Raw genomic sequence first — 57,671 nt, 5'->3', positions numbered from 1 at the left:
CGATCGCTGGGGGCATGTCAAGAATGCCTTGAATGCGTCCAATACTTACCAAGCCGCGTTGATAAGTCACCATCACAAAGCCCAAAATTGCGGTTGGGAAAATTAGTCGTTCCACATAAATGATCAGGGTCAGCAAATCACCAATTTTGAAAGTTGTATTTGCTGGATTGGCTAACTTTTCGCCACCAAACCAAATCAATACTAAAAAGCTGATACTGGCAATTCCACCTAGTAATGGAAATAAAATATTTCGACTGCGAGCCATTCTCAGATTGGCATCCAGTAGGCGATCGTTTAATTTCCTAAAAGCTCCCCGTTCGTTTTCCTCCTGAGCATAGGTTTTGATCAGCGCCATGCCATTAAGATCTTCTTGCAACAGTGAACTGACATTTGATAGTTCTTCTTGAACTTCTAACTGTTCGTCGCGCAACTGACCGCTAAATCTCTGTACGATCACCAGCATGATCGGATAAACAGAAACTGATAACAAAGTCAGCATCGGATCGATCACGATCATCGCTGGCAATGTCAGGCTATATACAAATACTGAGTTAATAATGCTGAGCAGGGCAAACCCCATCAATCGGCGGATATTTTCCACATCGCTGGTGACAATGCTGATCGTCTCACCTGCGGAATTGCTGGCAAAGTAGCTCGGCGGCAGCTTGAGTAAATGCTCAAAAATTTGTTGCTTGAGGCTGTACTCGATTTTGCGACCAATCCCAAAAATCCACACACGGGAGATCATCCGAATCCCCCACATCAGTGATGACAAGCCAATGATCAGCCATACATAATTCATCAGATTCGGAGAGTCAATAGCCTGAATCTTACTAAGATCATCAACGGCAACTCTGATCAGCCAAGGAATATATGTGCCGAGCATGTTTGCCAAAAGTAAGGCAACCGTGCCGATAGCTAGGTCACTCCAGTAAGGACGGAGATAATTTTTGAGGTTTTGAAATTGCGATCGCGCCATAATATACCCATATTACTTTATTTTGACAAAAGCTTGCCTAGTAAGCCTTTGCGAAAACAAAGTAAAGTAAGGAGTTAATTTGTCTGACTTTTTTTGACGACTCATTTAGTTGGTAAGATCTGTTTCTTGAGTTCATTGAGATAGAGATCGGTTCCAATCGGACCTGGTAAACCCAGACAGAGATAGGTGGGAATAAAATAAACCTTGCCAGATTTGCTGACATTTAGGGATTGCGCGATCGCATTTTTTGACCAAGCTTGCTTGAGATTAGTAATTTGAGCATCTTCAAAATTGTCAGCTTGCTTGAACTGGTGTGGTTTTGTGAAGTTATTACCTAACAAAATTGCTAAATCCGCCTGATTGAGTTGAGGAAGTGTTTCTAGGGAAATGGGAACAAGATGTGCTTGCGGATTTTTAGGAAAGTTGGGTGGTGACACCAGTTGAAAGCCTAACTCTTCGAGTAAAGACCGACAAATACCAGTTCTATTTGTAACTAAGTAAATATCTCTCAATTCACCAGAATTCAATAGTAGTAGCTTCGGATGAGCAGCAATTAGTGAGGCAAATTCTTGGCGCATTGTGGCAATTTGCTCTTTTGTATTTTTTAAAATTTGCTCAGCTTGCTCTTTACGATTAACAGCTTGGGCGATCGCCTTAAGATTTGCCGATGGATCAGCCCACTTTAAAATTAAGGTGGGGGCAATCTGAGAAAAAGTTTGATATTGACTAGTATTAAATTCGGTTCCCAAAATCAAATCTGGCTGCAGCTTCATAATTGCTTCAATGGAAGGACTGTAGGCCGAGCCGACACTGGCTATGGGCTGAGTAATTCGCTCACCCAAATAAGGAATCTGCTGACTAGGATTTGTAAAGTCGCCTTGTTGAAAAGCAACAAAGTCTGCAAATGCCACTGGTTGCACATCAAAAGCCAGCAATGACTCTAGGAGATAGCTCCCAAGCACCACAATCTTTTGAGGCTGTCCACATATTTTAGTGGTTCCCCGTAGATGCTCAATGTCGCGACAGTCAGTATGAATAGAATTAGTCGCATGTAGCGCATCACCACGCGTATAACTAGGATTACTTTGGCAAGAGGCGATCGCAACAGTAATCACGATCATCAATACTACCCATCGAATTGCCTTAGTCTGTTTCATAATGAGTTCTTGGCTCCAATGGGAATACACATGGGAGTACCTGCGATCGGGTCTGGATAAATACGACATTTTAAATTGAATACAGTTTGGACAATTTCCTCAGTAATCACCTCTTGCGGTTTGCCTGCCGCAAAAATCTGTCCTGATTTAATCGCTACTAAATGGTCAGCATAGCGACAGGCCTGATTCAAATCATGGAGTACCATCACAATGGTGCGTCCTTGCTGCTGATTGAGATGATGTAGTAGATCTAATACTTCAATTTGATGGGCTAAATCGAGAAAGGTAGTTGGTTCATCAAGTAAGAGAACTTTGGTGTTTTGAGCAAGAGCCATCGCAATCCAAGCTCTCTGTCGCTGTCCACCCGATATATTATCAAGGGGGCGATCGCAGAGTTCCATGAGGTCTGTCATTTCTAAGGCTTGCTGCACAAACTGTTCATCCTGAGTTGACCATTGCTGCATCCAGTTTTGATAAGGATAGCGTCCTTGGGCAACCAGATCGCGGATCGTCAAACCTTCAGGCGCAGAAGGACTCTGAGGCAATAATCCTAACTGTTGAGCAACGGATTTTGTTGATCGCTTCATAATCGATTTGCCATCAAGATAGACCACCCCGCTTTGAGGTTTGAGTAATCGACCTAAACCTTTTAGTAAAGTGGATTTGCCGCAGCCATTCGCACCGACTAATACGGTGATTTTTTCCGCAGGAATTGTTAAGGTCAAGTCCCGAATAATCGGAGTACCTTCATAGGCTAAGGATAGTTTTTGAGCAGTGAGTTCTAACATTAACGTTGGCGATTGTGAATGAGTAGGTATAGAAAAAATGGCGCACCGATCGCGGCAACCACCACGCCGCAGGGTAGCTCAATTGGCGCAAAAAGAACACGACCAATCCAATCAGCAATTGTCACTAATAAGCCACCAATTAGAGCTGTGATGGGGAGTAGATTTTGATGATTTGTGCCGATCAGTTTGCGTCCGATATGGGGAGCCATTAAGCCGACAAAACTAATTGAGCCTGCGGTAGCAACTGCGGCTCCTGCCAGAGCCACGGCTAGGATTACTAATAGACTACGTTGCCATTCCACTCGACTTCCCAATCCTTTAGCGACATCATCACCGAGATGCAACACATTTAACTGACGTGATAGCCCCAGAGCCAGAGGAACTCCAACTAGACACCAAGGTAGAAAGGCAAAAAACTGTTCCCATGTGCGTCCATATACACTGCCTGCCAACCAAACTAAGGCTTGACTGACATTCGCAATGGAACCAAAGGTAATTAATAAACTGGTGAAGGCACTGGCGATCGCCGACAAGCCAATTCCTAATAAAATCAAGAGAATCGGTGAACTGCCTCGATTCCAAGCCAAGCTATAGATGAGGGTTGCCATACCTAAAGCACCGAAAAAGGCTGCGATCGGCAGAGCATATATGGGAACTTCGGGAAATAAGACGATGGTAGTAACTGCGGCTAAACTCGCACCTGCGTTGATGCCAATGATACTAGGATCGGCGAGGGGATTGCGGGTTAAGCCTTGAAAGATGGCTCCCGATGTCGCAAGGGTCAGCCCTACCATAAACGCAACTAAGGTACGCGGCAATCTCAGGGTATAAATGACGAAGGGATGATCAGGATTGCCTGTATCGCTCCCTAAAAGAGTTTTAATAATGTCGGCGATCGCAATTGGATATTCCCCCTGTCCCACATTCAAGACGATCGCCGCAAAACAAAGTCCCATTAAAATTAAGGCGATCGCAGGTAAACGGCGATCTATTTGCAAGGAAAGAATGGGATTGCGAATTGTGAGTAGGGATTTCATTTTCTGACCTTGGATTTGGCAAGATAGACAAATACTGGCGCACCCATCAGTGCAGTCATTACTCCCACTGGTAATTCTTGAGGTTTGAGTAAGACTCTGGCAGCAATATCGGATAACAACAATAGAAGGGAACCAAAAATAGCTGAGTATGGCAGAATCCAGCGATAATCAGTTTTGATAAAAAAGCGGACTCCGTGTGGGACAACTAATCCAATAAAACTAATTGGTCCTGCGATCGCTACGGAACTTCCTGCCAATAGGACGACACTGGCAGCGGTCAAGAGCTTAATTGCGAGAGTTTGCTGTCCTAAACTAGTAGCAATCTCTTCACCTAAACTCATGGTTGTAATCTGTTTACCCAGCAGCAATGCAAGGATGAGTCCTACGACCATGAAGGGTAATAAATACAAAAATAATTCAAAATCTCTACCCGATAAGGAACCTGCTAACCAAAAGCGAATTTCTTCTAAGGTTTGTTGGCTGACAATCAAGATCCCAGTGGTAATGGAAGAGATCAAGGCGGTGACTGCGGCTCCTGCGATGGTGAGATTTAATGGTGTTGCGCCGCCAGAGCCAAGTAAGGCTAATCCATACACCACAAAGGCGGCGATCGCTGCACCCACAAAGGCAGCGATCGCATAGCCTGTCAGTGAAGAGTTGCCAAACACAAACAATGTCCCAACGACAGCCAATGCGCCGCCCGAACTAATCCCTAAGATGCCTGTTTCCGCTAAGGGGTTGCGGGTCAATCCCTGCATTAAGGCTCCCGAAACCGATAGCGCTGCACCAACGGCGATCGCCATCAGCGATCGCGGCAATCTCACAGTTTGAATGATCAGATGATCAAAAGAGCGATCAAAATCTGTAAATGATTTGAGAATATCTTCTAAAGCAATTTCTCGCGCTCCCAGAGTAACGCTATAGATCAGGCAAATTATTAAGGCGATCGCCGCTAGTACTAAACCTGTGATCGGTGATGCTCTCAGATATCTCGATGGACGCAAAAATGGGAGTTGGGACATGGAGTTTTGATCACCTAATTATTGCCATTAATTTGCAATTGTTATATTATTTTGGTATTAATCTTAGTATCAAATGCTAACTAATAGCAATAAGAATATTTTGTATTTACTTATATAGCCTTCTAGCTATGGTTTTTATAGTTAATGAGGAAAACTTACTATTGCTTATAGCTAAATTAAATGCCCAGATCTAATTGCAATTATTTCTTAAGTATATTCAAAAAACACTAAAAAAAATAGGACAAGCGCCAACTTGCCCCGAACTTATCAATATCAAATCGATACCTAACATCATAATGAAATCCGATCTCGTTTTACTCGCTAGTTGCATCTTTGCGATCGCTATTATTAGGTTTCCCTGAATTTTTAAAGTTCAGGATTAGTTCAGCTTCTGCCGAAAGTCTTAACCAAATGGCGCGGGCTTTGCCCGCGCTACAAAATTCATGAACAAGCGGAACTGGACGATGGTCAAAGATTTTGGTGTATTTACTTTGAATTAGAAAAATTAGTAACAACTATGAACCAATCGCTCATACATATGGGGAATCGGGTGAAGCTCGATTTTACCTAAAAGTTTTATCTTTTAGCTATTAACGATTTCAGTTTTATGGCAACGCAAGAGATAGCTAGGAAAAATCAAAAACAAAAAGATGAGTGGCGGCGCTTCGCGCCGCCACTCATCTTTTTGTTTTTATGTCCTAATCAAAACTTATATTTCTATAGCTTTGAGAACTATTTTGACGGCAAATTTTTATAGCCCCAATGCTTGACGGATTAATTGTTGTTCATTCTGCTTAGCTTGAAAACGACCATTCTCTACATCACGAATCCAACTTTGACTTTTGCCAATTTTCTCGGCTAAGGTGCGCTGACTAATTTGTAAATTTTTACGTAATGTTGCAATCTGTTCACCTGACAGTAAAGACTGGTTCGCAACTTGGGCTTTTTTGCTAGATTTTTTTTGCTTAGAAGACTGACTTTGCGATCGCTCAAATTTGCGTTTTTTTCGTGACAGTTCCGCAGGTTGTTCCCAATCAGCAACTAACTCAAAGGATAAAATCCTTGCATTGCTTAACATCTGCCACTTACCACGAGGACCAATATCCGTAACTCGCAAATTGCAACTGCCATCATTAATCCAAAAGTCAAGCGCCGATTCTGCATCATCAGGAATATCCTCCAGCTTTGACCATAGTGGCTGAATCTCTAAGGGATAGGTCACAGGATCGAAGACAGGTTTGAGTCCATAGCGATTTACCACTTCCAGATCGCTTTCAAACATTCTTAGCAATCTTTTTCGTTCTTCTCTTTGATTAATGGCATGATTAACCCGATCTTCACCATAGGCGACTCGCATCAAGGTCATGACCATAATCCGCTGCTGATCTCCCATGCGAGTTTTAAATAACAACCATAGCAACATTCGTGCCGCTCCCTCATGCTGCTGCCAGATACTCATAATCGCGCCAAGTAAAGATTTGGGTAATTGACTATATTGATAAAAAGCTCTGCCTGCGTGACATTCTTTCTTATTTAAAAAATATTGCGCCCAATCTCCTGCTTTTATTCTAAAAGTTATGCCAATGAGATGTTTACATCCTTCTTCATCTTCATGGAAGTGATGCACGATTTCTAATAAATTCCAGAGAGGACTTTCTGGAAGCGAGAATGCTTCTACTTTCCCTTGCTTCGGCCAATCAATTTGAGCCGTAACCCAGCAGGGTTGCATGGCAAGTGTTTTAATCAAATTTAACTTTGTCGATTTAGACAAATCCTTGCGTTTATCTAAGCCTAGATATTCTTCAATTTGACTATCAGTAATGCTAAATTCTTGCTCCCAAGGCTTGTCTAGGGTAGTAGCATAGGAGGCATAGAGCAAGTGCATACAAGCAGCCCGAATATCTAGCGTATCGGAGGCTAAGATTGTTTGGGATTCTAAATGCGATCGTGGATAACTGAAATTAATAATATTATTGAGCCGTAAAGCAATCTTACCCTTGCCTTGATTAACCGATCTCTCGTATACCAAAGTTCCATTCTCATCTAATGTCCAAGGTAGCGATCTCCTTTGAGCTAATAGATTGCAAGTCTCCCAAATTGCGATCGCTGAAGCAAAAGGAGTGGTAGTGCCATTGGCAAATAAACTAGGACTAATTATTAAGGGATTGTCAATGGATTTTGCTCGACCTTTTTTGGGCTGTAGTGGGAGTGAAGCTCCAACACTACAGGCATTAACACATAGGGGTTCAGGTGCATATCCTTCACAGTTATTACAGATGGCAGGATCAATCCAGTAATTACCTTGCTGAATCGAGATTGCTCCTACGGGGCAAACAGATATGCAAGAAAAACAGGCAACACAATCGCTGGATATCTTATAAGCCATAGCTACAACACCAATATATTTTGAGATTTTCTGACAATAAGTTCTGACTCGCCTAACAATTTGCAGGGCAATTTACATAAGACAAAAATCTTTGGATCATAAAGGATTTGTATTAAACTCTTATACTTAGATAAGTGTTAGTAATTCTGTTCACATTGAGCATCTAATTAGGCTTTAGATTTCCGTAATATTTCAACCTTATACATTGATATATAGCTATTACTAACAAATTAAAAGCTCAGTAAAAGCTTTTATTGTAAGGCTTTTAAGTGTTTTAAACCTGTCACTATAGTTTATGTAAACTTCTCAGTATTTAGTTAAAAGGTGTAAAAATCCACTAGGATTGTTTTGATATTTTGACATTAACACCAAGTCTGATTTGAATGATTTCCGAACAAAGAGTTTAATTTTCTTCTTGTTCACTAAGCAGTATTAACAAAAATCATTACTCTGTGGCACAAATACAAAGAGATCGCCTTACAAAATCAGAACTATAATGTTTAGTAACCTTATAGTTAGATATAGTCTAAAACCTGTGTAAGTCTATATCTAGCAATCCTAATTCATTCGTAAGATTACATGGTTTGTAAGAGAGCGCTAAGGAGTGGCACACTCTTACAAACCATGTAGGATTGCTATATAAAAACAGTGTAGGCTTCGGCTTCGCTCAGCCAGTTGAACTTTTGGTTGAGCGAAGCCTCACGTATTGTTTAGCAAACGATAGATAGAACCAACTCAAAGATGAGTGGCGGCGCGAAGCGCCGCCACTCATCTTTTTGGTTTTATGTCTTAAGCAAAACTTACATTGCTATACAACTCAACACGCAGATTCTATCAACCTTGAATAATCTCCAAATACCCAATAGGTAAACCGTAGATTTTGTTTGGACATTAGCTCAAAAGTGTTGTATGGTGTTTTAAGTACGGTAATCCCACCAAGATAACGTAGATTAAATTTGGAGATACAAGCACATGAGTTCAAGGTATCAGCAGCCTTTGGGTAAGTTCAAAGGGGCAATTAAAGCGATCGCCAGTCTAGTAAGCAATATACTCAACAATCGGTTGGGACGGAAATGTGTTTCCTTGTTCCTCGTTGGCGCACTCATCAGTGTCACTATGGCAGCTTGCAACGCCAACACAGGAAATCCTACAGCTAATACTGGTAGCCCCTCCGCAGGCGCACCTAAAAAAGATGTTGAACTAACTCTTGTATCATTTGCTGTCACCAAGCAAGCTCACGAAAATATTATCCCTAAATTCGTGGAGAAATGGCAAAAGGAGCAAAATCAAAAGGTAGTATTTAGGCAAAGCTATGGCGGCTCAGGCTCCCAAACCCGTGCTGTTATTGATGGACTCGAAGCAGATATCGTCCACCTCGCTGTTGCTGCTGATACAAGCAAAATCGAAAAAGCAGGCTTAATTGATGCAGGTTGGGAAAAAGAATATCCTAGCGATGGCATCGTCTCGAAGTCCGTACCAGCGATCATCGTTCGTGAAGGCAATCCCAAAAACATCAAAACTTGGTCAGATCTAGAAAAAGTTGGCGTAAGCTTAATTACTGCCGACCCTAAAACTTCAGGTGTGGCGCGCTGGAATTTCTTAGCGATTTGGAACTCGGCATTCAAAGCAAATAATAAAGACGAAGCCAAAACTGTAGAAACTTTGACCAAAGTATTCACTAATGTGCCAATTTTGACCAAGGATGCCAGAGAAGCCAGTGATGCTTTCTTCAAGCAAGGACAGGGCGATGTCTTGGTTAACTACGAAAACGAAGTTATTCTTGCTTCGCAAAAGGGTGAAAAAGTTAATTATGTTATTCCTGAAGTTAACTTCTCCATTGAGAACCCGATCGCTATTGTTGATAAAAATGTCGCTAAACATGGCACAAAAGAAGTTGCCGAAGCTTTTGTAAAGTTTTTGTATTCGACAGAAGCCCAAACTGAATTTGCTAAAGTTGGTTTCCGCCCTGTGGATGAAGCAGTAGCCAAAGAAAAGCAATTTGTTGATCTTTATCCTGTAGTTAAGGATCTAGCAAGCGTAAAAGATTACGGCGGTTGGGGAGAAATCGATAAGAAGTTCTTTGCTGATGGTGGCATCTTTGATCAAATTCAATCAAAAATCAAGCGCTAGAAATTGAATAATACGAAAACGAAAACTGGCGTAGCCAGTTTTCGTTTGAAAATGTTTTAAAACTAAATACCTAAGCTTTTAGAAAATTAAAGACAACATGGTTACGACAACACCTCTGCCTGACAGAAAGCGGCAATCAAATCCTGTCCTCAAGTTCCTTGGCAAAATTCCTTGGACATGGGTAATTACTTTTGTATATCTCGCATTCCTGCTAATTTTGCCGATTGTTGCCATGATCGCCAAAGCTGCTGAAGAACCTTTTGACAAGTTTTGGGCAACTGCGACATCTCCCCTTGCTCTCTCTAGCTACGAAATCACCTTTGTGACTGCTTTCTGCGCCGCCGCGATTAATGGCGTATTTGGCACATTGATCGCATGGGTAATCGTGCGTTACAACTTTTGGGGCAAACGCTTTGTTGAAGCCGTTGTTGATCTGCCCTTTGCCCTCCCCACTGCGGTCGCAGGTTTGACCCTCGCCACGATTTACAGTGATAAAGGTTTTCTTGGCTCATTAGTGGCTCCCTTTGGCATCAAAATTGCCTTTAGTCGCATCGGTGTATTTGTGGCGATGACTTTTATCTCCCTACCATTTATTGTGAGAACGGTACAACCTGTTCTCACAGATTTAGAAAAGGAAATCGAAGAAGCAGCATGGTCATTGGGAGCTTCGCAATTACAGACTTTTATTAAAGTAATTTTGCCCCCCCTCACACCTTCGATCTTGACAGGGGTCGCCCTTGGGTTTTCCCGCGCTGTTGGTGAGTATGGTTCGACAGTAATTATTGCTTCAAATACTCCATTTAAGGATTTAATTACCCCAATTCTCATCTTCCAACGCTTAGAGCAGTATGACTATGTGGGCGCAACTGTCATTGGCGTAGTGATGTTGGGTATTTCCTTTATCAGCCTACTTGCCATTAATTTATTACAAGCATGGAGCAAGCGATATGGCTAATTTAAATACTTCTGTCAGTGAGTATTCTCAAGATTCACCCACACCAAACAAAGCCAAAGCTAAAAAAAGCTTTACGCCTGCGATTTTAATTACGATCGCGATTATCTATTTGGGCTTAGTGTTATTAATTCCTGCCGCCAATGTCTTTGTGGAAGCATTCTCTAAGGGATTTGATCCGTTAATCAATGCGTTCAAGCGCGAAGATCTATTATCAGCAATTAAGTTAACTGTGAGTTTGACAGTAATCTCTTTACCGCTAAATACGATCTTTGGTTTGAGTGCGGCATGGGCGATCGCTCGTAATAAATTCCCTGGAAAAGCATTATTACTTAGCATTATCGACTTGCCCTTCTCGATTTCGCCTGTGGTGGCAGGTTTGATGATCGTGCTACTCTATGGTCGCCTCGGTTGGTTTGGTTCATTTTTCGAAGCGAACAACATCAAAGTTGTATTCGCCTTCCCAGGGATGTTGCTCGCGACCATCTTTGTAAGTATGCCCTTCATCGCTCGTGAAGTCATTCCTGTATTAGATGAAATGGGAACTGAACAAGAAGAAGCAGCTCGCACCCTTGGCGCAAATGACTGGCAGATTTTCTGGAAGGTTGTTGTTCCCAATATCCGTTGGGGCTTGCTCTATGGATTAGTTTTGACCAATGCGAGAGCTATGGGTGAGTTTGGCGCTGTTTCGGTCGTGTCGGGAAATATCGCCTCAAAGACACAGAGCTTACCTCTATTTGTAGAAGAAGCCTACAAAAACTATGAAAATGAAGTCGCTTACTCGGCAGCAGTTTTACTCGCTCTATTAGCTGTTGTTACCTTAGTTCTTAAGGAGATCTTGGAACGTAAAACCCACAATCCTAATGAACGTGAATAGTGATGATGTGCGGCGCGGCACACCGCACATCATCGAACCAAATAATTAAAAGGAGCTTAATTTTATGGCTATTGATATTCGTCCCGTGACTAAAGATATTAAGATTCGCATTCCTGAAGATTTACATAGTGAACCTGTTATTTCGCAATTAATTTCGCATTATGGCGTAACTGTAAATATTGTCTCCGCAACTTTGGGAGTAAATGCTGGTAGTGGTTGGTTTCATCTCAGCCTCAAGGGTACCCAAGCGCAGATCCAAACAGCGATCGCTTATCTTAATGATCTTGATATCGAAATTTGGGAAGACAATAGTGAATCAAATACGGCTCTATAATACCAAAGCTAAAAATGGCAACGCCATTTTTAGCTTTTAAAAACCTTACTGGGTTTGATTTTTAATTCGCGAAAGTGTTGGCACACTTTTGTGAATTGGTATAACTTCCCAAAAAAAGAGCGCCACTGTTTTTTTGGGAAAGTAGAAGTTGCAAATTCAGGCTCTTGGAATATAGGTGTGCTGAGATAGCGCTCACCAAAACTAGGTTGAATCACTACAATTAAACGATCGCGACTTTCTTCACGTTGGTAGTCCTCATTTGACTTCGGACTACTCTTTACAAGTGGCGAATAAATTATGACACTAACTAAAATTCAATGACATTTTTCTCATTCGTACTAGTACCAGAGAGATCAAGATAATTAACCTCTATCTGTTTACGGATTTCGGCTTTACGTTGCCTTGCTTCCTTAACTTTAGCTTGACACTCATAACCAAAAGCGGGATTAGCAATCACATCAATACTTTGATATTTGCTTAACCAGTCCTTTTCATGCTTCTCACACATGATGTATTGAATCTTAGCGATCGCAGTTCTCACGACAATCTGGGGGCGTAATAAACCAATGCGCGAATTTTCATCGAGCCAAAGCAGATGCTGCAATTGCTGGGCTACCTCTTCTTGCTCAGCACAGAGAATCTGTAGTTGCTGAACTAAATGATCAGGATAGGGTTCTTCCGCTGCGAGAGAAGTTTTGTTCTCTTGAAGCAGATTGAGAATTGTTTGCCAAAGATAGCGATGATTGGATTGCGTAAATTCAATATTCTCTTCTTCGGCAATCTCTTGATATAGATAAGCGCGATGTTGGGGGAAATGCAGATAGATTTGTAAAAGTTGAGTTTCGGCAATGTGTAGCGAATTTGTAGTCGTGGTCAGAGATGGAGCAGGTTTATTGCTATTCCAGCGCGTATTCCGTAATTGGCGACGGAGATCTTGCTCTAGTCGCAATGCTAAATAGGAATTACCTTGAGATAGTTTTTGAGCGGAAGTATGGATATAATGGGTACGAAAGAAAGAATCAACGGGTAAATTATTGAGTAATTGCGCGATCGCTTGACTACTCTTTTGAAAACGATCAGCTTGGTTAAGATCTTGCCCTGTAAGGATTTGATCAATCTGCCAATCGAGAAATAATGGTGCATTTGTCAGTAAATCTCGATAAGCTTCAGCACTATGTTGTTTGAGATATTCATCGGCATCCTTGCCATCGGGCATCGTCAACACCCGCAATTGCACTGTGCCATTAAAAACTAATTCCTTAAAACCTGCGATCGCTTTTTCTGCCGCCGTAATTCCTGCCTTATCCGCATCAAAATTTAAAATTACATTCTTGGATTCGGTATAGCGCAGTAACTGCTTCATTTGATCGGCATTAAGCGCTACCCCCATTGTCGCGATCGCCTGTTCAATTCCCGCTTGATGCAAGGCGATCGCATCAAAATAACCCTCTACGACAATAGCCTGATCAGATTTAGATATTGCCTCGCGCGCCTTATCCATCGCAAACAGAACCGTACCCTTACTAAAGAGTTCCGTTTCAGGAGAGTTTAAATATTTTGGTTCTTCATCACCAAGCGATCGCCCACCAAAGGCAATCACTCGTCCACGAGTATCGTGAATGGGAATCATGAGGCGATCACGAAAGCGATCGTAAAACCCATTCCCCGTTTTGCGCGGAACTACTAAACCTGCTTCTTCCACTAAACTGACAGGAATCTGCTTTTGCTGCACCAGATATCCCATCAAGGTTTCCCAACCCGCAGGCGCATAACCCAGTTGAAATTTCTGGATTGTCTCTTTGCTCATTTGTCTCTTTTCGACAAGATAGGCAAGAGCCTGCCTTCCCTGTGGTGCATAGAGCGCATGTTGATAAAAACTTGTCGTCAAAGCCATCACTTCATAGAGGCGATCGCGATGGGAGATTTGACGCTGAATTTCCTTTGCTTTTTCGGGTTCGACAGTTTGAATGGGAACGTTATAACGTTTCGCTAAATCCAAAACTACGTCAGAGAACGATCGCTTATCGATCTCCATCAAAAACTTGACAGCCCCACCTGCTGCCCCACAGTTAAAGCAGTGATACATCTGCCGTGATGGATTCACGGTCAGCGCTGTAGCATTTGTACCATTGTGAAAAGGACAAGCCCCCCGAAAGTTTGCCCCACTTTTGCGTAGCACAACACGTTCGGAGACGATATCTACGATGTCTGCCCTTTGACTTACTTGGTCAATGGTGTCTTTGTGGATTTGGAACTGTGCAGACATAATCGCGATCGCCTATTTGTAAACCGCAGTATGCTCAATATATTTTATATCAATCACCTTCAAAAAAGCAGAGGTAATATTCCCTACACAAAATAATTTGCGCGTTAGTAATTCAATTCATCAGATTCAACTGCGTCAATTGGTTTCCAGCGAATTCTAATTTTTTGCTTAGTTGCAATTACAACTGCTCTCGATTCTAAATCCTGTCCATGATTGATCAAAACTTCTTGTAGTAGTTTCTTTCTCTCTAATCTAGGCAGATTCTCTAAACGTAGAACCCCACGATGAGGCTTTTGTTGTAGCCAAATCATTTGCTCAAAGTCAACATCAGTAGTAATGATAATTCGCTCTTCTCTCACTGCCCAAGCAATAATATCATCATCAGACATTTTCGGATTTACTTCGCCGACAGATATAACTTCATGACCTATAAAAGCCATGTTGATAAAGCACCACTGGCATTGACATCAAGTAGAAATCTCATTCTTTAGGATGCTACCACTCGATCAAATACTTCTTCATTGGCAACAAGACGCTGTGCATAAAGTAAAGCCGCGTATATGTCAGCTATTTCTAGCTCTGGGTAATCCTCTAGAATTTCTTGGATACTTGCTCCTTTTGCCAGAAGTTCTAAATATCATGGCAACTGAAATCCGCAAACCCCGAATGATGGGCTTACCACATAGAACTTCTCTGCTAAATGTAATCCTTGAAAGTAGGTTTTCTATATTCAGATTTATTTCGGTAATATAATTATGCAATGTAACACATTTATTTGTTCACAATTTTTTGCTTAATGCTCTCGGCGAGATCGTATTTTCTATAGAAGTTGTTCATTCCTTCAGTGCATTAGTAAGGAGGAATTCTAGTTCCATAGCTATAATCGAATGGATGTTCATCTTCAAAAAACAAAGGAAGTCCTTCAGATACACTCTGATAAGCAGAACGGATGTCATTATAGATATCTGACTTATTTGCTTCAATAATGCCAATCCATGCTGGAGTATAGTAACGAGCAAGTGACGATGCAACGTACACTACCATTACATCCATCAACAGTCCTGTAAGTTTCCATATACTTCCTTCGTCTTTACCAATTAGCCATTGTTTGACTTCAGGGTAATCAGTTAAGTACTTATCTTTGTTAAAGTTACATAGAAAGTCTAGTGAGATTTTTTCTTGAAACAAAGGATTTGGATTATTCATTATGATGTACGGATCATCCATAGTTTCTCGATGAAGTCGAAATTGGCTAAACAATGTTGTCCAACCTGATATTGTGAGTGCATCAATATAGAATGGAAAGTCACCTGATGATCCGATTTGAACTTTGCATTTGTTTCTTGACCAATTTTTGTCAAAATCCCAACCTTCTGAATCATTAGAGACGGATAGACCATGTCCTCGGCTACCTATTAACCGACGACGAACCATATTTAAGCAGATAAAGTCAAGAAAATACATCGCCCCATAGTAATAGAGAATTGGCTTAATTTCTTCTGTAACGACATTGGCTAGTTCAAAGAAATAACGAGATTTTTTAAGCTGGGCTGAGGTTTCGACAGCAGCGTTATTAATTTGTTCTTCTGTCTCAATGGCTTCAAGACCATTTTGGGATCTTCCTCTACTTTCTCCAAGTAATATAGTTGTCTGTTTAGGAATAAAATCTGCATATGGAGATATCTCAACCCCACTAACATCCTTTTTAATTGCATGAGTGAGCGCACGCCTAACAAATGCTGCACTTTCACATCGGGAATAATTTGAGATAGGAGAAAGTGCTCGACGTATAGCATTTGATCCCACATTTTGCGCTAAAATTTTGCTTGTTATTGTCGATGGATTTCGAGGCATGGAGAATTCTCCTCAATTTTATTAAGTCTAATTGTAAAATTTCTCTGTCGCTAGCAATTTCTTTCAATAACTTAGCATGAGTTTAGGAGAAACGCTTAGTTTCATACTTGATCAATCATCTCAGACAAATCAGCTTCTTGCTTTTACATGGCTAGTTATAAACTGCTATCTATGAATCTATATCTCCTGTATCACTTTAGTTGATTGTTAGGCTTATCTCCCTAATTTCTTCAAGTTTTTGGGAATTTCTAAAAATAGCTCTATTTTTAATAAGGTGATGCTCAAACCCTTGATTTACCATTACTCTTCTCAATGGATTTGAATTAGTAGAGATACTATCTATTCCTACAGCTTTATGGTATCTAAATTTGTCCATTTGTCCATAGTGATGAGACATTTAGAATAATCGTGAAGTTAGGAGTAAAAACGATAGACCTAGCAAAACTAGAATGGAACTGCCAATATTGATCCAGAATTGGTGATATTGCAGTTTTCAGATAAGTACGGTACGAGCTTCAGTCTCAAGGAAATAGCCAAGAAGGTCTTTTTGCTGAAGAGAAGTAATGAAAGTAGAAACAGCAGCATCTAAATCTTTTCTAGTTCTAGGCTTAATTTTACGTAAAAAAGCCTTGAGTTTTGACCAAAGCATTTCAATGGGATTTAACTCAGGAGAATAGGTAGGCAAAAACAAGACCTTTGCGCCAACCGACTCAATTGCCTGTATAACTATTGATTAGTATGAACATTGAGGTTGTCCATGACGACAACTGGTTGTGCGGGTGGTGTTTGCTGTACTGATAACGCATACCCTTGTTTCATATCAATATCGACACGATATCTCTAATCCTTTTTCGGTTCGTTCTACGCTCCCATTGTAGAAATATTCGATTCTATAAGTTGCTTTGCCACTTTTCGGCACAAATGAGCAGTCCGTTACGTTCCCTTTTATGAAGTTGTATGAACGCGAAAACTGCCGTCGATAGGTGCGTTCGTTGATTTCGCTATATCGCCTCAGATTCGTGAAGTTCACTTTTCCACAAATCACCATGATTGTCGAAAACAGGATTGCCAGGAATTTCCGTTGTGCTTTGCTTGCTACCTTCGGTATTATGTCTGTAATGCTATTCATTTGGTGCTTTGATTTAACACTTGCACCTTATCCGATGAATAGCTTTTTTGTTCTCATTTTTCAAAACTGTCCCAAGTATTGTTAAAATCCAAAAGAGTAATGGCGGCGCGAAGCGCCGCCATTACTCTTTTGGGTTTTGAGATGTTTTAGCTTTGACGATTAATTTCTTGTAGTAACCATTCATCAACTGGCTGCCCATCTTTACGAGTGAGTTCTATTTCTACGATTACAGAAGAATTGGAGCCGACGGGAGCCATTTTTTGATGGAAGCGAATTACATAATCTTTAGGATTGTGATTGCGTTCTTTGAGCCAGTCTTGGACTTTGAGTTCTGCAAATAATGATTGACCTTGCTCAAACATCCTTGCAACTTGCATTCTGATCGTAAAAGGATTGACTTGTGGCATAAAATTCTCCATTCATCACAGTTGGCACTTTGTGCCAACTGTGATTATTTTTTTAATACAAGATAATACAACTCACCGTCACCTTTGATCAGTCCAGCCCGTTGTTTAGCCCGATCGCCTGTCCCCATAAAAATATCCACACGCCCCGCACCCCGAATCGCCCCACCAGTATCTTGATCAAGGGCAAAACGTTGTACTTGGCGGAGTTCAAGTTTGCCTGTGGTGGGATTTTCAAAGGGAACTTCGGTACGGATTAGGGCAATACCGCCAGAGGGGAAGATTTTTTTGTCGGTGGCAATTGATCGCTCGGCACTGACTGGCACTCCTAGACTGCCCGTCGCAGGTTTACCACCAGTTTCGCGGAAAAAGACAAAACTAGGATTGCGATTTAGGTACATGACTAAATCTTGGGGATTTTTTTGGAAATATTCGATTAAGGTTTGCAAAGTCACATCTTCAAGACGCATTTTGCCATCACGGACGATCTCTGCGCCAACGGAGCGATAGGGTTGATTGGTTTTACCTGCATAGCCAACGGTCAATAGATTGCCATCGGGTAATTCAAATCTCGCCGATCCTTGCACATGTACTAAAAAAGCTTGAAAGCGATCGCTTAACCATGCAATCTCCAATCCTGCCAATTGTTTACTACCTTCGAGCATAGCGCGGGTGGGATGAGGCGATCGCCATTGAGCGAAGTCAGGTGGCAAGCTATAAAGTGGGTACTTAAATTCATCGGTGCGAGTCCGACTTGCCTTATATACTGCTTCGTAATAGCCTGTAAACTGAACGCTACCATTGCCATCGCGTCCGACGGACTGATAGAGATCAAACTCACGATTCAAGGCTTGCTGTAAATCTTTGGCTGTGCGAGATACCTGTACGAGGCGACGGAATCGCACCAAACTGCGCTCCATTAAATTTTGACTAATTCCTGCTACAGGATACCGTTTAGCAGCATTGGGAGTACGAATATATTGAATACTGTTGTCGATCGCTTGCAAAAGATTTTGGCGATCACTTTCTAAGAGATCATCGGTAATATCGAGGGTAAGCGGATTAACCGCGCGTGGGGTGATTGGCACGATGGCTTGGGCAAGTTTTAGCTCCGCAGCTTCGGCAGGGCTTTGAAAATAGGTTTGCATATAGCAAGGTGGCACGGCACAGATCAGCCCGACCCAAGTTGCAAATAAGATATCCCCACCCCGATATAAGGTCGATGTCCAAGACTTTTGCTTTGGCGATCGCTTGGTCTTGCCTAATTGGTCATATTTATTTTTGCCGAAACTATAGGAACCAATCACCCTTAAAAACTCCTCATTAAATAGTCTTTGCTAATCAACAATCCAAAACCCGAATATTAAATACGTGCAAAGCACTCATTTAATATTCGGGTTTTATTTGACTTGCTCATCATACTTGACGTTAATACTAGCCTTTTGTTCATACAAACGATTGAGCCAACTGGGATCAATGTTGAAGTGATAGCACATTTTTAATAACTGATTGAGCATAGCATGACGATATATTCCCCTCTGATGAAACCGCCTTGCCGAGGTAATCACCTTGCCTTGCACCATTACAGGCTTCGAGAACTTGCCTAGGCGATCGCTTAACACCGTGTCCTCAAAAATATCCAGATCGGGGACATTACCAATTTCAGCTAAAACTTGGCGCTTAATAAACGGACAATGATCGAGATAGACAAGCCCTTTTTGTCTAACACGCACATTGTTAGAGTACCAAGACGTAAAGTGCAGTAACCAATGGGCAAAATCAAAACTATGACAAAATGCACCCCAATCACCACCAGATCCTAAACTCTGCTCAATTAGTTGCAAAGCATTACTTTCTGGTAGAAGTGTTGCAGGATGGTGTAGCAAAATTATGTTGCCTGTACTGACTGCAATCCCATCATTTAGTCTTTGGGAACGATTTTTTGCAAGCGATCGCACAACTTGGATCTCAGGCGATCGCGCTGCATATGCTTCCAAAACTAGCTCAGTCCCATCATCACTGGCACTGACTACCGCAATAATTTCTTTTTCACAATTTGGGGGAACTAATTGGTTAACTAAGTTATTGAGAATTCGGTCTAAATACCCATGACGAATTTCATTAAGACAAGGCAAAATTATAGATAAGCGCATATAGTAATTCTCAATAGTTTGTGAGAGTAAGCCAAAAAGCTTGTACTCTCACAAACTATTTAATCTTATTAATCTTAAAATGGAAAATAATCCTATTTACAGTGATCGCTACATGATAATGACAACACTAAAAAGATGTTTATTATGACTAATCAAAACTTAAATCAATCTGAACAAATCGAGAAATTTGAGAAATTTGAAGATTCTCAACATTTAAATACTGCTTCTGTTCTTATAGTTGATGATACTATTTATAATATTCAACTTTTATCGTTGATGTTAATTAGGCAAGGTTATAAAGTACAGCAAGCTACTAGCGGATTAGAAGCACTAGATAAGGTTAACCAGATACTGCCTGACATCATTTTACTGGACATTCGGATGCCTGACATTAATGGCTACGAAGTATGTACAAGATTAAAATCTAATCCAGTAACTAAAGATGTGCCAATTATTTTTATTAGCTCGATCGAAGAGCCATCTGAGAAAGTAGAAGCATTTTCTGTGGGTGGAGTAGACTATATCAGCAAACCGTTTCAGTTAATTGAAGTGTTAGCACGTATTGAAACACATTTACGACTATGTTCATTACAAAAAAAGCTGCAAGAGCAGAATGAACAGTTACAACTTTCGGCTGAAGTATTATCGCGATCTCTCAAACATGAGCGCGAACTTAGTCAAATGAAAACGGACTTTATATCCGTAGTTTCCCATGAATTTCGGACACCTTTAACAACAATTCAAAGTGCATCGGAGTTGCTAGAATATTACGAATGGACTAAAGAAGAACAGGTTGAGCAACTGCATCAAATTCAATCAGAAGTTAAACATATGACGGCTCTGATGGAAGATGTATTGTTTCTGAGTCGAAGTAATACAAATAAGTCAAAACTAAATCTTAATAAATTTGATCTTTTAAAATTTTGCAGTCAACTTTTACGACAGATGCAAAAAACTTTCGCTCAAGACTATACTCTTAATTCATTTATATATATATCTTCAAATCATACAACAATTGAAAATCTGCATCTTCAAAATGATCTACCAACTTTAATCGTGAAAATGGATGAGAAATTATTGCGCCAAATCTTGACTAATCTACTCACAAATGCAATTAAATATTCTCCACAAAATAAAATAGTTGACTTTCAACTTACTGTGGAGAAAGATCATGTAATTTTTGTGATTAGTGATCATGGCATAGGCATACCTAAAGAAGATTTGGAGCATCTATTCGGTGCATTTCATCGTGGTAAAAATGTGGGGATATTACCTGGAACTGGATTGGGGCTATCAATTGTTAAAAACTGTATTGACATTCACGATGGCTCCATATCTGTAGAAAGTCAGTTAGATATTGGCACTAAATTTACCGTGGTTTTACCAATTTCTGAAGAAGGTTTTCTAGAGACATGATTTACCAATTCTAACGAACTTAAATAATAGTCAAATCCATAGCTGTCGTCATTATTGTTAAAGCAGAGAATCCAAAAGATAAGATATAGTACAAAGCACTACATCTTACTTTTTAGATTGTGATATGTCTTATAGCAATTATCGATCAAATAACCCAAGAGATTTTTTGAAATGGTTGCAAAGCAACCGTTTCAAAAAATCTCTTGGGTGCGGTTTCAGCGCCAAGCGCTGTAATTTCATTGGGTCAGCGATGGATCTTAATATTTTCTATGTATTATGTCTTAGATTTACTATCGATCGCTGTCGGTATAATGTTGCTTAAAGATATTAGCCATCTAGCATGAAAAAAATTCTCCTCATCGAAGATAATCCAAATGTCTTGCTAAATACCTCTAGAATGCTGCAAGCCGAAGGCTATCTGGTGATCAGTGCCGACAATGGACGTGCTGGTTTAGAGATGGCTCAGCAACATATTCCCAGCTTGATTATCTGCGATATTATGATGCCTGAAATTGATGGATATGGAGTTATTGCTGCTCTCCGTAATAACCCTGCGACAACGACAATCCCTTTTATATTTCTCAGTGCCAAGTCTGACAAGAATGATTTTCGTCAGGGCATGGAATTGGGATCAGATGACTATTTGACTAAACCTTTTACGAGAGATGAACTATTGGGGGCAATCAATGCTCAGTTTAAGAAACAAGAAATAATTAATAGTTATTACAGACAAGAGTTAGCTAACTTGCGTGGCAATATCTCTAAATCACTACCTCACCAGTTATTGTTCCCTGCGATCGAAGTCATGGGTTTGGCAGATATTTTGGTCAAAAATTATCATGCGATGCAAGCCCATGAAGTGCCAGATATTGGTAAGCGGATTCGGAAAGCGGGGCGGGATATGCATGAAATGGTCAAAAAATTTCTGATGTATGCCGAGTTAGAATCAACGGAGAACAATACGGAATGGCTGAACCAAATCCGCAATAGTAAAGCAACTTTTGTTGACATTGAGATTTCTAGCTGCGCCAAAAAGATTGCCGAGAACTATGGTCGTAATTCTGATTTGCATGTTGATATTAAAGATGCCAGTATTCAAATCTCAGACTCTTACTTAAATGTAATTGTTAAGGAACTTGTTGATAATGGGTTCAAGTTTTCTCCTGAAGGAACTGATGTAAATGTTTCAGGAAGTTATGATGACAAAGAATTTTGTTTGAGTGTAACTGATCACGGTCAGGGGATTGAACCAGAGCAGATTGCAAATTTTGGTGCATATATCAAATTTGAGAAAAAACTCTATATTCAGCAGGGGACTGGGCTGGGCTTGGCGATCGCTAAGCGATTGCTTGATCTGCATGGTGGTAGATTGGAAATTGAAAGCATTCCCTATGAGCTAACTGTAGTAAAAGCTTTTATACCTTTAAGCAATCGCAAATAAAAGAAAACCACAAGAGAGCCTTTGAAAGTGTTGCGAAGCAACACTTTCAAAGGCTCTCTTGTAGTTTTGTGATTTCAGTCACGCAAATAACGGCTGGTGGTCACACCTAAACAATGAAAACTGTCACATGTAAGTCCAGATAGTCATCACAGACTATCAGAGCTAATTAGTTGAATATAGGAAATATGAAGAACGTCCTATGTTAACTAGTTATGATTATCTTGTCATCATCTGAAATTAAAGCGACTAATTTCTCAACTCCATGGGGACGTGAGAAAGGAATTTGTTATTTAGGCAAAACGTTTTTACCGATTGATAGTCATGCCAATCAACAGGAAGCGATCGCTGCATGTCGTCGTGACTTAGATTTAGGAATGCTCTCGATTATTGTTGATGAGGGCGATTGCACTTCACTATGGTGGTATTTTTCAGAAGCGTTTAATTAAGCAAATGTGATCTGACCACGCAAAAAGGTTATGGCTTCACCCTTTAGTAAAACCCTATTACCGCGATCGCATACTTGAAGTTCACCAGTACGTGCTGATAGCTGTTTGGCTTTGAGATTACTTTTACCGAGACGGTTTGCCCAATAGAGAGTCAGACTGCAATGGGCTGAGCCAGTTACAGGATCTTCAGGAATTCCTGCCTTTGGCGCAAAAAATCTCGACACAAAATCATTGGAACTTTCGGGATCAGCGATCGCCGTAATAATAAATCCAAACCCATCTAATTCGGCAATGAGATCAAGTTGTGGTTGAAGATTTTGAACTACGGATTCCGACTCTAGTAAAACCGTTAAGTAATCTTCAGCCTGTCCAAGAACTTGATAGGGTTGTTCGCCGAACATTTCTGCTAATACCTGTTGCGATCGCTCTGAGCAGTTTTTATAAAAAATCGCAGGAAAATCCATCACGATTAAATGATCTTCAAAGCTAATGTTTAAGTCGCCGCTTAGAGTAGAGAAAATAAGTGGCTCATTGGTATTAATTACCGATAATTCGCGCAAATAATGGGCGATCGCAAGGGTGGCATGACCACAGAGCGGGACTTCTTGCTTTGGGGTAAACCATCGCAATTGAAAGTAATTCTGAGAAGAATTTTGCTCTAAAGGTTTGACAAAGGCAGTTTCTGAGAGATTCATTTCAGCAGCAATTTGCTGCATTTGGACATCTGCTGGAAATTGGTCAACTAAGATTGTTGCCGCAGGGTTACCGCGAAATGGTTGATTAGTAAATGCGTCAATAATAGCGATCGCAAGTTGCATATAGTGAATCCTCAATAGTTTGTAGGCGCGCCCCTTTGGGGCGCGCCTACAAACTATTGAGAACTATGGGATTGCTAGTTCTGCATTTATAACTTGATTATTTGAGATCTTAAAGAAGTAATCTTTTAACTGTGCAAACTTTGGCTCGATCGCTCCAAAAGTTAAAATCACTAACTTGTTATTACGACGCTGCAATTTACTGTTAGCTAAAAACTTAATTTTCTGATTGCCCATTGTTAACGTCGATGTCCATTCAATCACGATATTTCCTGTTGACTCAACCACAGGCGATCGCATCTCAAAATCAGTCTGATTGCCATACATGCCCTTAATCATTACTGCAAAAACATCACTCAGTCGATTTTCAGGAATTTCGCTCGGCGGTACAAAAATATTAGTGGAAATTGTGGCTCGTCCCGCTTGTTCATTCCAAGTTACCAGTAATTCACCTGTTTGACTTTTATCAATCAACTTCCAGCCCTTCGGTACATCCATTTCCACAATTCCCGAACGATGTTTGTAAGGTTCAAGTTCTTTTATTTCTAGTTCGGGTAAATTGCTGGGAGTGATCGCAGGTTTAGGACTTGATGTAGGGACGCTAGTTGGTGCAGGAGTTGCAGTTGCAGTATTTGTAGGCGTAGGTGTCGGGGAAACTTTGGTGGTATCGTTCGCAGGCATGGAAAAATTATTACCATTACCAGAGTTGCCACAGGCGGTAAATAATCCCGTGGCGATCGCTGATAGTAATAAAACCGATAGCCTGATCGATATTTTTCGCAGAAGAAACATAATGTTGCGCCCTAAAGCAAACCCAGATAGTTTATAGCAGTTATAGCTGTCGCCTTACAAGCTAATACCAAAACACAAAATGGCGTAGCCATTTTGTGTTGTATAGCTGTCGCCAAACCCAACTAATTGAGTGGCGGCGCGGAGCGCCGCCACTCAATTAGTTGGGTTTGGGAATGAGGCGGTGCAGAGCGCCGCCTCATTCCTAACCAAACTGCAATGCTTGACCACGCGCATCAGGATTAACCTTGCCATTAGCGTACACGACCTGACCACCGACAATCGTAGTCACTGCCCAGCCTGTGAGTTCCCATCCAGCGAAGGAACTCCAGCCACATTTAGTCAACAACTCTTCATTTCTTACAGGTTTATAGTTAAGAAGATCTACTAATACTAAATCAGCATCCCAACCAATCCGAATCTCTCCTTTGTTGGCGATTTTGTACCCTATAGCCACATTTTTGCTCATCCATTCACTGACCTGATGCACAGTACAACGTCCTTTCATTGCTTCCGTCAACATCAGCGCTAAAGAAGTCTCCACACCTGGCATTCCTGATGGCACATTAGCTGGCTCTAGCAATACAGTCTCCTTAGAGGATTTTTCCGACTGGTTGGCTTGATGATCTTCACTGGCGGCTAGTCCTTTTTCCGCTAAGGTATGCGGCGCATGATCAGTGGCGATAAAGTCGATTACGCCATCTAACAGGGCTTGCCACAATATTTCTTGATCGCGGGGCGATCGCAAGGGTGGATTCATTTGCGCTAGAGAGCCAATTTTCTCGTAAGCCCCAATATTCATTAGCAAATGCTGCGGTGTCACTTCGGCTGTCACCCATGCAGGTTTTTCTTGACGCAAAAATTCTGCCTCTTCGCCTGTGGACATATGCAAGATATGCAAACGTCTCTGATATTTTTTAGAAAGCTTGACCGCAAGTTGTGTGGCATTGAGCGCAGCTTGATTGTCTTGAATAATCGAGTGCAGCGCAGGTTCTTTACTACCTGCAAATTCTTTACGACGTTGGGCAATTCTGGCTTGATCTTCGGCATGAACCGCTATGAGGCGATCGCCTTGCGAGAAAATCTTATCTAACAGATCCTCTTGATCGATCAACAAATCACCATGCATCGATCCCATAAATATTTTGATGCCACAGGTAGGATTTGCCGTAAGCAAGTCTGGTAAAACTTCACCTGTCGCCCCAATAAAAAAGCCGTAATTAACTACGCATTTGCTAGCCGCTCGACTAAGTTTGTCATCCAACGCCGCTTGGGTAATTGTGAGTGGTCGCGTATTGGGCATTTCTAAAAAGCTAGTTACACCACCCTTCGCGCAAGCATGACTAGCCGATCGCAAATCCTCTTTATGCTCTAACCCCGGCTCCCGAAAATGTACTTGCGGATCAATCACGCCCGCCATTAATGTCAATCCTTGGGCTTCGATGATTTCTAAAGGCAGATCATCAGCACTTAGCTCAGTGGGATCGAGGGAAGATGCGATCGCTGCAATCTTGCCATGTTGAATATAGACATCGCCAATTAAGGTTTGGCGATCGGGCAGAATAATCGTGCTTTGTCTAATTAATATGCTCAAAATAAAATTCCTTATAAAATTCCTTTAATTGTTTCTTGTAGAATGCGTTAGTGCAACGTAACGCATCAATTAGTAGCCAGCAATTAGTCAACAATGATTGGTTACGCGATCGCTAAACCATCCTACGTTTAATTCCCACAACTTTGGACTGTGCCGTAAAGTAAGGAAACGATTTTTGGTGGCGCGGCTTCGCCACGCCACCAAACGGAGTAGTTAAAAATTAAGATACTCCTTAATAATCTCAATCTGCTTTTCTTCGATCAGCTTTTGGTCGGGATATTTAGGGAGTTTGGTATTTTTCATCGCTGATTCCATTTCCTGTTCTAACTTAGCGACCTCAGCGATAAGGGTGTCATAGGGTACTTCGCCATTGCGGATTTGACGGATAAATTGAGCATCACCTGTTATTTCTCGGTTAGGAATTACACCCTCACCATTCAAAATCTCAATTCCAGATTTGAGTAGGCGATAGCAATGCCCAGAATGTTTGCTGTCATATCCCACCTTCTCCTCGATCTCTGCACGTTTGGAATTACGATTTTTGCGCCATGACTGAAAAGCTTCGTATTCTTGCAGTGCTTGTCGATAGGTTTGAGTATTGTGCAGCAAGGTAATAAATTCATTGGTTGACCTCGTGTAGTACTGCACTGCGGGAAGCAATTCTTCAGCTAATGGATATTGCTTGAGTAAACCCTTGTAATCAACATGGGTTAGCAATTCGGTAGCCACTTCGCTGTATTGGCTAGCATCCTTAATTAAAATATAGAGAAACTCAAGAAAAGCATTTAATTGTTCTTTGCGTAAGGGATTTTCTTCTAGTCCATAGTCTTTGGGATTTGGTGGCAACGAGAAAAAATCTGGGTCTTCCTTATACCTCAACAACCATTTTCTGTGCGTCTGAACCTTTTTAATTTGGGCGTGAGCATAGCCAGAATAGCTGTAGAAAACTTTTTGGCTTAAAAAAGCATCACGGATTTCAATCAAAGCTTCGCCAAATCTGGTTAGAACTAGATAGTCACTTCTATCTATCCATAACAATTCAAGAATATTGGGATTGTTCAGTGTTGCCAAATGACAAAACTTTTTGATGTTGTAGATATTACTATCGGTATCGGTCAAAGCTGAATACAGACAATTTGGGTCAGAGAAACTATCTAATTGCTCAAAGTTCTGTGTGCCAATAAAATAAGGCAGCGTGGGAATGCAGATTCCTTTGTAGTCATAGTCGCTATTCTCATTGTGAACCCTATATAGCCTAGATCCTGTCAAAGCTAGTAAAATTGTTCTTGTTTCAACTTCTAGTCTTTTCATAATTTATCTTTTGACAATAGTATAGGAACTACCTCTTTCATTAGCTCTTTGCAAAGGCTTATTCCTAGCATTGCTTTCAATTACTTCCCAATCAGCATTTTCTAGCACAGCATCCAAGACATCCGATAGATTACAACGCTGCTCATAGGCAATGCGTCTTAGAATATCGTGATGTTCTGGCAGAACATATACAGGCTTTCTCTGTGTTTGCGCCATTTTTAACTTAGCAATAAATGGATTGTTGTTATCCTAACATAGCTAAGTGCATAATTTGACAATTGGCTAATTAGCTATTTTAATACAAGAATGAAAAAAACATTTATCGATTTATTCTCTGGTGCAGGTGGAATGTCTTGCGGGTTAGAAATGGCTGGCTGGACTTGCTTGCTAGGAATTGACCACGATCGCGCTGCTATTGAAACTTTTCAGCATAATCATCCACAAGCTCAGGCGATCGCTGGTGATATTCGGGAGATATCTAACCAACAAATTCAAGCAATAATCGAACATCAAAAAGTTGACTTGATCTGTGGCGGGCCACCTTGTCAAGGCTTTTCGACAATTGGACAAAACGATCATCTAGACGAACGTAACTTTCTTTTTCTTGAATTTCTGCGAATAGTAGAAGCATTAGAACCTGATTACATCATTGTTGAAAATGTGACAGGACTATTATCAAAAAAGAATGAAAATGTCTTAAAAGCAATTATCAAAAGCTTTACAGATTTAGGTTATACAATCGATGTTAAGGTTTTATCAGCACATCATTATGGTGTACCAGAAAAAAGAAGACGGACTATTTTTCTTGGCAACCGATTTGGGGTCAAAAATATTTATCCAGACAAAATATTCAAAGATTCAGCGCAAGATCATCAAGATTTGCCTTTACCTCGAACTGTTGGATGGGCTTTTGATAATTTACTAGAATTAAATGCTGAAATCCTCAATCATGATATTAAGCGATCGCAAATAGCCAATGATTTAGAAAGAGAAAGAATTAGTCATATACCTGAAGGTAAAAGCGTCAGGTATGAGAAAGATCAGTTAGCGTATTTACCTGAAAGCTTGTGGTTTGATGTTGATTGGTCAAGTATTCACGAAGAGCGATTTAGAGAAGCAAAATTAAATCGTTTAGATCGTTACGATTGTGCAAATACAATTAACACTAGTCGCACCACATACTATCATCCAGTTGAAAATCGTTATTTAACAGCCAGAGAAGCCGCCGCAATTCAATCTTTCCCAGCTAATTATTTTTTCTGTGGTACTGTAACCCAACAGTGGCGACAAATTGGCAATGCCGTTCCACCGCTTCTGGCTAAGGCTCTTGGTGAGTCCATTCTTAGGTTAGATTCGATGAAAAAAGATATGGAAGTAACTAACTCCATTGAAGACATTCAATCAATTAGAGCTAAAGCATTTTCCTATAGAGAAAATGCTTTTAACAGATCTGCCAAGAAAGACAATCAAATGGAACAATCTAATCAGCTTGCATTGTTTTAAGTTGGATAACATATCAAAATTATGGCTTACACAAAACTATCTTAAAACCTTTATTTCGCCATAGTAGCAATTCATGAATTGCTACTAAATTCCTTCCTTTAGCGTAATTAAAAATTATATAATTGGTGGAAATTCACGACCATCTTTTTGTTCGAGATCATAACAAGACTTTTTAACCTTTTCCCTTTTATCTACTTTTAAAACTGCATAGAATCCATATTTATAAATTGGACTGCTATGGATAGTTTTAGCTCTCAATCTCAAATTCATTTTACAATCAAATTGCGGTGTACCTAATGAGAGGACATCTTGTTTAAGATGATAAAATCCATAGCCACCAATCTGAATATAGTAACAATCTTTACCCCCATAAAAATCGTACAAACTATTAATATCAATTTCCACTTTGTCTTCAAAAGCCTTTTGATCTTGCTTTTTGTGATGCATGGTAATTTCATCTCTGGGAATAGAATATCGATTAGGAATGAATTTTTTAGCATTAACGATATCCAAAACCCCAACAGATGTATAAAACGAAGTCACAGCATCATCAACACACCAACTCCAAATCCCATCATTCCAGCGCAACATTTTTTGTCCATAATCAGCCTCAAGATCGAGCTTAACCTCTAAATTGTATTCCTGAAAATTGTGCAGAAATTTTATATCCGTTGCATTCCCCGCCCCACCTCTAGTTGAACCAATGGCAATTAATCCCTTGGCAGTCAATAAATCGAAAATATTTTGCTCATAATTATCACCTTTGTTATAACCCATGATTTTTCTCGCAATAAATTAAGTTATGGCAAGATTACATGAGAATGACGAGGTGAATATCAAATGCGACTAAATCAATTTAGTTAAGTCATCGATTTCAAAATATTGATGAAACTTGGTGGTTACTTGCAAAACCGACGATCTTCCTCCATCTGCTTGCCTTTTCTTTCTTACAAATCCCTGCTCGACTAACTCCTGAACGTGCTGATATGCTCCAGCCCCACGTAACTCGATCAATTCTGACTGCACGATATTTTTTTTCAAAGCGATCGCTGCCAAAGTCCGCAAAGCACCACGCCCCAAATCTACAGGGATCAATTTATGGACTAAATCCCCAAACTCCGATCGCAGTCTTAGCGAAAAGCCCACATCGGTTTCCACAATTTCTAAAGCGCTGTCTCGATGGGCATATTCTGTAATTAAGTCAATCAGTCCCATCTCTGCATCTTCAATCTCACACCCCAAAGCCTCAGCGATCGCCGCCAAGTTCATCGGTTGTCCCTTGAGATACAAAACCGCCTCTACTTTTTGCTTGAGGTTATTGGCGATCGGTAATTCTGGCTGCTCAAACCCTTCCATGGATAAAGACAGTGGCTCAGCCTCAAAGTTTTCTTCAAGCTCAAAAAACTCTTCAGGCTCTAGTTCTTCTGCATCTACAGGATTTACAGGATCTACAGGATCGATAGGTTGTTCAAAAGGCAATACATTCGTCATGCTAAAATTTTAACCGAGTATAGGCGGTGCATAGCGCCACTTTTACGCTCTTTTTATACTCTTAAACAAAAAAAATCACAAGCTGAGAAACCATATGCCAAGCAGCATGATGTACTACGAAGACACTTATGTAGTGCTGCCTCCAGATATGCAAGAGCGGTTTGTTAATCAGCTAGAATTAGAACAAATTTTGCATGATCTGCTTGTTGAGATCGAGCATCAAGATCTGCCCACTGATTTACAAAATCTCCCCACAATTAACGAGCAAGTCCAGCGCTTGATTAAAACTGCTTGTGATCTAGACTGTGGCGATCGCGGTACATGGCAATGGTATGTCGTCCGTCTCGATAAGTAAGCAAAATTGGCATTTTGCACCAATTTTGCTACAAAAACAATTTAGGATCGACATGAAAGAATATACTAAGCGCTTGAGCTTGATTTTTGCTGATTTGACGCTTGCCGTTCACCACTTCTGAGACAATGCCACTTGAGCCAATCACATTCACTAGATCGGCTTGCTTTAAATCATTGGATTCCATTAAATGTAAGAGAACATCAAGAGGTGAAGCATCATTCATTGGATAATGCTCATCTTCATATTTTTCAACCAAAGTCAGTAGGATTTGCAAAATCCTCTCTTCTTCGGCTGTGGGTTGGGGAATTGCTAGCAATCTTTCCATGTTTTGCAATGCAATTTCATTTTCAGCGTCATTGGTAATCACATGAGGCTGAATCTCGGCTAGCAAATCACCATAAGCTTTTCGATTAATAGTAAGGGTCATTTTTCCACCTACCTGAGCCATACTCAGCGTGAGTTAGAACATATTTGATATAGATAACTTGTCTCTCATAATCAATACTGATTTCTGTAAATGCGATTTGCAGCATACTTCGTTTCCTAACCTCTGCACTTTTCTCTTTAAATTTTATATCCGAAATCCGCATCCTTAAGCCGTGCAAAGTATATTCCAATTCCTCAAATCCCTTGTCTTGTCTACACCTATTTTTAGAGATGCCCTTATATCAAATTCGGGTTACAACCTTTCCTCCTAGTCTTTCAAGTTGGGAACAAGCTGGTGGGGCGATCGCTTGAGCATCAAATTTGCTACAAGAATACCAATAATCGCCAGTACCGCCATGGGATAAAAAACATAGGTGTAATTGCCAAACAAATCACGAATTTGTCCAGCGATCAAAGTGCCGATCAGAGCGCCAACCCCATAGGCTGTAAACACCAGCCCGTAATTTTGAGCATATTGACTGGGATTGAAAAATTGCAAAGTAATTGTGGGAGCCATGGCTAACCAACCGCCAAGATTGAACCAAAACAGACAAAATGCGATCAGGTAAGTGGCGACCTGTCCCTTTTGAGTGCCGATCATCATCAATGAAGCAATCAAAATCAAGGTATAGGAAGCGATCGCTACATAATGCGGTTTAATGCGATCGCAAAGCCAGCCAAATAGAGGGCGACTAAGACCATTGAATAGCGCAAATAGAGAAACACTGCTAGCGGCTAAAGCAGGATTAATTTGAATCACCTCTTCCCCGACAGAACTGGAAATCCCGATCGCACTCAAGCCCACCAAACTGGCGATCGCATAGCAAATCCACAATCCATAAAATGAGCGATTTTTTAAAATTTGCGCGGGATAATTGATTGCTTGAGCAGAGGCGGAACTGGTTGAAGCTTGACGAGGATGCCAGTCCTTGGGTGGTGGTTTGAGCATCGTAGCGATCGCCAAAATAATTACCATAAAAGCAATTCCCAAAATCCGCAATGTTGGCTTGATACCATACAAAGTAATTAATTGATTTGCTAAGGGAGCTGTGATTAATGGAGAAAGTCCAAAACCGATAATTGTCAAACCGACCGCTAAGCCACGTTTGTCAGGGAACCATTTTGCTACCACTGCCATCGGCACACCATAGGCGATCCCCACTCCTCCCCCCGCAAATACGCCATAGGTGAGGATCATCATCCCAATATCACTGACAAAGCTAGAGAGAATATATCCCAGACCAACAATAATCCCGCCGATTGCGGCGATCGGGCGCATCCCAAGACGGGGAATATAAAAACCTGCGATCGGCATCAGGAGAGCATAAAAAACTAGCGCCACGGTGTAAGGCAATAGGCTTTGAGTGGCGGTAATTCCCAATTCTGCTTCCAATGGTTTTCTAAATACACTCCAAGTATATATATTCCCCAAACAGAGTAGAACGAGCATCCCTAATGGAATCAGTAGCCATCGTCCTGTTTCAGAAGGTATTCCCAATACAGTTACATTTGACTGATTGTTATCGAGCATAAACTATTTGTAAATTTGTATTTGTAAACTTGTTAGGGGTAACTTTTGATATTGCGATCGCCTTTAAACGCAACATACTTAGCACGATCGCCTCTTTAATCTCTGTGTAAGTAATACCAAAACTAAAAATCGCGGAGCGATTTTTAGTTTTGGTATTGGGGGTGTTTTTAATCCACAAAACAAAAGTGTTGGCATACTTTCGTGAATCTGCACAGGTACTTGCTCCCTTCCCAATTTTTCCTCTGCTTGCCGTCGCTATTATCTTTTCCCTCTCCCTGATTCCTAATTGTTTTTTCCTTCTTTTGACAGCGAGATGTGGGTTACAATTTAGGTTGAATGGTTCGATTGCAGCAAATGTCAAACGCAGAAAGCATAGAAAAAAAAGCAGAAAAGGTCGTAGTCGGTTTATCGGGCGGAGTTGATAGCTCCGTTGCGGCTGCCCTATTGCATCGTGCAGGATACGATGTAACAGGTTTGACATTGTGGTTAATGCGTGGCAAAGGACAATGCTGCTCTGAGGGAATGGTCGATGCCGCCAGACTATGCGAAGAATTAGGGATTCACCACGAAATTGTGGATAGCCGTGATGTCTTTGAACAAAACATTATTAATTATCTAGTTACAGGCTATGCAGCAGGTTCCACACCTTCGCCCTGTTCTCGTTGCAACAAAGCGGTAAAGTTTACGCCCATGATGACCTATGCTCGTGAAAAGTTAGGGATTAATAAAATTGCAACGGGGCATTATGCCAAGCTCAGTTTTAATCCTGAATCGGGTCGTTATGAATTGCGCCGCGCTGTTGATAATACTAAGGATCAGTCCTATTTTCTCTATGAAGTCGGGCAAGAAGAACTAAGCTGCTGTATTTTCCCTTTGGGCGACACCACCAAAGTCGAAACCCGCAAAATTGCTGCTGAGTTTGGCTTAGCCACTGCCGAAAAGCCTGAAAGCATGGACTTATGCCTAGTCGAAGCCAATGGCTCCATGAAAGCATTTCTCGATAAATATCTCACACCTGTCCAAGGCAAGATTGTGGATACTAATGGCAATGTTTTGGGTGAACATGATGGGACTTATCACTACACCATCGGTCAACGCAAAGGGCTAGGGGTAGCGGCGGCAAATCCTTTGTATGTGATTGCCCTCGACCCGATCAAAAATGAAGTAGTCGTAGGCGATCGCTCAGAAGCCCATGACAAAGAATGCACTATCCATCAAGTGAACTGGGTATCGATCGCACCTACCGATGTTCCTTTTCATGCAGAAGTCCAAGTGCGTTATCGGACGATTCCAGCCTCGGCAACGGTGATTCCTCTCGAAGGCGATCGGGCAAGGATAGTCTTTGACGAACCCCAATTTAGTATTGCCCCTGGGCAAGCGGCGGTATTTTATCGTGATGATTTGTTGCTAGGTGGCGGTTTGATCGAATCTAAGCAATAAAAAAGGGACGCTAAGCGTCCCTTTTTTTATGATGCTGGTACAACTTGCTTACGTAAAGAAGTTAAGCGGCGATTGGCTGTTTCATTTTTGTCATCTAGTTTCAGCACTTGCTCATACATTTCGATCGCTTGAGGTAGCAACTTTTTCTTTTCATAGGCATGACCGAGATTATTAATAGCAGTCACATAGCCATCTTGCAAGGCGATCGCCTCTTTGTAATTTTTAATCGCTAGATCGTACTGTTCTTGGGAGAAATAGGAAAATCCTAACGCATTGTAAACTTCAGGAACGTTCTCACCACCTTCTTTCAGAGCCTTATTAAATAGGACAATGGCTTGAGCATAGAGTTTTTTTCGCAAATAGACACTACCAAGTTGGTAATAGTCTTCGGGTGTACCTTTTTCCTTTTGCAGCTTAGGCTGAAGGTCAGAAATTACATTTTCTAAACTACGGGCTTTCAAAATCTGGCGGATAACTAACCAGCTAACCCCAGCTAGCAGCACAACTAAGGCCCCAAGGTATGCGATCGCTAATGTACTATCCATAAATATTTACTAATTTCAATCAATTTTATTAACACGGTTTTCCTATCATTGCACTCTAGCAATTTGTTTAGGCATTTTAAAAAGCAATTTTTAACAAAAATCTGAAATATTTTTTCACGAATAAGTAGATGGGCATAATTAATTACAAACCCAAACCTGTAAAGTTGCGCTCTTGCGGGGCGCAACTTTACAGGTTTGGGTAATTACTATCCAATTTCCCAACCGTAGTCTATTTTGCAGCGCTTTGCGCTCACCCCCAAACCAAGAAAAATTTTAAAAGCGTTGCCTTGCAACGCTTTTAAAATTTTTCTTGTGATTCGTTTGCTTGATAATTGCTGTAAATGGTTTCTAAACTACACATCTTGAGTCTTACTCGTCGAGATAATATGAATATCTACATTCTTGAGTAAGCGCAAGATTCTTTGAGTGAGAGATCCCTTAAATAAAATCTGCCAACGTGATTTTTGGCTTTCGCCCATCACAATTTGCGTAATCCGATAGCTTTTAGCTGTATCGACGATCGCCTTTAAAACATTACTATTGCTTACACGAATAAAAGTCCCCTCAAATTCTTTACATAGACGCTCGCAGGTCTCAACATGCAAGCTTTCAGCTTTAGTCAAAAAGCGATCAGGAGCATCGATAAATAGCACATAAAGTTGCGCGTGCATATAGTTAGCTAGCCTTGCGCCTCTTCGTAACAACTGAAGCGAATTAGGATAGGTGGAAACGCAGACTAAAATCCTTTCGTGAATATTACAAACAAGATTGGTTGTAGAAACTGATTGATCATGAGCTTCTAAATTATCTTCAATGTTGTCAGCAATTTCCCGCAGGGCTAACTCGCGCAAGGCAATCAAATTACGACGTTGAAAGAAATTATTTAGAGATTGATCAACTTTTTCAGGGGCATAGATTTTGCCATCACGTAGGCGTTCCTGAAGAGTTTCAGGCGTAACGTCAACGACGACAACTTCATCGGCATCTTCTAAAATGCGATCGGGAATGCGTTCGCGCACAATTATGCCTGTAATCTTTGCCACAGTATCATTCAGGCTCTCGATATGTTGAATATTCACAGTAGAGTAAACGTCAATCCCTGCTTCTAGCAGAATTTCTACATCTTGATAGCGCTTTTCTCGTTCGGCATTGGGGACGTTAGTATGCGCTAATTCGTCTACTAGAGCTAGTTGTGGTTGGCGTTTGAGAATCGCCTCCGTATCCATTTCTGTAAGGATGACCGATTCCCAATTAATCTGTTGGCGGGGAATGAGTTCTAGCCCTTTTGCTTTTTTCGCAGTTTCTTCTCGGTTATGAGTTTCCAAAAGCCCAATAACCACATCTATTCCTTCAGACCGCAATCGATGTCCTTCCTCTAGCATTCGATAGGTTTTACCTACTCCAGGACTCATGCCGATAAAAATTTTATGCTTGCCACGTCGATGAGCTTTAATCATAATGACTTAGACGTTCAGCAACTGTAATTTGGACTGTTCAAAAATGTACTTCAGTGCTGCGAATAATAACTTAAGATTTTGGATTGTATAAATGAGAATCTCTTTCGTAAAATGTTTCTTACCCAGATTTTCATCAAGAATAGCAAATTCCCAAATTACACCAGTAGATACAATACCAAAAATCGGTGTAGATGCTGAATTGTGCTTTTGATTGATTGTCTGAGCGGCGATCATTTCCGCAATACATTGCGCCCAACCTTCTTCAAAATTATCCTTTTTGGCTTCCACGATAATCAAGAAGGGATTTTCGAGAAAGATTTTGCCCATAGGCGATCGCTTAGCCACCATATAGTCTGGAATGCCACATAGATTCTCATCATAATTTAGAGGCTGATGACTCCATAGTAGTAGGTCGTTTTTATAGAGTTTCCATACTTCTCTGAGGGTAGGATAAATCAAGGTTTCGCACAGTGCATATTCTGAGTTTTTATATACACCTTCTCTAAGGGTCAATTCAATTTCAGATTCAAAGTATGTAGGCACTTCTACTTCAAAGATTTGGATAAAGTTCTGCTCGGCATAGGTGACTTCAAACTCGCCTAGAACTTGATCAATCTTTTTGTAATTGTTATATGGCATATTTTAACCTTAGATATTTTAGGACTTACACAAAATAAGAAATGTAGGGGCAATTCATGAATTGCCCCTACATTTCTTATTTTAAGCTTTTGATATCGCATCGATCGCTAAATTTAACTTCAAGACATTTACGCCATCCTCGCCAAAGATACCGAGAAAACGGCGATCGCTATTTTGTTGAATTAATATTTCTAGTTGACTAGGTTCCACTTTGCGGATTTGAGCAATTCTGGCAATTTGAGCTTTTGCAGATTCTGGAGTGATATGCGGATCAAGACTAGAGCCAGAAGTATAGACTAAATCAGCAGTTGGCGAGACTCCTGATTGTTGGAGTTTGGCGATCGCAGGATTAATTCTTTTAAGCAAGTCAGGATTACTCGGTGCGAGATTGCTTGCACCTGAAACGCCTGTTTTGAGGATATTTGCACTATCATTTTTGGGATCGGCAGTGCTGTAGTTAGTGGTGCTGGGACGACTGTTGAAATAGCGATCGCTAGTAAATGGTTGACCAATGAGAGATGATCCAACTACTTGTCCTTGAGGGTTACGAATCAGGCTGCCATTGGCTTGATTGGAGAGAAATGGTAATTGTGCGATCGCTAACATTCCAAAGGGATAGATGACAGCAACAAGAACCCAAAGAACAATAGTAGCGCGAATAGCTTTAATAATTTCGTTCATAGATTTATAGATTTGGAGTAATTCGCAATTCGTAATTAATTTAAAACTTCTCTGGTTGAAACATGACGACAAAAAGATAGATTGAGAAGCAGACAGTAGCAATTCCTAAAAGCCCTAATGCGTACGCCTGAGTGCGAGTAAAGCTATCAGCATTGGCGGCATAGACAACGGGAGCAACAATCAAATTAAAGCAAAGCGTGAAAAATAGATATTTTGGATATTTCTTTTTGTTTGAGAGTTGCCAAAGCCCTTTCATGGCTTCGATAGGAAAATTTTGAGAAACATGGGGCAGAGATTTTTTCATAATAATGATGACGCTGATTTTTAGATAGGAATTTTTAAACGGGTTAAAGAAAATCCGTGAAATCAAATAATCCGTTTAATCTGTGTTCAAGCAATGGGTAGCAGAATATCGATAAATTTAATCGCAATAAATGGAGCGATTACGCCGCCTAGTCCGTAAAGCAGGATATTACGCTGCAATAATTGATCGGCAGTGAGAGGACGGAACTTCACGCCTTTGAGGGCAAGGGGTATTAGGGCAGGAATAATTAAAGCATTGTAAATTAGTGCCGAGAGAATGGCTGATTGCGGACTTTTTAGACCCATGACATTCAAAGCACCAATTCCTGAAGCAGCAAAGATTGTGGGGATGATCGCGAAGTACTTGGCAATGTCATTAGCGATCGAGAAGGTGGTCAAGGCTCCGCGTGTAATCAACAATTGTTTGCCGATCGCTACGAGATCAATCAACTTAGTCGGATCACTATCCAAATCCACCATGTTCGCAGCTTCCTTGGCAGCTTGTGTGCCTGAGTTCATGGCAACACCGACATTAGCTTGAGCCAATGCAGGAGCGTCATTTGTGCCATCGCCTGTCATCGCCACCAGCTTACCTTGGGACTGTTCGCTGCGAATTACTTCGATTTTGTCTTCGGGGGTTGCTTCCGCAATAAAATCATCAACACCTGCTTCTTCAGCAATTACGGAAGCTGTGATCTGGTTATCTCCCGTAAGCATGATTGTGCGTACACCCATGCGCCGTAGTTGATCAAAACGTTCGCGCAGTCCTGATTTGACAATATCTTTGAGATAAATCACTCCATAAAGATCGCCACCCTCACAGATTCCTAAAGGAGTACCACCAAGTTTTGAGACTTTCTCATAGGCGGCTTCAAATTCTTCGGGGACTGTACCAGCACGCGATCGCACAAAGCCACGAATCGCATCTACGGCTCCTTTGCGGACTTCGATACTGTCAGGTAAATCAGTGCCACTCATACGGGTACGTGCCGAGAAGTCGATACCTTTGGCTTGATTGCGATCAAATTTGACTATGGCTCCTGACTGTTCGGCTAACTGCACAATGGAACGACCTTCAGGAGTTTCATCAAAGATGCTTGCCGCAAGGGCTACGGTGGCGACTTCGGCGAGGGAGTGACCATTGACAGGGATAAATTCATCGGCTAAGCGATTGCCTAGTGTAATTGTGCCAGTTTTATCGAGAACGAGGGTATTGATATCACCGCAAGCTTCAACGGCGCGACCAGAGGTGGCAATCACATTAAACTGCGCGACGCGATCCATACCTGCGATGCCGATCGCACTCAATAAACCGCCAATCGTGGTGGGAATCAGCGCCACTAAGAGAGAAATTAAAATCGCAATGGTTGTGGGTGTATTCACATAATTAGCGATCGGGGTCATCGTGGCAACCACAATCAGAAACACCTGTGTTAGCACTGTTAGCAGCACGGTCAAAGCGATCTCATTAGGCGTTTTTGTGCGTTCGGCTCCTTCGACAAGGGCAATCATGCGATCGATAAATCCCTGCCCAGGGTCAGCCGAAATCCTGATCGTTAATTCATCGGAAACTACGCGCGTACCGCCTGTAACTGAGCTGGAAATATCTGTCCCTGCTTGTTTGAGAACGGGAGCCGATTCACCTGTGATCGCTGATTCATCGACAGAGGCTAAGCCCGCTATCACTTCTCCGTCAGCAGGAATCATTTCCCCGATCGCTACTTTTACTAAGTCACCGCGCCGCAATTCGGTAGAACTAGTGGATTGAACCGTGCCATCAGGAAGGACTTTACGGGCGATCGTATCTGATTGGGTAGTGCGTAATGAGTCCGCTTGAGCTTTACCTCGCCCTTCAGCGATCGCTTCCGCAAAGTTGGCAAATACTACTGTAAAAAAGAGAATTACGGTAATCAATCCATTGAGAATGCGCTCTTGATGGGGATCGCCTTTGACCGTACCAAAAAGATTAGGATCAATAGTGACTAACAAGGTCACAATCGTACCGACCCAGACCATAAACATGACAGGATTTCGTACCGCAATTTTGGGATTGAGTTTCCGAAAAGCATCTTTGACAGCTCTTTGATAAAGTCCATCTACTGACACTTTCGGAATATGTCTACGCGACTCACGAGTGCTGCCAAGCATTTTTTTTGATTGCGATGATAAGTTGCTATTGTTGTTCATAGATTTAAAAAAAGAACCCTTACTGTCCTATTGCTTGCGACTTACTTCTAAACTGTCAAAAAATTAACCACCTCTAGCAATCAGAAATGCTTCGGCAATTGGACCTAGCGCCAGTACAGGAAAGAAAGTCAAAGCACCCATAACCAAAATCACCCCTGCGGTGACAGTGGTAAATAGAACTGTATCGGTGCGAAGTGTGCCTGTGGTCATGGCGACTGGTTGCTTGCGCGACATTCCATCGGCTAATAACAACAAAGCAATAATTGGGATATAACGACCTCCCAACAAACTAACGGAAGTACTGAGATTCCACCAAAGTGTGTTGTCGGCTAAACCTTCAAAGCCAGAACCATTATTTGCCGCCGCCGAAGCATACTCATAGACTACTTGCGATAGTCCATGAAATCCTGAATTGCTGATTCCTGCTAACTGATCGGGAAATGCTAAGGCGATCGCCGCAGGAATCAGAATCACAATTGGATGAATCAGCAGAAGTAAGAAACTGGTTAAAACCACTTCATTTTTCTCGATCTTTCTTCCTAGAAATTCTGGAGTTCTACCAACCATTAAACCCGTTACAAATACTGCCAAAATCGAATAGGCAAATAGATAAGCGGTTCCCGTTCCTTGTCCTCCCCAAATAATTTGGAGAAACATATTCGAGAGAGTGATAAAGCCACCATTAGGCATAAACGAGTCGTGCAAAGAGTTAACTGCACCCGTCATAGTTCCAGTTGTTGTCACAGCAAATAGAGCGGATTGCGCCCAACCAAACCGCACTTCTTTCCCTTCTAAATTCGGATTCTGTGAACCGAGTAGAGTATTTACGAGGGGATTGCCTTGATATTCACCAATTCCCGTAATGATAATAAAAGCAACATAGAGAATGAATACCATACCAAACAATAACCAAGCCTGTTTGCGATTATTGGCAAAGATTCCATAGGTATGGATCATCGCTGTGGGAATAGAAATCATCGCTAAAATTTGTAGTAAATTAGAGAACCCATTCGGATTCTCAAAGGGATGAGCCGAGTTAATTGCAAAGAATCCACCACCATTCTCGCCCAGTTGTTTGATGAACTCGTAATGTGCGACAGGACCCAAGGCGATCGCCTGACTGATATTCGGATCTTCTAAAGTTGGTACAACCACTGGTGCTGAGAGAGTTTCGGGAACACCTACGGCGATAAAGGCGATCGCGCCGATAATGCTGATCGGTAATAAAATCCGCGTAATCGCCAATGTCAAATCTACATAGAAATTACCTAAAGCTCTACCCGTCAAACCACGAATAAAGGCAAGACCCACCGCAATTCCTGTTGCTGCGGAAGTGAACATTAAGAAAGCAATGCCAAATATCTGTGTGGAATAACTCAGAGCAGTTTCGCCAGAGTAATGCTGTTGATTGGTATTCGTGATAAACGAAATCGTTGTATGTAAGGCTAAATCCCAACTAGGAGCGCTTAGATTCGTGGTGTTAAATGGCAATATACCCTGAAACATCAGTAACGAAAACATCAGTATCGCCATGACCAAATTGCTCAATAAAATGGCGAGAGCATATTGCCATCCTGTCATTTGCGCTTCAGTCTTAACGCCACTGAGATTAAAAATCAACTTCTCCAATGGATTTAAAACTGAGTCCAATATTGTCTTTTGTCCTAGAAACACCCGTGCGATGTAGCTACCCAAAATCGGGGCGATCGCTACTATCAGCAATAATGTTAGGCAAATCTGAATCCATCCTTGTAACATGGTGGAAATTCTTCTCTTAAGATCGATTAAATGTTGGGAAACTGCTCCTAACAGTCAAATCATCGATCCATTTTCTCTGCTTGACAAGGTATATCTTTGCGTTTAGAACGCTTTTGCATACTAATATCTAGGTTCTAAGCTCGGTAAAGATTTAGCTGTTTAGTTGGTGTTTAGAATATGTTTAGATCAAACCATGTGAATTAGTAACTATGCCAAATCCAGATCAAGTAGCAGCACAAACTGTACGATCGCCTTCATTTTGGATGATTGTGGGCTTGATTGGGATAGTGATTGTTTTAGAATTTTCCACACCGCCAGACTATGTGATGGGGTATCTCTACATCAGTCCGATTCTGATTGCTAATTCCCGATTGAGCCGTACCAATACTTTTCTATTCACACTTGCGGCGGTGTTTTTGACGATCATCAATATCTGGATTCCTAATCATGAGACAATTCAAGTCTCTATGGTGGTCAATCGCTTGGTAACTGTCTTGGCTTTAGTTGTGACAGCAGTTCTAAGCGATCGCTATCGACGCACTCAACAAGTTTTAGTCACGCAACAGGCAAAACTACAGGCGCAAGAAAAAATTATGAATATGCGTGAAGATTTTGCTTCCACCCTTGCCCATGACTTGAAGACCCCATTACTAGGAGCGATCGAGACTCTCCATGCCTTTGAACGCGAACAATTTGGAAAAATTCAGATTCAACAAAAAACTGTTTTAGCAACGATGATTCGTAGTCATCAGAATAGTTTGCGTCTAGTAGAAACTCTTCTTGATGTCTATCGTAATGAAACGGAAGGATTACAGCTAAAATTAGCTCCCATTAATCTTGTGACTTTGGCGGAAGAGGTCGCGATCTTGCTGATTCCCTTATCGACTAGTCGCAATGTGTATGTAAATTTGAACTATGGAGAATCGGACTTTCGTAAATTTCTCTGGGTGAATGGAGATGCATTCCAATTACGGCGCGTTTTTACAAATCTGCTTACCAATGCAATTAACCATTCCCCCAGAGGCGCAAAGGTAGAACTAGTACTTGAGACTAACTCATCCAATCAAGTTGTGCAAGTGATTGATTTTGGTGCGGGTATTAAAATTGATGAGAAGCCTTACCTGTTCGATCGCTTTTATCAAGGTCAAGGCGATCGCTTAGCTACTGGTTCGGGATTAGGTTTGTACCTAACTCGCCAAATTATTGAAGCTCATGGCGGTACAATCTGGGCAGAAAATCGACAGCCTCAAGGCGCAATCTTTGGATTTCGTTTACCAGCTTTAGCCCATTCATCGCGAGATATGACCCAAAAATGTAGAGACAATTCATGAATTGCCCCTACAGGCAATGGTTACGCACTATCAGGCAGAACCATTGCCATAAAAAGGGACGCTTTGCGTCCCTTTTTATTTTTAAAAACTACCCACGCTTAAGGGAACCCAATCGCCATTGGTGGTTAAGCCTAAAAACATAGATTCTTGCGATCGGATCGATTTACCTGTGAGGGCGCAAGACTCATTTCGCTGAGCCGTAGCGGTGACACTGGCGCGAATTTGTTCGGGTGAGATCTGCCTCTGTGTCGGTGATGTTTGCCGCTGATCAATGTAATCCCACAAAACACCACGGATGAGAGCCTGATAGCCTTGTCCTCCAGCAAGTTCCTTGAGCTTTTCCTTTAACTCGCGCTCTAGGCGAATACTGGTAACTTCCATCTCGGTAGTTGCAGGGCTTTGATGTAGTGTCTGCATAAATATTTCTCCTAGTTAGTTTACAAACTTAGATATCTATGTTTATACTACAAGTGTAGTATGACTATCTAAGAAATTCCAAGTACATTCCCATGAAATCCTATTTGTCTATCGGTCAGCATCAGATCGGGTATCCCCAAGTTTGGCAACGAGCCAATGCCTTGGCAATATCTGGCTTGGCGATGACCATTGGTAGCCAAGATGCGATTGGGATTTGTGGCGATATTTATGATGATATTTCTGGCGATCGCGGTAACTTAGAATCCCCCGAACATTCAACCAAACAAGACTCGCGGAGAGATGCTCTCACCAGCGTCCGCAGATTTATTAGTGCCATTAATCCAGAGACATACCCAAGCGGGAGGTATCGGCAGATCGCCGTACCCACATAACGAATAGACAATCAAGTCTTTCGCCCCCGCTTTCTTAGGTGTGAAAGCGGGGGCATTTTTTGTAACAGTTTTCCAATGAGTACATACTCATTGGAAAATCAAAAATCAATCTTAGTAAGAGTTTTAAGGTTTCATTTTGCCGTAGGCAAAATGAAACCAACTATATCGTGAGGAGAAGCCAGTGCAATCTATCAATCAGTATGAACCAGATGTATTGAGGCAATCGGTAGTCGTGTTTTCGCAAAACTATCTGCCAGTGAGCCGAATCAACATCAAACGAGCGATCGCTCTGTTAGTCACAGGTCGCGCCGAACCTTTGGAACTCATTAGCCAACAAACTTGGCAAGTTGTTTCCCCCAGACTCGTCCTGCAAGTGCCAGAACATATCCGTCTGACGCTGACGAAATCAGAACGGTTTTGGCGAGTTCCACCCGTTGCCCGTAGAGAAATTCTGCGCCGTGACAATCACACTTGCCAATATTGCGGCAACACCAAAAAACTGACGATCGATCACGTCATTCCCCGCGCTAAGGGTGGATTGAATACTTGGGAAAATGTCGTCATTGCTTGTGAACCTTGCAATAACCGTAAAGGAAATCGCACGCCTCACGAAGCCAATATGACTTTGCGGACTAAGCCCAAAGCCCCGATGCATCCTACCGTTGCCTTTGCCGAACAATTCTGGCGATCGCAACAAGAAATAAACAGTGGATAGCGATCCATATAGCGATTTTCAAGTTGTCATAGGCATCTTGAAAATCGCCCCCTATTTAGAGTGGTATATTCTGGAGAATCAATCCCAATGTTGAAACTCACTTACACTGAAGCTGGATTGCACTTAGAGAGATTAGATATCTCCTTAGAGGAGTTTGTCACCAATCGGATGTTGCTCAGCTTGCGTTCTGGCTTGTCAATCCACATCGAATCCAGTCGAGCAGCCTTTCTATTAACTGCGGATGTTGTGGATTTATTGTTGCTAAAGTCTGTCATGTCCGATCGCCTCTCTAATAAGCTTAGTGTGGATAGAGTTGACGATCGCTATGTTGAAGTTTGCTTTAGCGGTACTTGGATCTCTAGAGATATTTGTGCTGAGGAAGGAACTCTGGTGACTGCTTTAGGCGATCGTGTTGAGTTCTATTTGCACAAGCTCTGGAAGATCAGCGAGTCCACTTTGACATTCGCAAATTGACATACAGAAAGATGACATGTATTGCCTTGGTAATATATGTCATCTTTATTGAAAAGACCTTGAATTCCTTTTTGTCTGATGCCAAGTGTGCATCAAAAAGCAAGTTTGAATGCAATATTGGGACTATTTCTGGAAGCACAAGGACAAACTTATCTAGAACATACGCAGATAAAATCAGCCAGTTCGTTAAGTCGATTTCTCAATCACTACAACTGGTCAACGAGAGGGGTGATTTGAGCAACACGTGATGCTAATCGCCCAGCATCGACCATTCAAAACAACGCCATTGCAGATATTAATAGACTTGACGACGCTAGAAAAATGCGGCAAGTTTTTTACATTTGAGCAATCCGACAGCAACTAAACCCGACTCGTGGGTAAGAATGCTTAACGGTAAGCGAGGACTACATACTGTATCTGGTCTGCGGTGAGTGGCGAGTACCGTGGAGTTTTAGAGTATGGCGAGGTAAGGGGGATATCTGAGTCCATCGGACTTAGCTTGTAAGTTGTTGGCGACAGTACCAAAGCGATTAACTCATGGAACGAAAGTGCTTGTTCTTGCTGATACTGAGTTTTGTACAGTGAAGTTTTTAAATGCAGTTCGAGCAAGGGCTTGGCGGGTTGTTGTGGGTATACACTGCAATCGTAAGCTTCAGGTTTTACAGCAATTTCCGATCAAACGAACCACAAGAAAAATTTTGAAAGCGTTGCTTTGCAACGCTTTCAAAATTTTTCTTGGTTTGGGCTTAAGCGCAAAGCGCTGTAAAAGCATTGCAAAGTGAGGCTTTGTTATTGCTTAACCAATCCTAAAATTCCACTAAATACAAGTACCATCAATCCCAAGCTAGCTAATACTATGACCGTGCCGATTAAATTAGTCTTGCGTGATATCGGTAGATAGGCTGGTTGCAGCCAAAATCTCAAACGTTGCGATACAAAAGGCATCACAAATAGACTCAAGATCACCGAGGTGATTAAATTATTGATAATCATTGAGCTAGCCAATGACCAAGATTGCATAATTCTCAGCGCTGAAAATAGAATAGCCTGAACCATGACGACAGGATAAAGCCCTAATACTACCGATAAAATCTGTTTCCATCGCGGTGGTCCCAAACCTTGATTTTCTGAAGAGCCTGACTGCATCGAGAACCAGCCTTCTAAACCCGTAGTAAAAGACTTAAATCGATAAGCCGAAAATATTTCTTGCCCTGATTCTAATAACCGCTTGCGATCGCTTGACTCCATCCATTGATCAAGATGCTCAGGTGAATCAAAATGGATAATGTAATACCATTTCACAACTGGATCTTTGCACCTGAGTGGTGGACATAGATCGCAACGCAGAAAACCCTCATAGTGTTTGGCAACTTCCACTAGACGATTATGCCATCTCTTAAAAGGGAAGTCACGACCTTTAGGGACAATATGTTCAGTAACCAGACTAGAGTAAAAAAGCTGTTCTAAGGGTGGTTTTGGCATATTTTCAAGACTGGTCAGTATTTAGACTGCGATCGCTCTAATCGTTAGAGTGTTTCTATGCTATCAGGATAAATACTTCGAATTGCAAATCCGAACCCGCAAATTTGTGCCACTGCGTGGCACAAATTTGCGGGTTCGGATTATCTACTTATCCCTCTTTAACAGTCCAGTGCTGACAATCAAACTATAGATATTTATCTAAGGTTTTACTAAACTCTTCATAGGTCTTGACTCCAATCATTGTCTCAACCAATTCTCCATCTTTAAAGAATAAGACGGCAGGAATACTCTTCAGTCCAAATTCCTTAGCTAAGGGCTTATTTCCATCAATGTCTAATTTCATGACTTGAGCGCGATCGCTATAAGTTGCGGCCAGTTGATCGATGAATGGTGCAATTACCTTACAGGGGCCGCACCAAGTAGCTGTGCAGTCTACAACAAGCAGAGAGGTCTTCGCCCTTAAGGTTTCAAATTCAGTTTGGTCTTGGATAAAAACTGCTGTATTCATATTTTATTTTTATTGCTTTTTATTATTTTGAGGAGAAAGATAAATTAAGACAGGTTAATATTGTGTCAGAAAGTGGGTTAAACTGAGATCTATAGCGATATCGCTCAAACCTGAATCAAGAAATTTTTTGAAAATTTTGCTTCATTTGATCAATAATTGCTGTGAAGGGGGAAATAGCATCTTTAATAATGGCAGTATTCAGTATTGCCATATTCTTATGCACAAAATAAATTTATTTTTATTATTTAATTTTTATAGCCATGACAGAAAACAGGTTAGAAAGACTGTCTGTTTGGGAAAGACTAGAACGCGGTAGATTGGCTAAAGCTGCATCAGGGGGATATGCAGGTTACGGTTCGCCTGCTTTTGGACAGCGATCGCTAGATGGAGAGTTGGTGGAAGATCCTGAAGAGACTCAAGTAGTTGAACTAATTCGTCGTCACCATAAATCAGGTAAGTCATTACAAAAGATCGCTGACTGGTTAAACAAACAGGGCTACACCACTAAACGAGGACAAACTTGGAAGCGTATTTCTGTAAAGCGAGTTTTAGATCGCCTATATGGAAAAACTTCCAGAATTTCTGAAGTCTCAACTCAAACTGAAGCCAAAAAAAAACAACTGATAAGCAATCTTATTAGCTAAGTTATCGATAAACCTCTATCACAATATAAACTATATACAGGCATAAATTTGTTTGATTTACCGTAACATCTGTCAATCATATCAATACCGAGATAGACCTAAACTCAATATCGTTTTTAAGCTTGCCATTGTAAATTGCTACATTTCTCTTATTAAGTGACCATGCCTTAACAGGGTTACAGGGAATATAGCAAAGCAAGTTTTGCTTAGGACAAAAAAACAGAAGATGAGTTGCGGCGCGAAGCGCCGCAACTCATCTTCTGTTTTTTTGGTTTGTACTAGCTAACTCTTTTTTTTGCTATAGTCTTAACATTTTTAACTGAGTAGAAACGATTGATATCTATTTAGCGTCCTTATTCTTCGTTACGCTATTAAAATATTCCTTAGCCTTAGTGAAAGCATACTGGACTTTATCGCCAATCGTTGGCTCAGGCAAAACTGCAACAGTGACTTCCTCATCGGGAAACTCTTTCAACCTATAGCCATATTCCAAATTGTCCTTGAACTTCCGCAAGATAGGATATAAACGGATTGCACCCTTTAATAACTCTGCTTCTTGTTGGAAGATAGCCCGACTAATGAGGTTACTACGTTCCACTGCCATTGAACCCGCAGGAACCCATTCCTTCCCCTTGATGCGGATAAAAATATTGAACTCAGGCAAACCTTTGTCCTTCATTTCATCATATTTACTCGCAGCTACCTCACGTTTGTTTGGAGCCTTCTTCTTTTTCTTTTGAGAGCCCGAAGCAAATCCCGTCGCTTTAGTTGTACTCATCGCATTACCTTGTGATTTAAAAAAAGTTTTTAGTTTTTTGATGTCCACCGCAAAGTGGCGCACATCAAATTTTTGTAATTATTAAATGTGTTAACAAAAGTTTACTTTAGTCGATGACGGAAACACAATCATTCTTTAGGCAAGAAATTTTGGGAATTAATTATCGCCAAAAGGGGGGTAAGTTCTGATTCGAGATATTCACCATCAGACAAAATATAAATTTTGAGGGTTTTATCGTATAGCCATAGTTCAGGTACGCTGAGAACACTGTAGACATCAAGTTAAGCAATTCCATTTCAGCAACAAAAAAGCCGCCTAAAGGCGGCTTTTTTGTTACCCTTCTTTAAGTTGACTAGAGGGTGAATCTAGATCAAAAAGGACTTGTAACATTTGCATCGCGCGACGGCGCGTCTCGATATCCTGTTGGGCGCGAAGCTGCACCATCGGATCATGGAGAATTTTGTTAATGATGCCGCGAGTCATGCTCTCGATCACATCTTGATGTTTGTCAGCAAAATCATTGCCGAGGCGAGATAGTGCTTTTTCCATCTCCTGCTCACGAATGATTTCCATCTTTTGACGCAGCTTGCTGATCGTGGGGACAGTCTCAAGCGATCGCCACCAGCTATCAAACTCCGCCACACAACCTTCCAGCAAAATCTCGGCTTGCATCGCCATTTGGCGACGACTTTCTTGATTCTCGGCAACTACTGCTTGCAAGTCATCAACGTTGTAGGCTCTGGTATTCGGCAACTCGTTGACATCAGAACTGATATTGCGCGGTACAGAAATATCAACGAGAGTCAAGCCAGTGTGATTTGAAGCGATCGCTTCAAGATTTTTGCGGCTCAGAATTACTTCTGTAGAAGCAGTACTGGTAAATACAAGATCAGAAATTGACACACAATCCAGCATTTGATCGAGCGGACGAATATCAAACTGAGCCTCACTAGTTTCAAATTCCTTGAGCATAGCAGCAGCGCGATCGCGCGATCGATTAACAATCGCAATCTTTTGCGCCCCTTTAGAAATCAAATGCTTTACCAATAAACGCGACATCTTGCCAGCGCCAATGATCGTTGTATGTTTATCCGATAAATTTTGCAGCTTGATTTGAGCTAGTTCTACGGCTGCCGAACTAATTGACACCGCACCCGTACCAATTTCAGTTTCAGTACGAACTCGTTTACCTGCTGAAAGAGCTTGTTTAAAAAGTTGGTTGAGAATCCGACCTGCCCCATTATATTGCTGGGCAAGACGATGAGTATTTTTGACCTGAGCGAGAATTTGACCTTCACCAAGTACCAAACTATCTAAGCCTGATGCAACTCGCATCAGATGAGTTACGGCATCTTGGCGGAGCAGAATAAACAGATAGCGACGCAGGTACTGTAGAGGTAGTTGGCTAAATTCCGCAAGAAACTGCATAATTTCACGAATACCACCTTCGGCTTCGCTAGTAACTACATACAACTCTAAGCGGTTACAAGTGCTTAAAATTGCAGCTTCCTCAATATTCGGATAGCTCATCAGTTGAGCGATCGCTGCTTCCATGCGATCTTCGGGAATACTCAACTTTTCCCGTACTTCCACAGTCGCCGTTTTATGACTCAAGCCAACAACTGCAATATTCATATCGTAAATGCGTTTCTTATTTAGGACTGGAAATAATTATCTTATTGGATGAGCTTATCAGGAGATAGCTACTAGTGTAGTAGGTACTTATTACTCCTTAACGTTCTGTAATATAGCTGCCACCATTCTTTAAACCCCCCAAAAAAGTAAAGGAAAGCGCGAAGCGCTTTCCTTTACTTTTTTGGGGGTTAGAATTACTAGCACCACAGGTGCTAGTAATTCTAACTAAGTTATTAACGCAAATTAATAGTCTTAGGAGCATCACCAGTCAAGTGAATGGTGTCAACAAAGCGAGCAGTCTTCGATTGAGTTGAGATAACCAAAGACTGAGTACGGCAACCACCACCAAAGAAGCGGACACCTTCCATCAATGTACCTGGGGTAATACCACAGCCAGCAAACAATACATCTTTGCCACAAGCTAGTTCATGGGCATCATAGACCTTGTCGCCATCTTCGATACCCATTTCCTTGAGGCGAGCCAAGTTACCTTCACGAGTCCACTTAGCGCTTTCAGGGGTATTAACTTCGGCTGGGTCATAAACTAGACGACCTTGGAAATGTCCACCTAAGCAACGCATTGCGGCTGCCGAAATAACACCTTCAGGAGCAGCACCAATACCCATCAAAGCATGGATGTTTGTACCAGCAAAGCCACAGCAAATTGCAGCGGATACATCACCATCACTGATCAAACGCACACGAGCGCCAGCAGCACGGATTTCTGAGATCAAGCCTTTGTGACGAGGACGATCCATAACAACGACGACCAATTCTTCGATCGAGCGATTTAGACATTCCGAAAGAATTTTCAGATTTTCAGTAGGTGTTTTGCGAATATCGACGTGACCTTTTGCCGCAGGTGGTGCAGCTAGTTTGTCCATATAAAAGTCAGGAGCGCGGAACAAGCCATTGCGCTCAGAAATTGCCAAAACTGCCATTGAGCCATTTTGACCATAGGCAACTAGGTTTGTCCCTTCGCAAGGGTCAACAGCGATATCAATTTCTTGTAATTCTTCGATGGTACAGAATTCGGCAGCATTTGGCTGTGTGCAAATACCTACTTCTTCACCGATATAGAGCATGGGTGCTTCGTCACGTTCACCTTCACCAATGACGATACGACCACGCATATGAATTTTATTCATGCGCTCGCGCATTGCTTCAACTGCTGCTTCGTCGGCTTCGTCTTTTTTACCCAAGCCCATCCACCGAGAAGATGCGATCGCAGCCTGTTCAACGACCTCAATAATCTCAAGGCTGATTGTACTATCCATGTTTAGGAATCCTTGCTTTATCTAAATTTTATAACTATGATTTTTTGTTATGCTCTAGAAAATTTCTAGAAACAGAAAACAAAATTAAGTTAGTTGTGCCTTACTACACAACCTCGTAATTAAGTTTACAGGGCAGAAGGACAAATTAAAACCCAGAAGGAGGAGGGCAACGCAGAGTGTCTCCCTCCTCCTTCTGGGTTTGCTTTGCTAATTTTGGTTAAGAAATGCTTAACACTGGTACGATCTATAGAGTGGGCTTTTCTCTTCTACCCAAACTAATGTATTGCGTATAACTGCTATGTTGCCAGACCATTCTGACCATTCTGTTTTTGCTGATGAGATGCCTAAGAACCTTATAAATCATACCGATTTTGATGATCTAGATTTTAACAATGACATTGAGACGGACAAACCACAGGAAGCTTGTGGTGTTTTCGGGGTACTAGCAGCAGAAGGGGATGTTGCTAAACTTGTATACTTTGGTCTGTATGCCTTACAGCATCGTGGGCAAGAATCAGCAGGTATTACTGTCTACGATGATCGCGGCACGACCCATACTCACAAAGCCATGGGACTAGTTGCCCAAGTATTTAATGAAACGATCCTCTCAGAAATGAAAGGTGCTTTAGGAATTGGGCATAACCGCTATTCGACCACAGGCTCGAGTAAGGTTTGTAACGCTCAACCAATTGTCATAAATACGAGATTGGGTGATTTCTCCCTTGCTCACAATGGCAACTTAGTCAATGCCACTGAGTTACGTGGCGAACTGTCGGCTCAGGGTCATGCCCTCGAATCAACTACCGATTCTGAAGGAATTGCTTTTGCAGTTTGCGAAGCTGTAGAGGAGGGCAAAAATTGGCAAGCAGCGATCATTACGGCTCTGAAGCGTTGCCATGGCGCGTTCAGCTTAGTGATGGCAACTCCTAATGCGCTTATCGGCGCTAGGGATGCCTATGGTGTACGTCCTTTGGTGATCGGCAAAACGACCGATGGTTCCTATGTCTTGTCTTCAGAAACCTGTGGCTTAGATATTATCGGTGCAGAATATGTCCGTGAGGTCAAAGCTGGAGAACTAGTGATCATTACCATGGACAAAGGGATTGAGTCTTGGCAATGGGAAGAATCACAACCAAAACTCTGTGTTTTTGAGATGATTTATTTTGCAAGACCCGATAGTGTCATGCATGATGAAAGTCTTTACACTTACAGATTGAGAATTGGGCGAGAATTAGCCAAAGAAAGCTTTGTGGATGCCGATATTGTGATCGGTGTGCCAGATTCGGGCATTCCTGCGGCGATCGGATTTTCACGAGAGTCAGGGATTCCCTACGGTGAGGCTTTGATTAAAAACCGCTATGTAGGGCGTACTTTTATCCAGCCAACCCAAGCGATGCGGGAGTCTGGCATCCGTATGAAACTCAATACACTTAAGGATGTTTTGCAGGGTAAACGGGTAATTGTGATTGATGATTCGATCGTAAGGGGAACGACGAGTCGTAAAATAGTAAGAGCATTGCGTGAGGCTGGTGCAACTGAGGTACATATGCGTATTTCTTCGCCTCCTGTTACTCACCCTTGTTTTTATGGTATTGATACGGACTCGCAAGATCATTTGATCGCAGCACAGAAATCTGTCGATGCGATCGCCAAACAGATTGAGGTTGATACGCTTGCGTATCTCAGCCACGACGCAATGTTAAAAGCGACACAAATTGATACCACGCATTTTTGCACGGCTTGTTTTACAGGAAAATATCCAATTGAAGTTCCTGATAAACTCAAGCGCACCAAACTTATGCTAGAAAATACGGCAACATGACCAAGATCCTCTTTCATCTCGCATTTCCAGTCAAAGATATTCCAAGCACCAAAGCTTTTTATATTGATGGTTTGGGTTGTTTGGCAGGACGCGAGTCAAGTGACTCGCTGATCATGAGTTTGTATGGTCACCAGTTGGTGGCGCACGTTGTTCATGAATCTCTAGAATCGCAACGTGGTATTTATCCGCGCCATTTCGGATTAGTGTTTTATTCCGAAAATAACTGGATGGCTTTATTAGAAAAAGTCCATGATAAGCGTCTTAAGTTTTATCAAAAGCCAAAAGTTCGCTTTGTGGATACACCTTTGGAGCATCGAACCTTTTTCTTAGCTGATAATTCGGGCAATATTCTGGAGTTCAAGCATTACAAGTTTGAAACTGCAATTTTTGGTGAGACTGATTTTCACGAAGTTGGTGATGCAGACTTTGCTCAGCAGGTTCCTGTGGTTACACACTAGCCGAGAGAAAGTTGCTTCGCAACTTTCTCTGAAAAACAAAAAGAGATGGCACTAGTGCCATCTCTTTTTATTTGGGAATTAATTCCTGCTTTTAATTTTTTACGAAGCATTTGCAATTGTTTTTTCTTTTGGCGTTGGCGTGCTGAGCCACCTTTACCTTTATCGTTTCTACCTTCTTTGCGTGGTGACTCCCATCGCTTTAGTCTTTGGCTCATTGTTGTTTTTACCCATGTGATTGAATTTTTTTGGAGATAATTTAGCAATCAGTAAATTACAAATTACGAATTACGAATTGATAACTAGTAATTCATAATTACCAATTCAATATACGTTAGTTCACATAGGAATTACTATCACTCTTTAGAATGAGTATGTATGATTATAAGATGCCTCATTTAGGCTGATTTTAAGCTAATTTTTGCTTGATTTCTTCAGGGTTTCTAAATCCGATCGCGATCGCCTTACCATCTTTAATAAATAAAGGACGCTTTAGCAACATCGAATCTTTGGCATAGGCTTCAATCCATTGAATATGTGACCATGTTTCTTTTTCAGAGCCGAGCGATCGGTAGGATTGTCCAGAGGTATTTCGCATTACTCTTTCTCCTAATGCATTTACCCATTCAGCGATCGCCGTGCGAGTTGGGGGATAGTCTTTAGTGTTGATAAATTCGTAGGCAATTCCTTGATTGTCTAACCAAGCGATCGCTTTTTTGCAAGTCCCACAATTGGGTATGCCATAGACTTGAATAGACATAAATTTACTCAGATTATGACTTTTTAAAAAATACAGAAATATGAAAGCCCACTCCTTCAGTGGTTTTGGCTATCTATAGCTATTGTATGGCAATAACTTAATAAAGCCCAAATAAAAGGAGGCAGAGCTTCGCGTTGCTTCCTTTTATCTGGACTTAGGGCGCTGGACAGCTAATTAGTGATAGAGCGATGAAGCCTTTGATTAGCAAGGCTTTACAAGTAAATTGTGACTAAAGCCTGAAATCGTTACCAGATAGGAGTTACAGCTTAATATCACTAATTAGTGAGCCAGCGCCGATGATCGCACTGAAAAAAGCTTTTAGTCTTAACTATTGCCTTCCACCCAAGAATTATTGGTGCGGCGCTTCGCGCCGCACCAATAATTCTTGGGTTTTGAGACTGGGTTTTAAAAACAGAAAATGGCATAGCCATTTTCTGTTTTTGTATAAGACATAGTTACTAGGTTATATTTTTAAATAGTTTGCTGACCCACCACCTTCTAGACATATTCATGAAACCAATCGTCAGTCTTCTACATACCTCTAGCTACGAAACTGCATCACTGATGACAGCACTAGAGGCAGTACTTGCACCCCTAGGAGGTATGTCCAGCATCGTCAAAGCAGGCGATCGCGTTCTCCTCAAGCCCAACTTACTCACAGGCTCACGACCAACCAAAGAATGCACCACTCGTCCCGAATTGGTGTACTGTGTCGCCAAAATGGTACAGGACGCTGGTGGGAAGCCATTTTTAGGGGATAGCCCCGCCTTCGGTAGTGCCAAAGGAATTGCCAAGGCGAATGGCTTGTTACCCCTTGCCGAAGAATTAGGCTTACCAATTATCGAGTTTCATGGCAAACGCTACGCAACCGAGGGCGAAGGTGAACTGCAACATTTGCGTCTCAGTAAAGAAGCGATGGATGCAGATGTGGTAATTAATTTGCCTAAGGTCAAGTCCCATATGCAACTGACCCTAACCCTCGGTGTCAAAAATCTATTTGGCTGCGTTCCAGGCAAGATGAAAGCTTGGTGGCATATGGAAGCTGGCAAAGATGTCGAACGATTCGCACAAATGCTCATCGAAACAGCAAGAGCAATTAATCCTGAACTAACAATCCTTGATGGTATTGTCGGACATGAAGGGAATGGACCTAGCGCTGGTGAACCAAAAGAATTAGGAGTTTTAGCGGCTTCCTGTGATGTTTTTGCACTCGATCGCGTTATGGTGGAGATCCTTGGAGTTAAACCTCTCGATGTGCCGACGGTTGCAGCCGCGATCCGCACAGGACTTTGTAGCGATCTTGATGCAATTGACATCATCGGCGATCCGATCGCTCAATTGCAAAGCAGCGATTGGAAACTACCAGAAACGATGATGGCGATCGACTTTGGAATGCCCAGAGTCTTGAAATCGACCTTTAAACATCTCTATATCAAGTTCATCAAAGAACCGCTCAGCACCTATGCCCGCACTTAACAGCCCACCGCTAATCTTAGTGGTCGAAGATGCTCCTGACAACCAAGTTTTGGTGGAACAGGTGTTTCTAGATTCAGGCTATCGTGTCACTTGCATCCAAGATGGTCAATCAGCACTAGATTGGCTAGTAACTCATCATCCTGATCTGATATTGCTAGATTTATCTTTGCCAGAAATTGATGGATGGGAAGTAGCCCGACAACTCAAAGCTAGCGATCGCACCGCCCATATCCCCATAATTGCGGTCACGGCTCATGCGATGAAAGGAGATAAAGAATCGGCGATCGCCTCTGGTTGTGATGATTATCTGACAAAGCCTTTAGATATTGATTTGTTGGAAGCCTGTGTCAAGCAATGGTTAGATAAGTAATAGGGTTAAGATGTTGCTTTATTACACCCTACTTTATGTCTAAGCACCCCAAAACAAAAGCTTATACTTATCTATAACTTAGACTAAGATTTTAGACAGCGTTTTAAAATTTCATTTAATAAAATAATCCATTTATTCATCATTATGAGCGAGGCTTTGCGTCACTCATATTAATCAAACTATCAACTTATCAAATTTAGGAAATTGCTTTATGTCTGGTCGCGTTGGAGTAATGCTATTAAACTTGGGAGGTCCTGAAAAGTTAGAAGATGTCTATCTTTTCTTGTATAACCTATTCGCTGATCCAGAAATCATTCGCCTCCCCTTTCCTTTTTTACAAAAGCCGATCGCCTCACTGATCGCTGCTAGCCGCGCTCCCATCAGTCAAGAAAATTATCGCATGATTGGTGGTGGCTCACCGTTGCGTCAGATTACTGAGGAGCAGGGTGAAAATATTGAAAACGTTTTGCAGCGTCATGGAGTTGATGCCAAGGTATATGTTGCCATGCGCTACTGGCATCCCTACACAGAAGAAGCGATCGCCCAAATCAAACAGGATGGCATTACACGCCTTGTGGTGTTGCCTTTATATCCACAATACTCCATCAGCACTAGTGGTTCGAGCATTAAGCAACTCGATGTACTTTGGGAAAATGACCCTGAACTCCAAGCGATCGAGAGAATCACAATTAAATCTTGGTACGAGCGCACTGGCTATATTCGGGCGATGAATCAATTAATTGATGCAAAATTACAGGATTTTGCCGAACCTGAGAATGTGCATATTTTCTTCAGTGCTCACGGTGTACCTGTGAAATATGTCACCAAATACGGCGATCCCTATCAATCAGAAATGGAAAACTGTGTTGACGGGATTATGAAGGCTTTGCGCCGAGACTATCAACGCTATAACGCGCATACCCTCGCTTATCAAAGTCGTGTTGGTCCCGTCGAATGGCTCCAACCCTATACTGAAGAAGCAATTAAGAATTTAGCAAAGCGTGGCGTTAACGATCTTTTAGTTGTGCCGATCAGTTTTGTGTCGGAGCATATTGAGACTTTGCAAGAAATCGATATTGAGTATCGTGAAGTTGCAGAAGAAGCGGGTATTCACAACTTTGATCGCGTTCCTGCTTTAAATAGTCATCCAATTTTTATCAATGACCTTGCAGAATTGGTAATGGAATCACTCGGAACAACTAAAGCGGCAGCGATCGTAGCTTAGCAGAATCACTTCCAAAAGAGAAATAGTGTTTTCTCTTCAAAACCCTAAAGAGAATAGAGGTGCTTCGCATCTCCATTCTCTTTAGGGTTTTATGTTCTACTCCCTTCCCAGTGAAAGAATAGACGTTGCGGCGCGAAGCGCCGCAACGCTATTTCTTGGTTAGACCTCTTGCAGAACTGAAATTAAGACTGTGGAGAGAAAGTTTTAGAAGCAGGAAGAGAGACTTCAAAGTTATAAATGGCAGCAATCAAATTACAACGTAAACCAAAACGACGACGACGATTACGATAAGCCAAAGAAAGAATTTTAAAAAT

The 57,671-nt window shown here is 41.5% G+C and carries 57 protein-coding genes and 3 pseudogenes (1 of these 60 running past the window's edge); 20 read left to right on the top strand and 40 right to left on the bottom strand.

The features are described 5' to 3' along the window. From B9G53_RS05680 to B9G53_RS05650, 6 genes are all read right to left on the bottom strand, one after another. Window positions 1-979, bottom strand: partial view of an ABC transporter ATP-binding protein gene (locus tag B9G53_RS05680; RefSeq protein WP_094530064.1) — the 5' portion only. 776 nt of this gene lie to the left of the window's left edge; 979 of the gene's 1,755 nt are visible here — the first part of the coding sequence; it begins with the start codon at window positions 977-979; the stop codon falls past the left edge of the window. Between the two features lie 101 nt (window positions 980-1,080). Next, window positions 1,081-2,136 (bottom strand): iron-siderophore ABC transporter substrate-binding protein, encoded by a 1,056-nt coding sequence (locus B9G53_RS05675; RefSeq protein ID WP_094530062.1) that lies wholly within the window; start codon window positions 2,134-2,136, stop codon window positions 1,081-1,083. After that, entirely contained in the window at window positions 2,133-2,924 is a 792-nt protein-coding gene (locus B9G53_RS05670; protein ID WP_094530061.1) for an ABC transporter ATP-binding protein, read from the bottom strand. Before B9G53_RS05670 ends, B9G53_RS05675 begins: the two co-directional genes overlap by 4 nt. Next, window positions 2,924-3,961, bottom strand: coding sequence for an iron ABC transporter permease (locus B9G53_RS05665; protein WP_094530059.1), 1,038 nt, complete (start codon window positions 3,959-3,961; stop codon window positions 2,924-2,926). The genes B9G53_RS05670 and B9G53_RS05665 overlap by 1 nt, the downstream gene beginning before the upstream one ends. Then, window positions 3,958-4,983, bottom strand: coding sequence for an iron ABC transporter permease (locus B9G53_RS05660; protein WP_094530057.1), 1,026 nt, complete (start codon window positions 4,981-4,983; stop codon window positions 3,958-3,960). Before B9G53_RS05660 ends, B9G53_RS05665 begins: the two co-directional genes overlap by 4 nt. 751 nt (window positions 4,984-5,734) lie before the next feature. Continuing rightward, entirely contained in the window at window positions 5,735-7,369 is a 1,635-nt protein-coding gene (locus tag B9G53_RS05650; protein ID WP_094530053.1) for a helix-turn-helix domain-containing protein, read from the bottom strand. 972 nt (window positions 7,370-8,341) lie between these two features. Between B9G53_RS05650 and B9G53_RS05645 the strand changes: the two genes are divergently transcribed. The 4 genes from B9G53_RS05645 to B9G53_RS05630 all read left to right on the top strand — a co-directional run bounded on the left by B9G53_RS05645 (window position 8,342) and on the right by B9G53_RS05630 (window position 11,662). Further along, the gene (locus tag B9G53_RS05645) at window positions 8,342-9,499 is read left to right on the top strand and encodes a sulfate ABC transporter substrate-binding protein (protein ID WP_094530051.1); all 1,158 of its coding nucleotides are present in this window, start codon (window positions 8,342-8,344) and stop codon (window positions 9,497-9,499) included. Window positions 9,500-9,596: 97 nt separating this feature from the next. Continuing rightward, window positions 9,597-10,454 (top strand): sulfate ABC transporter permease subunit CysT, encoded by an 858-nt coding sequence (gene cysT / locus B9G53_RS05640; protein ID WP_094530049.1) that lies wholly within the window; start codon window positions 9,597-9,599, stop codon window positions 10,452-10,454. After that, the gene (gene cysW, locus B9G53_RS05635) at window positions 10,447-11,328 is read left to right on the top strand and encodes a sulfate ABC transporter permease subunit CysW (protein ID WP_094530047.1); all 882 of its coding nucleotides are present in this window, start codon (window positions 10,447-10,449) and stop codon (window positions 11,326-11,328) included. Before cysT ends, cysW begins: the two co-directional genes overlap by 8 nt. A 64-nt stretch (window positions 11,329-11,392) precedes the next feature. Then, a complete protein-coding gene (locus B9G53_RS05630; protein WP_094530044.1) occupies window positions 11,393-11,662 on the top strand; it encodes an NIL domain-containing protein in 270 nt (89 codons plus the stop codon). A gap of 307 nt (window positions 11,663-11,969) precedes the next feature. Here B9G53_RS05630 and dnaG read toward each other — a convergent pair whose 3' ends face one another. The 8 genes and pseudogenes from dnaG to B9G53_RS05580 form a co-directional block, all read right to left on the bottom strand. Further along, window positions 11,970-13,928: a DNA primase gene (dnaG, locus tag B9G53_RS05620; protein WP_094530039.1), complete on the bottom strand. Its 1,959-nt coding sequence runs from the start codon at window positions 13,926-13,928 to the stop codon at window positions 11,970-11,972. Window positions 13,929-14,032: 104 nt separating this feature from the next. Next, window positions 14,033-14,368, bottom strand: a complete 336-nt coding sequence (locus tag B9G53_RS05615) for a DUF5615 family PIN-like protein (RefSeq protein WP_176453107.1) — start codon at window positions 14,366-14,368, stop codon at window positions 14,033-14,035. 47 nt (window positions 14,369-14,415) lie between these two features. Next, window positions 14,416-14,662 (bottom strand): annotated as a pseudogene (locus B9G53_RS05610) (DUF433 domain-containing protein). Window positions 14,663-14,777: 115 nt separating this feature from the next. Next, entirely contained in the window at window positions 14,778-15,782 is a 1,005-nt protein-coding gene (locus tag B9G53_RS05605; RefSeq protein WP_094530037.1) for a hypothetical protein, read from the bottom strand. Between the two features lie 493 nt (window positions 15,783-16,275). Beyond that, window positions 16,276-16,497 carry a transposase gene (locus B9G53_RS05600; protein ID WP_254923570.1) on the bottom strand — a complete coding sequence of 74 codons (222 nt, stop codon included), beginning with the start codon at window positions 16,495-16,497 and terminating at the stop codon, window positions 16,276-16,278. A 560-nt stretch (window positions 16,498-17,057) separates the two neighbouring features. Continuing rightward, the gene (locus B9G53_RS05590) at window positions 17,058-17,318 is read right to left on the bottom strand and encodes a hypothetical protein (RefSeq protein ID WP_094530031.1); all 261 of its coding nucleotides are present in this window, start codon (window positions 17,316-17,318) and stop codon (window positions 17,058-17,060) included. Window positions 17,319-17,362: 44 nt separating this feature from the next. Beyond that, window positions 17,363-18,622, bottom strand: coding sequence for a murein transglycosylase A (locus B9G53_RS05585; protein WP_094530029.1), 1,260 nt, complete (start codon window positions 18,620-18,622; stop codon window positions 17,363-17,365). 93 nt (window positions 18,623-18,715) lie between these two features. Next, window positions 18,716-19,468 (bottom strand): glycosyltransferase, encoded by a 753-nt coding sequence (locus B9G53_RS05580; protein ID WP_094530026.1) that lies wholly within the window; start codon window positions 19,466-19,468, stop codon window positions 18,716-18,718. 144 nt (window positions 19,469-19,612) lie between these two features. Here B9G53_RS05580 and B9G53_RS05575 point away from each other — a divergent pair, with 144 nt between their 5' ends. From B9G53_RS05575 to B9G53_RS05565, 3 genes are all read left to right on the top strand, one after another. Then, complete coding sequence (locus B9G53_RS05575) at window positions 19,613-20,884, top strand: hybrid sensor histidine kinase/response regulator (RefSeq protein WP_176453105.1); 1,272 nt, start codon at window positions 19,613-19,615, stop codon at window positions 20,882-20,884. 340 nt (window positions 20,885-21,224) lie between these two features. After that, complete coding sequence (locus B9G53_RS05570) at window positions 21,225-22,325, top strand: response regulator (RefSeq protein WP_094530022.1); 1,101 nt, start codon at window positions 21,225-21,227, stop codon at window positions 22,323-22,325. Between the two features lie 212 nt (window positions 22,326-22,537). Then, the gene (locus tag B9G53_RS05565) at window positions 22,538-22,771 is read left to right on the top strand and encodes a hypothetical protein (RefSeq protein ID WP_094530020.1); all 234 of its coding nucleotides are present in this window, start codon (window positions 22,538-22,540) and stop codon (window positions 22,769-22,771) included. Here the strand turns inward: B9G53_RS05565 and B9G53_RS05560 are convergent. The 5 genes from B9G53_RS05560 to B9G53_RS05540 all read right to left on the bottom strand — a co-directional run bounded on the left by B9G53_RS05560 (window position 22,768) and on the right by B9G53_RS05540 (window position 27,496). Continuing rightward, complete coding sequence (locus B9G53_RS05560) at window positions 22,768-23,589, bottom strand: PhzF family phenazine biosynthesis protein (protein WP_094530018.1); 822 nt, start codon at window positions 23,587-23,589, stop codon at window positions 22,768-22,770. The two genes, B9G53_RS05565 and B9G53_RS05560, sit on opposite strands and share 4 nt — an antisense overlap. A gap of 63 nt (window positions 23,590-23,652) precedes the next feature. Then, a complete protein-coding gene (locus B9G53_RS05555; RefSeq protein ID WP_141211714.1) occupies window positions 23,653-24,378 on the bottom strand; it encodes a hypothetical protein in 726 nt (241 codons plus the stop codon). A gap of 202 nt (window positions 24,379-24,580) precedes the next feature. After that, entirely contained in the window at window positions 24,581-25,969 is a 1,389-nt protein-coding gene (locus tag B9G53_RS05550) for a dihydroorotase (protein ID WP_094530015.1), read from the bottom strand. A gap of 213 nt (window positions 25,970-26,182) precedes the next feature. After that, window positions 26,183-27,280: a nucleotidyltransferase domain-containing protein gene (locus tag B9G53_RS05545; RefSeq protein ID WP_094530013.1), complete on the bottom strand. Its 1,098-nt coding sequence runs from the start codon at window positions 27,278-27,280 to the stop codon at window positions 26,183-26,185. 3 nt (window positions 27,281-27,283) lie between these two features. Continuing rightward, window positions 27,284-27,496: a hypothetical protein gene (locus B9G53_RS05540; protein ID WP_094530012.1), complete on the bottom strand. Its 213-nt coding sequence runs from the start codon at window positions 27,494-27,496 to the stop codon at window positions 27,284-27,286. Window positions 27,497-27,586: 90 nt separating this feature from the next. On the opposite strand from B9G53_RS05540, the gene B9G53_RS05535 reads away from it, so the two are divergent. Then, complete coding sequence (locus B9G53_RS05535) at window positions 27,587-28,783, top strand: DNA cytosine methyltransferase (RefSeq protein ID WP_094530010.1); 1,197 nt, start codon at window positions 27,587-27,589, stop codon at window positions 28,781-28,783. Window positions 28,784-28,897: 114 nt separating this feature from the next. Here the strand turns inward: B9G53_RS05535 and B9G53_RS05530 are convergent, their stop codons facing one another. Both B9G53_RS05530 and scpB read right to left on the bottom strand, forming a co-directional pair. Further along, complete coding sequence (locus B9G53_RS05530; RefSeq protein ID WP_094530009.1) at window positions 28,898-29,560, bottom strand: hypothetical protein; 663 nt, start codon at window positions 29,558-29,560, stop codon at window positions 28,898-28,900. Window positions 29,561-29,629: 69 nt separating this feature from the next. Then, a complete protein-coding gene (gene scpB / locus B9G53_RS05525; protein ID WP_176453104.1) occupies window positions 29,630-30,274 on the bottom strand; it encodes an SMC-Scp complex subunit ScpB in 645 nt (214 codons plus the stop codon). A 94-nt stretch (window positions 30,275-30,368) separates the two neighbouring features. Between scpB and B9G53_RS05520 the strand changes: the two genes are divergently transcribed. Continuing rightward, the gene (locus tag B9G53_RS05520) at window positions 30,369-30,629 is read left to right on the top strand and encodes a chlororespiratory reduction protein 7 (RefSeq protein WP_176453103.1); all 261 of its coding nucleotides are present in this window, start codon (window positions 30,369-30,371) and stop codon (window positions 30,627-30,629) included. Window positions 30,630-30,657: 28 nt separating this feature from the next. Here B9G53_RS05520 and B9G53_RS05515 read toward each other — a convergent pair whose 3' ends face one another. The 3 genes and pseudogenes from B9G53_RS05515 to B9G53_RS05505 form a co-directional block, all read right to left on the bottom strand. After that, window positions 30,658-31,056 carry a type II toxin-antitoxin system HigA family antitoxin gene (locus tag B9G53_RS05515; protein ID WP_094530007.1) on the bottom strand — a complete coding sequence of 133 codons (399 nt, stop codon included), beginning with the start codon at window positions 31,054-31,056 and terminating at the stop codon, window positions 30,658-30,660. Beyond that, window positions 31,040-31,135, bottom strand: a pseudogene (locus tag B9G53_RS05510) (type II toxin-antitoxin system HigB family toxin); the annotation flags it as partial. The gene B9G53_RS05515 and the pseudogene B9G53_RS05510, both read right to left, overlap by 17 nt. A 188-nt stretch (window positions 31,136-31,323) precedes the next feature. Beyond that, the gene (locus tag B9G53_RS05505; RefSeq protein ID WP_094530004.1) at window positions 31,324-32,586 is read right to left on the bottom strand and encodes an OFA family MFS transporter; all 1,263 of its coding nucleotides are present in this window, start codon (window positions 32,584-32,586) and stop codon (window positions 31,324-31,326) included. Window positions 32,587-32,940: 354 nt separating this feature from the next. Here B9G53_RS05505 and mnmA point away from each other — a divergent pair, with 354 nt between their 5' ends. Next, window positions 32,941-34,026: a tRNA 2-thiouridine(34) synthase MnmA gene (gene mnmA / locus B9G53_RS05495; protein WP_094530103.1), complete on the top strand. Its 1,086-nt coding sequence runs from the start codon at window positions 32,941-32,943 to the stop codon at window positions 34,024-34,026. Between the two features lie 26 nt (window positions 34,027-34,052). Here the strand turns inward: mnmA and B9G53_RS05490 are convergent, their stop codons facing one another. From B9G53_RS05490 to kdpA, 7 genes are all read right to left on the bottom strand, one after another. Continuing rightward, on the bottom strand, window positions 34,053-34,571 hold the full coding sequence (locus B9G53_RS05490) for a tetratricopeptide repeat protein (RefSeq protein ID WP_094530001.1): 519 nt from the start codon (window positions 34,569-34,571) through the stop codon (window positions 34,053-34,055). 353 nt (window positions 34,572-34,924) lie between these two features. After that, window positions 34,925-36,028, bottom strand: a complete 1,104-nt coding sequence (locus tag B9G53_RS05485; RefSeq protein ID WP_094529999.1) for a universal stress protein — start codon at window positions 36,026-36,028, stop codon at window positions 34,925-34,927. 6 nt (window positions 36,029-36,034) lie between these two features. Next, on the bottom strand, window positions 36,035-36,667 hold the full coding sequence (locus B9G53_RS05480) for a hypothetical protein (RefSeq protein WP_094529998.1): 633 nt from the start codon (window positions 36,665-36,667) through the stop codon (window positions 36,035-36,037). An 81-nt stretch (window positions 36,668-36,748) separates the two neighbouring features. Next, on the bottom strand, window positions 36,749-37,348 hold the full coding sequence (kdpC, locus tag B9G53_RS05475) for a K(+)-transporting ATPase subunit C (protein WP_094529996.1): 600 nt from the start codon (window positions 37,346-37,348) through the stop codon (window positions 36,749-36,751). Window positions 37,349-37,388: 40 nt separating this feature from the next. Continuing rightward, window positions 37,389-37,652, bottom strand: coding sequence for a potassium-transporting ATPase subunit F (locus B9G53_RS05470; protein ID WP_094529995.1), 264 nt, complete (start codon window positions 37,650-37,652; stop codon window positions 37,389-37,391). Between the two features lie 86 nt (window positions 37,653-37,738). Beyond that, a complete protein-coding gene (gene kdpB, locus B9G53_RS05465) occupies window positions 37,739-39,799 on the bottom strand; it encodes a potassium-transporting ATPase subunit KdpB (RefSeq protein ID WP_094530101.1) in 2,061 nt (686 codons plus the stop codon). A 102-nt stretch (window positions 39,800-39,901) separates the two neighbouring features. Then, window positions 39,902-41,596: a potassium-transporting ATPase subunit KdpA gene (kdpA, locus tag B9G53_RS05460; RefSeq protein ID WP_094529994.1), complete on the bottom strand. Its 1,695-nt coding sequence runs from the start codon at window positions 41,594-41,596 to the stop codon at window positions 39,902-39,904. A 209-nt stretch (window positions 41,597-41,805) separates the two neighbouring features. Here kdpA and B9G53_RS05455 point away from each other — a divergent pair, with 209 nt between their 5' ends. Beyond that, entirely contained in the window at window positions 41,806-42,927 is a 1,122-nt protein-coding gene (locus tag B9G53_RS05455; protein WP_094529992.1) for a sensor histidine kinase KdpD, read from the top strand. Window positions 42,928-43,008: 81 nt separating this feature from the next. Here B9G53_RS05455 and B9G53_RS05450 read toward each other — a convergent pair whose 3' ends face one another. Then, entirely contained in the window at window positions 43,009-43,344 is a 336-nt protein-coding gene (locus B9G53_RS05450) for a hypothetical protein (RefSeq protein ID WP_094529990.1), read from the bottom strand. Between the two features lie 92 nt (window positions 43,345-43,436). Between B9G53_RS05450 and B9G53_RS05445 the strand changes: the two genes are divergently transcribed. From B9G53_RS05445 to B9G53_RS05435, 3 genes are all read left to right on the top strand, one after another. Next, window positions 43,437-43,736 (top strand): hypothetical protein, encoded by a 300-nt coding sequence (locus B9G53_RS05445; protein ID WP_094529988.1) that lies wholly within the window; start codon window positions 43,437-43,439, stop codon window positions 43,734-43,736. A 181-nt stretch (window positions 43,737-43,917) separates the two neighbouring features. Beyond that, complete coding sequence (locus tag B9G53_RS05440) at window positions 43,918-44,451, top strand: HNH endonuclease (protein WP_094529986.1); 534 nt, start codon at window positions 43,918-43,920, stop codon at window positions 44,449-44,451. A gap of 87 nt (window positions 44,452-44,538) precedes the next feature. Beyond that, the gene (locus tag B9G53_RS05435; RefSeq protein WP_094529984.1) at window positions 44,539-44,925 is read left to right on the top strand and encodes an alr0857 family protein; all 387 of its coding nucleotides are present in this window, start codon (window positions 44,539-44,541) and stop codon (window positions 44,923-44,925) included. A 789-nt stretch (window positions 44,926-45,714) separates the two neighbouring features. Here the strand turns inward: B9G53_RS05435 and B9G53_RS05425 are convergent. Continuing rightward, window positions 45,715-46,407 carry a hypothetical protein gene (locus B9G53_RS05425; RefSeq protein WP_094529980.1) on the bottom strand — a complete coding sequence of 231 codons (693 nt, stop codon included), beginning with the start codon at window positions 46,405-46,407 and terminating at the stop codon, window positions 45,715-45,717. 184 nt (window positions 46,408-46,591) lie between these two features. Next, window positions 46,592-46,915, bottom strand: coding sequence for a co-chaperone YbbN (locus B9G53_RS05420; protein WP_094529978.1), 324 nt, complete (start codon window positions 46,913-46,915; stop codon window positions 46,592-46,594). A gap of 260 nt (window positions 46,916-47,175) precedes the next feature. Here B9G53_RS05420 and B9G53_RS05415 point away from each other — a divergent pair, with 260 nt between their 5' ends. Next, the gene (locus B9G53_RS05415; protein ID WP_094529976.1) at window positions 47,176-47,559 is read left to right on the top strand and encodes a recombinase family protein; all 384 of its coding nucleotides are present in this window, start codon (window positions 47,176-47,178) and stop codon (window positions 47,557-47,559) included. A gap of 340 nt (window positions 47,560-47,899) precedes the next feature. On the opposite strand, the gene B9G53_RS05410 is transcribed toward B9G53_RS05415, so the two are convergent. From B9G53_RS05410 to glpX, 3 genes are all read right to left on the bottom strand, one after another. Next, complete coding sequence (locus B9G53_RS05410) at window positions 47,900-48,337, bottom strand: HHL1-like protein (protein WP_094529974.1); 438 nt, start codon at window positions 48,335-48,337, stop codon at window positions 47,900-47,902. 333 nt (window positions 48,338-48,670) lie between these two features. Continuing rightward, entirely contained in the window at window positions 48,671-49,972 is a 1,302-nt protein-coding gene (locus B9G53_RS05405; protein ID WP_094529972.1) for a glutamyl-tRNA reductase, read from the bottom strand. A 233-nt stretch (window positions 49,973-50,205) separates the two neighbouring features. Next, window positions 50,206-51,249 carry a class II fructose-bisphosphatase gene (glpX, locus tag B9G53_RS05400; RefSeq protein ID WP_094529970.1) on the bottom strand — a complete coding sequence of 348 codons (1,044 nt, stop codon included), beginning with the start codon at window positions 51,247-51,249 and terminating at the stop codon, window positions 50,206-50,208. Window positions 51,250-51,547: 298 nt separating this feature from the next. Between glpX and purF the strand changes: the two genes are divergently transcribed. Together purF and B9G53_RS05390 are read left to right on the top strand one after the other, a co-directional pair. Further along, window positions 51,548-53,071 carry an amidophosphoribosyltransferase gene (gene purF, locus B9G53_RS05395; RefSeq protein WP_094529968.1) on the top strand — a complete coding sequence of 508 codons (1,524 nt, stop codon included), beginning with the start codon at window positions 51,548-51,550 and terminating at the stop codon, window positions 53,069-53,071. Beyond that, a complete protein-coding gene (locus B9G53_RS05390) occupies window positions 53,068-53,529 on the top strand; it encodes a VOC family protein (RefSeq protein ID WP_094529966.1) in 462 nt (153 codons plus the stop codon). Before purF ends, B9G53_RS05390 begins: the two co-directional genes overlap by 4 nt. On the opposite strand, the gene B9G53_RS05385 is transcribed toward B9G53_RS05390, so the two are convergent. Continuing rightward, complete coding sequence (locus tag B9G53_RS05385; protein ID WP_094529964.1) at window positions 53,526-53,744, bottom strand: hypothetical protein; 219 nt, start codon at window positions 53,742-53,744, stop codon at window positions 53,526-53,528. The genes B9G53_RS05390 and B9G53_RS05385 overlap by 4 nt on opposite strands. A 191-nt stretch (window positions 53,745-53,935) precedes the next feature. Beyond that, window positions 53,936-54,286, bottom strand: a complete 351-nt coding sequence (locus tag B9G53_RS05380; protein WP_094529962.1) for a Spx/MgsR family RNA polymerase-binding regulatory protein — start codon at window positions 54,284-54,286, stop codon at window positions 53,936-53,938. Window positions 54,287-54,796: 510 nt separating this feature from the next. Here B9G53_RS05380 and B9G53_RS05375 point away from each other — a divergent pair. The 3 genes from B9G53_RS05375 to hemH all read left to right on the top strand — a co-directional run bounded on the left by B9G53_RS05375 (window position 54,797) and on the right by hemH (window position 57,357). Then, entirely contained in the window at window positions 54,797-55,762 is a 966-nt protein-coding gene (locus B9G53_RS05375; protein ID WP_094529960.1) for a DUF362 domain-containing protein, read from the top strand. Continuing rightward, a complete protein-coding gene (locus tag B9G53_RS05370; protein WP_094529958.1) occupies window positions 55,749-56,132 on the top strand; it encodes a response regulator in 384 nt (127 codons plus the stop codon). Before B9G53_RS05375 ends, B9G53_RS05370 begins: the two co-directional genes overlap by 14 nt. Before the next feature lie 211 nt (window positions 56,133-56,343). Continuing rightward, the gene (gene hemH, locus B9G53_RS05365; RefSeq protein ID WP_094529956.1) at window positions 56,344-57,357 is read left to right on the top strand and encodes a ferrochelatase; all 1,014 of its coding nucleotides are present in this window, start codon (window positions 56,344-56,346) and stop codon (window positions 57,355-57,357) included. Window positions 57,358-57,539: 182 nt separating this feature from the next. On the opposite strand, the pseudogene B9G53_RS05360 reads toward hemH, so the two are convergent. Further along, a pseudogene (locus tag B9G53_RS05360) lies at window positions 57,540-57,671 on the bottom strand (IS5/IS1182 family transposase); the annotation flags it as partial.

It is taken from the genome of Pseudanabaena sp. SR411 (genome assembly GCF_002251945.1).
Classification (GTDB): Bacteria; Cyanobacteriota; Cyanobacteriia; order Pseudanabaenales; family Pseudanabaenaceae; genus Pseudanabaena.
This window is presented reverse-complemented; position numbering and strand designations above follow the sequence as displayed.

Coding starts and splice junctions, on each gene's coding strand:
- B9G53_RS05675 (WP_094530062.1), bottom strand. CDS start 2,136: ATGAAACAGACTAAGGCAATTCGATGGGTAGTATTGATGATCGTGATT.
- B9G53_RS05670 (WP_094530061.1), bottom strand. CDS start 2,924: ATGTTAGAACTCACTGCTCAAAAACTATCCTTAGCCTATGAAGGTACT.
- B9G53_RS05665 (WP_094530059.1), bottom strand. CDS start 3,961: ATGAAATCCCTACTCACAATTCGCAATCCCATTCTTTCCTTGCAAATA.
- B9G53_RS05660 (WP_094530057.1), bottom strand. CDS start 4,983: ATGTCCCAACTCCCATTTTTGCGTCCATCGAGATATCTGAGAGCATCA.
- B9G53_RS05650 (WP_094530053.1), bottom strand. CDS start 7,369: ATGGCTTATAAGATATCCAGCGATTGTGTTGCCTGTTTTTCTTGCATA.
- B9G53_RS05645 (WP_094530051.1), top strand. CDS start 8,342: ATGAGTTCAAGGTATCAGCAGCCTTTGGGTAAGTTCAAAGGGGCAATT.
- cysT (WP_094530049.1), top strand. CDS start 9,597: ATGGTTACGACAACACCTCTGCCTGACAGAAAGCGGCAATCAAATCCT.
- cysW (WP_094530047.1), top strand. CDS start 10,447: ATGGCTAATTTAAATACTTCTGTCAGTGAGTATTCTCAAGATTCACCC.
- B9G53_RS05630 (WP_094530044.1), top strand. CDS start 11,393: ATGGCTATTGATATTCGTCCCGTGACTAAAGATATTAAGATTCGCATT.
- dnaG (WP_094530039.1), bottom strand. CDS start 13,928: ATGTCTGCACAGTTCCAAATCCACAAAGACACCATTGACCAAGTAAGT.
- B9G53_RS05615 (WP_176453107.1), bottom strand. CDS start 14,368: ATGGCTTTTATAGGTCATGAAGTTATATCTGTCGGCGAAGTAAATCCG.
- B9G53_RS05605 (WP_094530037.1), bottom strand. CDS start 15,782: ATGCCTCGAAATCCATCGACAATAACAAGCAAAATTTTAGCGCAAAAT.
- B9G53_RS05590 (WP_094530031.1), bottom strand. CDS start 17,318: ATGCCACAAGTCAATCCTTTTACGATCAGAATGCAAGTTGCAAGGATG.
- B9G53_RS05580 (WP_094530026.1), bottom strand. CDS start 19,468: ATGCGCTTATCTATAATTTTGCCTTGTCTTAATGAAATTCGTCATGGG.
- B9G53_RS05575 (WP_176453105.1), top strand. CDS start 19,613: ATGACTAATCAAAACTTAAATCAATCTGAACAAATCGAGAAATTTGAG.
- B9G53_RS05570 (WP_094530022.1), top strand. CDS start 21,225: ATGAAAAAAATTCTCCTCATCGAAGATAATCCAAATGTCTTGCTAAAT.
- B9G53_RS05565 (WP_094530020.1), top strand. CDS start 22,538: ATGATTATCTTGTCATCATCTGAAATTAAAGCGACTAATTTCTCAACT.
- B9G53_RS05560 (WP_094530018.1), bottom strand. CDS start 23,589: ATGCAACTTGCGATCGCTATTATTGACGCATTTACTAATCAACCATTT.
- B9G53_RS05555 (WP_141211714.1), bottom strand. CDS start 24,378: ATGTTTCTTCTGCGAAAAATATCGATCAGGCTATCGGTTTTATTACTA.
- B9G53_RS05545 (WP_094530013.1), bottom strand. CDS start 27,280: ATGAAAAGACTAGAAGTTGAAACAAGAACAATTTTACTAGCTTTGACA.
- B9G53_RS05540 (WP_094530012.1), bottom strand. CDS start 27,496: ATGGCGCAAACACAGAGAAAGCCTGTATATGTTCTGCCAGAACATCAC.
- B9G53_RS05535 (WP_094530010.1), top strand. CDS start 27,587: ATGAAAAAAACATTTATCGATTTATTCTCTGGTGCAGGTGGAATGTCT.
- B9G53_RS05530 (WP_094530009.1), bottom strand. CDS start 29,560: ATGGGTTATAACAAAGGTGATAATTATGAGCAAAATATTTTCGATTTA.
- scpB (WP_176453104.1), bottom strand. CDS start 30,274: ATGACGAATGTATTGCCTTTTGAACAACCTATCGATCCTGTAGATCCT.
- B9G53_RS05520 (WP_176453103.1), top strand. CDS start 30,369: ATGCCAAGCAGCATGATGTACTACGAAGACACTTATGTAGTGCTGCCT.
- B9G53_RS05515 (WP_094530007.1), bottom strand. CDS start 31,056: ATGACCCTTACTATTAATCGAAAAGCTTATGGTGATTTGCTAGCCGAG.
- B9G53_RS05505 (WP_094530004.1), bottom strand. CDS start 32,586: ATGCTCGATAACAATCAGTCAAATGTAACTGTATTGGGAATACCTTCT.
- mnmA (WP_094530103.1), top strand. CDS start 32,941: ATGTCAAACGCAGAAAGCATAGAAAAAAAAGCAGAAAAGGTCGTAGTC.
- B9G53_RS05490 (WP_094530001.1), bottom strand. CDS start 34,571: ATGGATAGTACATTAGCGATCGCATACCTTGGGGCCTTAGTTGTGCTG.
- B9G53_RS05485 (WP_094529999.1), bottom strand. CDS start 36,028: ATGATTAAAGCTCATCGACGTGGCAAGCATAAAATTTTTATCGGCATG.
- B9G53_RS05480 (WP_094529998.1), bottom strand. CDS start 36,667: ATGCCATATAACAATTACAAAAAGATTGATCAAGTTCTAGGCGAGTTT.
- kdpC (WP_094529996.1), bottom strand. CDS start 37,348: ATGAACGAAATTATTAAAGCTATTCGCGCTACTATTGTTCTTTGGGTT.
- B9G53_RS05470 (WP_094529995.1), bottom strand. CDS start 37,652: ATGAAAAAATCTCTGCCCCATGTTTCTCAAAATTTTCCTATCGAAGCC.
- kdpB (WP_094530101.1), bottom strand. CDS start 39,799: ATGCTTGGCAGCACTCGTGAGTCGCGTAGACATATTCCGAAAGTGTCA.
- kdpA (WP_094529994.1), bottom strand. CDS start 41,596: ATGTTACAAGGATGGATTCAGATTTGCCTAACATTATTGCTGATAGTA.
- B9G53_RS05455 (WP_094529992.1), top strand. CDS start 41,806: ATGCCAAATCCAGATCAAGTAGCAGCACAAACTGTACGATCGCCTTCA.
- B9G53_RS05450 (WP_094529990.1), bottom strand. CDS start 43,344: ATGCAGACACTACATCAAAGCCCTGCAACTACCGAGATGGAAGTTACC.
- B9G53_RS05445 (WP_094529988.1), top strand. CDS start 43,437: ATGAAATCCTATTTGTCTATCGGTCAGCATCAGATCGGGTATCCCCAA.
- B9G53_RS05435 (WP_094529984.1), top strand. CDS start 44,539: ATGTTGAAACTCACTTACACTGAAGCTGGATTGCACTTAGAGAGATTA.
- B9G53_RS05425 (WP_094529980.1), bottom strand. CDS start 46,407: ATGCCAAAACCACCCTTAGAACAGCTTTTTTACTCTAGTCTGGTTACT.
- B9G53_RS05420 (WP_094529978.1), bottom strand. CDS start 46,915: ATGAATACAGCAGTTTTTATCCAAGACCAAACTGAATTTGAAACCTTA.
- B9G53_RS05415 (WP_094529976.1), top strand. CDS start 47,176: ATGACAGAAAACAGGTTAGAAAGACTGTCTGTTTGGGAAAGACTAGAA.
- B9G53_RS05410 (WP_094529974.1), bottom strand. CDS start 48,337: ATGAGTACAACTAAAGCGACGGGATTTGCTTCGGGCTCTCAAAAGAAA.
- B9G53_RS05405 (WP_094529972.1), bottom strand. CDS start 49,972: ATGAATATTGCAGTTGTTGGCTTGAGTCATAAAACGGCGACTGTGGAA.
- glpX (WP_094529970.1), bottom strand. CDS start 51,249: ATGGATAGTACAATCAGCCTTGAGATTATTGAGGTCGTTGAACAGGCT.
- purF (WP_094529968.1), top strand. CDS start 51,548: ATGTTGCCAGACCATTCTGACCATTCTGTTTTTGCTGATGAGATGCCT.
- B9G53_RS05390 (WP_094529966.1), top strand. CDS start 53,068: ATGACCAAGATCCTCTTTCATCTCGCATTTCCAGTCAAAGATATTCCA.
- B9G53_RS05385 (WP_094529964.1), bottom strand. CDS start 53,744: ATGAGCCAAAGACTAAAGCGATGGGAGTCACCACGCAAAGAAGGTAGA.
- B9G53_RS05380 (WP_094529962.1), bottom strand. CDS start 54,286: ATGTCTATTCAAGTCTATGGCATACCCAATTGTGGGACTTGCAAAAAA.
- B9G53_RS05375 (WP_094529960.1), top strand. CDS start 54,797: ATGAAACCAATCGTCAGTCTTCTACATACCTCTAGCTACGAAACTGCA.
- B9G53_RS05370 (WP_094529958.1), top strand. CDS start 55,749: ATGCCCGCACTTAACAGCCCACCGCTAATCTTAGTGGTCGAAGATGCT.
- hemH (WP_094529956.1), top strand. CDS start 56,344: ATGTCTGGTCGCGTTGGAGTAATGCTATTAAACTTGGGAGGTCCTGAA.